65 protein-coding genes and 1 pseudogene (2 of these 66 cut by a window edge) are annotated in these 55,073 nt (G+C 34.1%); 37 read left to right on the top strand and 29 right to left on the bottom strand.

Annotation, left to right across the window (positions count from 1 at the left end; genetic code table 11):
• The 8 genes and pseudogenes from Q0358_RS04080 to Q0358_RS04045 all read left to right on the top strand — a co-directional run.
• A protein-coding gene (locus Q0358_RS04080) for a CvpA family protein (protein ID WP_299547593.1) crosses the window boundary here: on the top strand, window positions 1-2 show a 2-nt sliver of it. Its footprint begins 532 nt before the window's first position; just 2 of its 534 coding nucleotides fall inside the window; its start codon lies off the left edge, out of view; its stop codon straddles the left edge of the window (only 2 of its three bases are visible, at window positions 1-2).
• Between the two features lie 2 nt (window positions 3-4).
• Entirely contained in the window at window positions 5-1,513 is a 1,509-nt protein-coding gene (gene lysS, locus Q0358_RS04075) for a lysine--tRNA ligase (protein ID WP_299547589.1), read from the top strand.
• Window positions 1,510-2,760, top strand: coding sequence for a serine hydroxymethyltransferase (locus tag Q0358_RS04070; RefSeq protein WP_299547586.1), 1,251 nt, complete (start codon window positions 1,510-1,512; stop codon window positions 2,758-2,760). The genes lysS and Q0358_RS04070 overlap by 4 nt, the downstream gene beginning before the upstream one ends.
• Before the next feature lie 12 nt (window positions 2,761-2,772).
• Complete coding sequence (locus Q0358_RS04065) at window positions 2,773-3,318, top strand: DUF1882 domain-containing protein (protein ID WP_299547583.1); 546 nt, start codon at window positions 2,773-2,775, stop codon at window positions 3,316-3,318.
• Window positions 3,319-3,328: 10 nt separating this feature from the next.
• Window positions 3,329-4,123 carry an SPOR domain-containing protein gene (locus Q0358_RS04060; RefSeq protein WP_299547580.1) on the top strand — a complete coding sequence of 265 codons (795 nt, stop codon included), beginning with the start codon at window positions 3,329-3,331 and terminating at the stop codon, window positions 4,121-4,123.
• A 109-nt stretch (window positions 4,124-4,232) separates the two neighbouring features.
• Window positions 4,233-5,504 carry a chemotaxis protein gene (locus tag Q0358_RS04055; RefSeq protein WP_299547577.1) on the top strand — a complete coding sequence of 424 codons (1,272 nt, stop codon included), beginning with the start codon at window positions 4,233-4,235 and terminating at the stop codon, window positions 5,502-5,504.
• Window positions 5,505-5,507: 3 nt separating this feature from the next.
• Window positions 5,508-5,648 (top strand): annotated as a pseudogene (locus Q0358_RS04050) (methyl-accepting chemotaxis protein); the annotation flags it as partial.
• Window positions 5,649-5,687: 39 nt separating this feature from the next.
• On the top strand, window positions 5,688-5,867 hold the full coding sequence (locus Q0358_RS04045; protein WP_299547574.1) for a hypothetical protein: 180 nt from the start codon (window positions 5,688-5,690) through the stop codon (window positions 5,865-5,867).
• 31 nt (window positions 5,868-5,898) lie between these two features.
• Here the strand turns inward: Q0358_RS04045 and Q0358_RS04040 are convergent, their stop codons facing one another.
• The 3 genes from Q0358_RS04040 to Q0358_RS04030 form a co-directional block, all read right to left on the bottom strand.
• Window positions 5,899-7,074, bottom strand: a complete 1,176-nt coding sequence (locus Q0358_RS04040; protein WP_299547571.1) for a replication-associated recombination protein A — start codon at window positions 7,072-7,074, stop codon at window positions 5,899-5,901.
• Between the two features lie 77 nt (window positions 7,075-7,151).
• Window positions 7,152-7,799 carry a TIGR00730 family Rossman fold protein gene (locus Q0358_RS04035; RefSeq protein ID WP_299547568.1) on the bottom strand — a complete coding sequence of 216 codons (648 nt, stop codon included), beginning with the start codon at window positions 7,797-7,799 and terminating at the stop codon, window positions 7,152-7,154.
• A gap of 2 nt (window positions 7,800-7,801) precedes the next feature.
• Window positions 7,802-8,425 carry a thiamine phosphate synthase gene (locus Q0358_RS04030; protein ID WP_299547565.1) on the bottom strand — a complete coding sequence of 208 codons (624 nt, stop codon included), beginning with the start codon at window positions 8,423-8,425 and terminating at the stop codon, window positions 7,802-7,804.
• Window positions 8,426-8,488: 63 nt separating this feature from the next.
• Here Q0358_RS04030 and hypF point away from each other — a divergent pair, with 63 nt between their 5' ends.
• Window positions 8,489-10,816 (top strand): carbamoyltransferase HypF, encoded by a 2,328-nt coding sequence (gene hypF / locus Q0358_RS04025; protein WP_299547562.1) that lies wholly within the window; start codon window positions 8,489-8,491, stop codon window positions 10,814-10,816.
• Here hypF and Q0358_RS04020 read toward each other — a convergent pair.
• The 7 genes from Q0358_RS04020 to Q0358_RS03990 all read right to left on the bottom strand — a co-directional run bounded on the left by Q0358_RS04020 (window position 10,796) and on the right by Q0358_RS03990 (window position 16,956).
• Window positions 10,796-11,536, bottom strand: a complete 741-nt coding sequence (locus tag Q0358_RS04020) for an SDR family oxidoreductase (protein WP_299547559.1) — start codon at window positions 11,534-11,536, stop codon at window positions 10,796-10,798. The two genes, hypF and Q0358_RS04020, sit on opposite strands and share 21 nt — an antisense overlap.
• Window positions 11,533-12,846, bottom strand: coding sequence for a hypothetical protein (locus Q0358_RS04015; RefSeq protein ID WP_299547556.1), 1,314 nt, complete (start codon window positions 12,844-12,846; stop codon window positions 11,533-11,535). The genes Q0358_RS04020 and Q0358_RS04015 overlap by 4 nt, the downstream gene beginning before the upstream one ends.
• Entirely contained in the window at window positions 12,830-13,198 is a 369-nt protein-coding gene (locus Q0358_RS04010; RefSeq protein ID WP_299547553.1) for a YkgJ family cysteine cluster protein, read from the bottom strand. Before Q0358_RS04010 ends, Q0358_RS04015 begins: the two co-directional genes overlap by 17 nt.
• Window positions 13,192-13,929, bottom strand: a complete 738-nt coding sequence (locus Q0358_RS04005; RefSeq protein WP_299547550.1) for a methyltransferase — start codon at window positions 13,927-13,929, stop codon at window positions 13,192-13,194. The genes Q0358_RS04010 and Q0358_RS04005 overlap by 7 nt, the downstream gene beginning before the upstream one ends.
• Window positions 13,930-13,936: 7 nt before the next feature.
• Complete coding sequence (locus Q0358_RS04000; protein ID WP_299547547.1) at window positions 13,937-14,287, bottom strand: hypothetical protein; 351 nt, start codon at window positions 14,285-14,287, stop codon at window positions 13,937-13,939.
• A gap of 122 nt (window positions 14,288-14,409) precedes the next feature.
• On the bottom strand, window positions 14,410-14,970 hold the full coding sequence (locus Q0358_RS03995) for an LPP20 family lipoprotein (protein WP_299547544.1): 561 nt from the start codon (window positions 14,968-14,970) through the stop codon (window positions 14,410-14,412).
• A gap of 33 nt (window positions 14,971-15,003) precedes the next feature.
• On the bottom strand, window positions 15,004-16,956 hold the full coding sequence (locus Q0358_RS03990) for a 6-hydroxymethylpterin diphosphokinase MptE-like protein (RefSeq protein WP_299547541.1): 1,953 nt from the start codon (window positions 16,954-16,956) through the stop codon (window positions 15,004-15,006).
• 123 nt (window positions 16,957-17,079) lie between these two features.
• On the opposite strand from Q0358_RS03990, the gene Q0358_RS03985 reads away from it, so the two are divergent.
• Window positions 17,080-18,009, top strand: coding sequence for a ribose-phosphate pyrophosphokinase (locus tag Q0358_RS03985; protein ID WP_299547538.1), 930 nt, complete (start codon window positions 17,080-17,082; stop codon window positions 18,007-18,009).
• Entirely contained in the window at window positions 17,981-18,538 is a 558-nt protein-coding gene (locus tag Q0358_RS03980; RefSeq protein ID WP_299548194.1) for a peptidylprolyl isomerase, read from the top strand. The genes Q0358_RS03985 and Q0358_RS03980 overlap by 29 nt, the downstream gene beginning before the upstream one ends.
• On the opposite strand, the gene mog is transcribed toward Q0358_RS03980, so the two are convergent.
• The 5 genes from mog to Q0358_RS03955 are packed head-to-tail and all read right to left on the bottom strand — an operon-like array spanning window position 18,535 to window position 20,602.
• Entirely contained in the window at window positions 18,535-19,065 is a 531-nt protein-coding gene (gene mog / locus Q0358_RS03975) for a molybdopterin adenylyltransferase (protein WP_299547534.1), read from the bottom strand. The two genes, Q0358_RS03980 and mog, sit on opposite strands and share 4 nt — an antisense overlap.
• On the bottom strand, window positions 19,062-19,547 hold the full coding sequence (gene mobB / locus Q0358_RS03970) for a molybdopterin-guanine dinucleotide biosynthesis protein B (protein ID WP_299547531.1): 486 nt from the start codon (window positions 19,545-19,547) through the stop codon (window positions 19,062-19,064). The genes mog and mobB overlap by 4 nt, the downstream gene beginning before the upstream one ends.
• A 25-nt stretch (window positions 19,548-19,572) precedes the next feature.
• Window positions 19,573-20,022: a molybdenum cofactor biosynthesis protein MoaE gene (locus Q0358_RS03965; RefSeq protein ID WP_299547528.1), complete on the bottom strand. Its 450-nt coding sequence runs from the start codon at window positions 20,020-20,022 to the stop codon at window positions 19,573-19,575.
• Window positions 20,022-20,243: a MoaD/ThiS family protein gene (locus Q0358_RS03960; RefSeq protein ID WP_299547525.1), complete on the bottom strand. Its 222-nt coding sequence runs from the start codon at window positions 20,241-20,243 to the stop codon at window positions 20,022-20,024. Before Q0358_RS03960 ends, Q0358_RS03965 begins: the two co-directional genes overlap by 1 nt.
• Before the next feature lie 8 nt (window positions 20,244-20,251).
• The gene (locus Q0358_RS03955; RefSeq protein ID WP_299547522.1) at window positions 20,252-20,602 is read right to left on the bottom strand and encodes a hypothetical protein; all 351 of its coding nucleotides are present in this window, start codon (window positions 20,600-20,602) and stop codon (window positions 20,252-20,254) included.
• 70 nt (window positions 20,603-20,672) lie between these two features.
• Between Q0358_RS03955 and Q0358_RS03950 the strand changes: the two genes are divergently transcribed.
• From Q0358_RS03950 to xseA, 8 genes are all read left to right on the top strand, one after another.
• Complete coding sequence (locus Q0358_RS03950; RefSeq protein WP_299547519.1) at window positions 20,673-21,044, top strand: RidA family protein; 372 nt, start codon at window positions 20,673-20,675, stop codon at window positions 21,042-21,044.
• A gap of 83 nt (window positions 21,045-21,127) precedes the next feature.
• Window positions 21,128-21,442: a 50S ribosomal protein L21 gene (gene rplU, locus Q0358_RS03945; RefSeq protein ID WP_299547516.1), complete on the top strand. Its 315-nt coding sequence runs from the start codon at window positions 21,128-21,130 to the stop codon at window positions 21,440-21,442.
• A gap of 23 nt (window positions 21,443-21,465) precedes the next feature.
• On the top strand, window positions 21,466-21,723 hold the full coding sequence (gene rpmA / locus Q0358_RS03940; RefSeq protein WP_299547513.1) for a 50S ribosomal protein L27: 258 nt from the start codon (window positions 21,466-21,468) through the stop codon (window positions 21,721-21,723).
• 72 nt (window positions 21,724-21,795) lie between these two features.
• Window positions 21,796-22,878 (top strand): GTPase ObgE, encoded by a 1,083-nt coding sequence (obgE, locus tag Q0358_RS03935; protein ID WP_299547510.1) that lies wholly within the window; start codon window positions 21,796-21,798, stop codon window positions 22,876-22,878.
• 1 nt (window position 22,879) lies between these two features.
• Complete coding sequence (proB, locus tag Q0358_RS03930) at window positions 22,880-23,668, top strand: glutamate 5-kinase (protein ID WP_299547507.1); 789 nt, start codon at window positions 22,880-22,882, stop codon at window positions 23,666-23,668.
• Between the two features lie 53 nt (window positions 23,669-23,721).
• Window positions 23,722-23,901: a hypothetical protein gene (locus tag Q0358_RS03925; RefSeq protein WP_299547505.1), complete on the top strand. Its 180-nt coding sequence runs from the start codon at window positions 23,722-23,724 to the stop codon at window positions 23,899-23,901.
• Window positions 23,902-24,013: 112 nt separating this feature from the next.
• Window positions 24,014-25,801 carry a sodium-extruding oxaloacetate decarboxylase subunit alpha gene (oadA, locus tag Q0358_RS03920; RefSeq protein WP_299547502.1) on the top strand — a complete coding sequence of 596 codons (1,788 nt, stop codon included), beginning with the start codon at window positions 24,014-24,016 and terminating at the stop codon, window positions 25,799-25,801.
• A complete protein-coding gene (gene xseA / locus Q0358_RS03915) occupies window positions 25,801-27,045 on the top strand; it encodes an exodeoxyribonuclease VII large subunit (RefSeq protein WP_299547500.1) in 1,245 nt (414 codons plus the stop codon). Before oadA ends, xseA begins: the two co-directional genes overlap by 1 nt.
• On the opposite strand, the gene Q0358_RS03910 is transcribed toward xseA, so the two are convergent.
• Window positions 27,038-27,811, bottom strand: coding sequence for an undecaprenyl-diphosphate phosphatase (locus tag Q0358_RS03910; RefSeq protein ID WP_299547497.1), 774 nt, complete (start codon window positions 27,809-27,811; stop codon window positions 27,038-27,040). The two genes, xseA and Q0358_RS03910, sit on opposite strands and share 8 nt — an antisense overlap.
• A 134-nt stretch (window positions 27,812-27,945) precedes the next feature.
• Between Q0358_RS03910 and Q0358_RS03905 the strand changes: the two genes are divergently transcribed.
• The 7 genes from Q0358_RS03905 (at window position 27,946) to mnmE (ending at window position 34,039) form a co-directional block, all read left to right on the top strand.
• A complete protein-coding gene (locus Q0358_RS03905; RefSeq protein WP_299547494.1) occupies window positions 27,946-29,376 on the top strand; it encodes an acetyl-CoA carboxylase subunit A in 1,431 nt (476 codons plus the stop codon).
• Window positions 29,377-29,439: 63 nt separating this feature from the next.
• Window positions 29,440-29,574: a 50S ribosomal protein L34 gene (rpmH, locus tag Q0358_RS03900; protein WP_006801736.1), complete on the top strand. Its 135-nt coding sequence runs from the start codon at window positions 29,440-29,442 to the stop codon at window positions 29,572-29,574.
• A gap of 16 nt (window positions 29,575-29,590) precedes the next feature.
• The gene (gene rnpA, locus Q0358_RS03895; RefSeq protein ID WP_299547491.1) at window positions 29,591-29,908 is read left to right on the top strand and encodes a ribonuclease P protein component; all 318 of its coding nucleotides are present in this window, start codon (window positions 29,591-29,593) and stop codon (window positions 29,906-29,908) included.
• A 1-nt stretch (window position 29,909) separates the two neighbouring features.
• Window positions 29,910-30,293, top strand: coding sequence for a membrane protein insertion efficiency factor YidD (gene yidD / locus Q0358_RS03890; protein ID WP_299547487.1), 384 nt, complete (start codon window positions 29,910-29,912; stop codon window positions 30,291-30,293).
• Entirely contained in the window at window positions 30,286-31,887 is a 1,602-nt protein-coding gene (gene yidC / locus Q0358_RS03885; RefSeq protein ID WP_299547484.1) for a membrane protein insertase YidC, read from the top strand. Before yidD ends, yidC begins: the two co-directional genes overlap by 8 nt.
• On the top strand, window positions 31,884-32,651 hold the full coding sequence (locus Q0358_RS03880; RefSeq protein WP_299547481.1) for a Jag N-terminal domain-containing protein: 768 nt from the start codon (window positions 31,884-31,886) through the stop codon (window positions 32,649-32,651). Before yidC ends, Q0358_RS03880 begins: the two co-directional genes overlap by 4 nt.
• On the top strand, window positions 32,651-34,039 hold the full coding sequence (gene mnmE / locus Q0358_RS03875) for a tRNA uridine-5-carboxymethylaminomethyl(34) synthesis GTPase MnmE (protein ID WP_299547478.1): 1,389 nt from the start codon (window positions 32,651-32,653) through the stop codon (window positions 34,037-34,039). Before Q0358_RS03880 ends, mnmE begins: the two co-directional genes overlap by 1 nt.
• Before the next feature lie 8 nt (window positions 34,040-34,047).
• On the opposite strand, the gene Q0358_RS03870 is transcribed toward mnmE, so the two are convergent.
• Window positions 34,048-34,359 carry an SMR family transporter gene (locus Q0358_RS03870; RefSeq protein ID WP_299548192.1) on the bottom strand — a complete coding sequence of 104 codons (312 nt, stop codon included), beginning with the start codon at window positions 34,357-34,359 and terminating at the stop codon, window positions 34,048-34,050.
• Window position 34,360: 1 nt separating this feature from the next.
• Entirely contained in the window at window positions 34,361-34,693 is a 333-nt protein-coding gene (locus Q0358_RS03865) for a multidrug efflux SMR transporter (RefSeq protein WP_299547475.1), read from the bottom strand.
• A gap of 125 nt (window positions 34,694-34,818) precedes the next feature.
• Here Q0358_RS03865 and aroB point away from each other — a divergent pair, with 125 nt between their 5' ends.
• Genes aroB through Q0358_RS03840 form a run of 5 tightly spaced genes read left to right on the top strand, consistent with a single transcriptional unit; the run spans window position 34,819 to window position 40,882 of the window.
• Window positions 34,819-35,907: a 3-dehydroquinate synthase gene (gene aroB, locus Q0358_RS03860; RefSeq protein WP_299547473.1), complete on the top strand. Its 1,089-nt coding sequence runs from the start codon at window positions 34,819-34,821 to the stop codon at window positions 35,905-35,907.
• The gene (locus Q0358_RS03855) at window positions 35,907-37,592 is read left to right on the top strand and encodes a mechanosensitive ion channel domain-containing protein (protein WP_299547470.1); all 1,686 of its coding nucleotides are present in this window, start codon (window positions 35,907-35,909) and stop codon (window positions 37,590-37,592) included. Before aroB ends, Q0358_RS03855 begins: the two co-directional genes overlap by 1 nt.
• Window positions 37,593-37,615: 23 nt before the next feature.
• Window positions 37,616-38,887, top strand: a complete 1,272-nt coding sequence (gene mtaB, locus Q0358_RS03850) for a tRNA (N(6)-L-threonylcarbamoyladenosine(37)-C(2))-methylthiotransferase MtaB (protein ID WP_299547466.1) — start codon at window positions 37,616-37,618, stop codon at window positions 38,885-38,887.
• The gene (locus Q0358_RS03845; RefSeq protein WP_299547463.1) at window positions 38,874-40,547 is read left to right on the top strand and encodes an ATP-dependent metallopeptidase FtsH/Yme1/Tma family protein; all 1,674 of its coding nucleotides are present in this window, start codon (window positions 38,874-38,876) and stop codon (window positions 40,545-40,547) included. Before mtaB ends, Q0358_RS03845 begins: the two co-directional genes overlap by 14 nt.
• A gap of 5 nt (window positions 40,548-40,552) precedes the next feature.
• The gene (locus Q0358_RS03840; protein ID WP_299547460.1) at window positions 40,553-40,882 is read left to right on the top strand and encodes a hypothetical protein; all 330 of its coding nucleotides are present in this window, start codon (window positions 40,553-40,555) and stop codon (window positions 40,880-40,882) included.
• Here the strand turns inward: Q0358_RS03840 and Q0358_RS03835 are convergent.
• The 3 genes from Q0358_RS03835 to Q0358_RS03825 form a co-directional block, all read right to left on the bottom strand.
• Window positions 40,879-41,214 carry a hypothetical protein gene (locus Q0358_RS03835; RefSeq protein ID WP_299547457.1) on the bottom strand — a complete coding sequence of 112 codons (336 nt, stop codon included), beginning with the start codon at window positions 41,212-41,214 and terminating at the stop codon, window positions 40,879-40,881. The two genes, Q0358_RS03840 and Q0358_RS03835, sit on opposite strands and share 4 nt — an antisense overlap.
• 10 nt (window positions 41,215-41,224) lie before the next feature.
• On the bottom strand, window positions 41,225-41,554 hold the full coding sequence (locus Q0358_RS03830) for a hypothetical protein (RefSeq protein WP_299547454.1): 330 nt from the start codon (window positions 41,552-41,554) through the stop codon (window positions 41,225-41,227).
• A 105-nt stretch (window positions 41,555-41,659) separates the two neighbouring features.
• Window positions 41,660-41,992 (bottom strand): DUF5666 domain-containing protein, encoded by a 333-nt coding sequence (locus tag Q0358_RS03825; protein ID WP_299547451.1) that lies wholly within the window; start codon window positions 41,990-41,992, stop codon window positions 41,660-41,662.
• Between the two features lie 114 nt (window positions 41,993-42,106).
• Here Q0358_RS03825 and Q0358_RS03820 point away from each other — a divergent pair, with 114 nt between their 5' ends.
• Complete coding sequence (locus tag Q0358_RS03820; protein WP_299548190.1) at window positions 42,107-43,030, top strand: tRNA-dihydrouridine synthase; 924 nt, start codon at window positions 42,107-42,109, stop codon at window positions 43,028-43,030.
• Here Q0358_RS03820 and murJ read toward each other — a convergent pair.
• Window positions 43,005-44,444 carry a murein biosynthesis integral membrane protein MurJ gene (gene murJ, locus Q0358_RS03815; protein ID WP_299547448.1) on the bottom strand — a complete coding sequence of 480 codons (1,440 nt, stop codon included), beginning with the start codon at window positions 44,442-44,444 and terminating at the stop codon, window positions 43,005-43,007. The genes Q0358_RS03820 and murJ overlap by 26 nt on opposite strands.
• A gap of 101 nt (window positions 44,445-44,545) precedes the next feature.
• On the opposite strand from murJ, the gene Q0358_RS03810 reads away from it, so the two are divergent.
• Genes Q0358_RS03810 through Q0358_RS03790 form a run of 5 tightly spaced genes read left to right on the top strand, consistent with a single transcriptional unit; the run spans window position 44,546 to window position 49,594 of the window.
• Complete coding sequence (locus Q0358_RS03810) at window positions 44,546-46,333, top strand: FapA family protein (RefSeq protein ID WP_299547445.1); 1,788 nt, start codon at window positions 44,546-44,548, stop codon at window positions 46,331-46,333.
• A gap of 8 nt (window positions 46,334-46,341) precedes the next feature.
• Entirely contained in the window at window positions 46,342-46,923 is a 582-nt protein-coding gene (gene ruvA / locus Q0358_RS03805) for a Holliday junction branch migration protein RuvA (protein ID WP_299547443.1), read from the top strand.
• Window positions 46,924-46,936: 13 nt separating this feature from the next.
• Window positions 46,937-48,268, top strand: a complete 1,332-nt coding sequence (rimO, locus tag Q0358_RS03800) for a 30S ribosomal protein S12 methylthiotransferase RimO (RefSeq protein WP_299547440.1) — start codon at window positions 46,937-46,939, stop codon at window positions 48,266-48,268.
• Window positions 48,261-49,265, top strand: coding sequence for a tRNA lysidine(34) synthetase TilS (tilS, locus tag Q0358_RS03795; protein WP_299548187.1), 1,005 nt, complete (start codon window positions 48,261-48,263; stop codon window positions 49,263-49,265). Before rimO ends, tilS begins: the two co-directional genes overlap by 8 nt.
• Window positions 49,265-49,594 carry a hypothetical protein gene (locus Q0358_RS03790; RefSeq protein ID WP_299547437.1) on the top strand — a complete coding sequence of 110 codons (330 nt, stop codon included), beginning with the start codon at window positions 49,265-49,267 and terminating at the stop codon, window positions 49,592-49,594. Before tilS ends, Q0358_RS03790 begins: the two co-directional genes overlap by 1 nt.
• Here Q0358_RS03790 and Q0358_RS03785 read toward each other — a convergent pair.
• The 7 genes from Q0358_RS03785 to glyS form a co-directional block, all read right to left on the bottom strand.
• Entirely contained in the window at window positions 49,584-50,645 is a 1,062-nt protein-coding gene (locus tag Q0358_RS03785) for a glycosyltransferase family 9 protein (protein WP_299547434.1), read from the bottom strand. The two genes, Q0358_RS03790 and Q0358_RS03785, sit on opposite strands and share 11 nt — an antisense overlap.
• A gap of 3 nt (window positions 50,646-50,648) precedes the next feature.
• Entirely contained in the window at window positions 50,649-51,569 is a 921-nt protein-coding gene (locus Q0358_RS03780; RefSeq protein WP_299547431.1) for a lipid A biosynthesis lauroyl acyltransferase, read from the bottom strand.
• Window positions 51,569-52,564: a lipopolysaccharide heptosyltransferase I gene (gene waaC / locus Q0358_RS03775; RefSeq protein ID WP_299547428.1), complete on the bottom strand. Its 996-nt coding sequence runs from the start codon at window positions 52,562-52,564 to the stop codon at window positions 51,569-51,571. The genes Q0358_RS03780 and waaC overlap by 1 nt, the downstream gene beginning before the upstream one ends.
• Window positions 52,564-54,042 carry a Ppx/GppA phosphatase family protein gene (locus Q0358_RS03770; RefSeq protein WP_299547425.1) on the bottom strand — a complete coding sequence of 493 codons (1,479 nt, stop codon included), beginning with the start codon at window positions 54,040-54,042 and terminating at the stop codon, window positions 52,564-52,566. Before Q0358_RS03770 ends, waaC begins: the two co-directional genes overlap by 1 nt.
• Before the next feature lie 12 nt (window positions 54,043-54,054).
• Window positions 54,055-54,306, bottom strand: coding sequence for a YfhL family 4Fe-4S dicluster ferredoxin (locus Q0358_RS03765; RefSeq protein ID WP_299547422.1), 252 nt, complete (start codon window positions 54,304-54,306; stop codon window positions 54,055-54,057).
• 69 nt (window positions 54,307-54,375) lie between these two features.
• A complete protein-coding gene (locus tag Q0358_RS03760; protein WP_299547419.1) occupies window positions 54,376-54,999 on the bottom strand; it encodes a hypothetical protein in 624 nt (207 codons plus the stop codon).
• Between the two features lie 8 nt (window positions 55,000-55,007).
• A protein-coding gene (glyS, locus tag Q0358_RS03755) for a glycine--tRNA ligase subunit beta (protein WP_299547416.1) crosses the window boundary here: on the bottom strand, window positions 55,008-55,073 show its final stretch. 1,986 nt of this gene lie beyond the right edge of the window; the window shows 66 of its 2,052 coding nt (coding positions 1,987-2,052); its start codon lies off the right edge, out of view; its stop codon occupies window positions 55,008-55,010.

The following is a 55,073-nucleotide window of genomic DNA, read 5'->3' as shown; positions in this document are numbered from 1 at the left end:
AGTAATGTTTGAAAATGATATGTATGTAACAGGACGTATTGCAAAAGCTGATGCATTGCGTGAAATAGGCATTAATCCTTATGGAAATGGAAGCGCTAAGGGAATTAGTGCGCAAGCGTTTTTACATACTTTTGCTAGTGTGCAGGATTTAGAAGAGAGAAAAGACACAAGTAAGAGTGCGCAAGTTTCTGGCAGAATTAAGTTTATCCGTTTAATGGGTAAGGCTGCATTTATTAAGATTGAAGATTATAGCGGTGTGTTGCAAATGTATCTTTCTAAAAATGAATTAGATGAGAACTTTGATGTGTTTAAAAAATACATTGAAGTGGGCGATATTGTAACAGCAAAAGGTTTTCCTTTTGTAACGAAAACAGGAGAATTAAGTCTGCACGCTTTGGAGTTTAAGATTCTAACAAAAGCAATTTCACCACTACCTGAGAAGTTTCACGGCTTAGTGGATATTGAATTGCGCTATCGTCAAAGATACTTGGATTTAATTATGAATAGCAAGGTGCGTGATAGTTTTATTTTGCGCTCACGCATTGTGTCTTGTGTGCGTAAGTTTTTTGAATCTAAAGAGTTTTTAGAAGTTGAGACACCGATGATGCACCCGATTCCTGGTGGAGCAAATGCTAAACCTTTTGTAACCTATCATAATGCTTTAAATGTAGAGCGTTATCTTAGAATTGCACCAGAGCTTTATTTGAAACGACTCATTGTTGGTGGGTTTGAGGCGGTTTTTGAGATTAATCGTAATTTTAGAAATGAGGGGATGGATCACTCACATAATCCAGAATTTACGATGATTGAGTTTTATTGGGCATATAAAGATTATAAGGATTTAATTGCGCTAACTAAAGAGCTTTTTTATTATTTATTAGAAATGCTAAATTTACCTAAGCAACTAGAATTTAATGGTAAAACTATTGACTTTAGTGCATTTAAAGAAATTACTTATATAAATGCTCTTGTTGAAATTGGTGGAATCCCTAGAGAAATTGTCTCAGATGAAAACGCGCTCTATGAATATTTGTTGCAACATAATGTAAAGTTGGAATCCAAAATGGAGTTAGGCAAGTTACAAAGCGAAGCATTTGATGTATTTGTGGAAGAAAAGTTAATTAATCCTACATTTATTACAGAATTTCCTATTGTAATTAGTCCACTTGCAAGACGCAATGATGCTAATCCTTGTATTGCAGATAGGTTTGAATTGTTTATTGGCGGAAGTGAGATTGCAAATGGATTTAGCGAATTAAATGATCCATTAGATCAGTTAGAGCGTTTTAAAGCACAAGTTGCTGCTAAAGAGGCGGGTGATGAAGAAGCGCAGTATATGGACGAGGATTATATTACTGCGCTTTCTTATGGAATGCCACCAACTGCTGGAGAAGGAATAGGGATTGATAGGCTTGTAATGTTGCTAACAGGTAACACAAGTATTAAAGATGTGATTTTATTTCCGGCTTTAAAACCACAAAAAAAAGATATTAATACAAAGGAAGAAAAATGAGTTATGTTTTAGAGCAAACGGATTCTAAGATTTTAGAGTTAATCAATCAAGAGTTAGAGCGTCAAAATACACATTTAGAGATGATTGCAAGTGAGAATTTCACTTTTCCTAGTGTAATGGAGGCAATGGGGAGTGTTTTAACAAACAAATACGCAGAGGGTTATCCGTATAAGCGTTATTATGGGGGCTGTGAGTTTGTTGATAAGATTGAAGAAATTGCCATAGAAAGAGCAAAAGAGCTGTTTGGCTGTGCTTTTGCAAATGTTCAGTCACACGCTGGAAGTCAAGCAAACACGGCAGTATATTCTGCTTTTTTAAAGCCTTATGATAAGATTTTGGGAATGGATTTAAGTCACGGAGGTCATTTAACGCACGGCGCAAAGGTTAGCATTACAGGACAAATGTATCAAAGCTTTTTTTATGGTGTGGAACTTGATGGGCGCATTAATTATGATAAAGTAGCGGAGATTGCAAAGATTGTGAGACCTAATTTAATTGTATGTGGATTTAGTGCATATTCAAGAGTGCTTGATTTTGCGAAATTTAGAGAGATTGCTGATAGTGTGGACGCGGTTTTAATGGCAGATGTAGCGCATGTTGCTGGGCTTGTTGTAGCGGATGAATATGCAAATCCATTTCCTTATGCAGATGTAGTTACAACGACGACGCATAAGACACTAAGAGGTCCTAGGGGTGGATTAATCTTAACAAACAATGAAGAGTATGCTAAGAAAATTGACAAAATGGTTTTTCCGGGTATGCAAGGTGGTCCGCTTATGCATGTTATTGCAGGCAAAGCGGTGGGATTTGGAGAGAATTTGAAACCTTCTTGGAAGGAATATGCAAAACAAGTTAAGGCAAATGCTAAGATTTTAGCAAGTGTGTTAATGCAAAGAGGTTATAAAATCGTAAGCGATGGGACAGATAACCATCTTGTTTTATTATCTTTATTAGATAGAGACTTTAGTGGAAAAGATGCAGATTTAGCTTTAGGAAATGCCGGTATCACGGTTAATAAAAACACAGTTCCGGGAGAGAGAAGAAGTCCATTTGTAACAAGTGGAGTAAGGATTGGATCTCCTGCACTTACTGCTAGAGGTTTCAAGGAAAAAGAATTTGATATTGTGGCAAATAAAATTGCTGATGTATTAGATGATATTCAAAATACACAAAAACAAGAAAAAATAAAAATGGAATTAAAGGAACTTGCGTTACAATTCCCAGTTTATAATAGAGCAATTTTCTAAAGGAGTGATGCAGTGGTAACTGATATGGACTTAAAATTGATTAAAATGATCACCTCGCATTATTGGATTAAAGAACGTGGATTGGGAAATAAAATTCAACATAATGGGAGAATCTTTTATGATAAATTCAAAAAAGTAGATGAACCTATTAGTAGAAATCTTTTGCAAAGCCATTTTAGAAAAGAAATTACCATTGCTCACTCCCTTATTAACGCACAGGATAAAGTGGAAAATATTGTGTTTGATTATAACGGGTTTAATGCAGAGCGTTTTTGGCATCGTGCGCAGTTGTTATTACGTGAGGAGGGTTTTATTAATTTTACAGCTTATACAACAAAAACACCAGGTCATTTGCATTTATATGTGCATAAAGGTCATACGACTTTTCAAGAGGCTTGTCAGTTAGCAAAGATGTTAGGCGCGAAGCTTGCGCAAAAAATGCCAACAGAATGGAAAATGTTCCCATCACTGGATATTCCACGCAGTTTTAATATTTTAGCTATTCCTTATGAGGTTTATCAAAAGGAGCGTGGTGCGTCTTGGTCAAAACATATGTAAAGGAGAAAAAATGACAGAGTTAGAATCAAAAAAAGAGCAAAAAGAACTTGAATTAGATGATTTGTTAATTAGTAGCAGTGATGATACTGATGAAGTGTTAAAGGAAAGTGGTAGTAAAAAAATCGTATTGTTAAGTGCAATCGGTGTGTTATTGTTCGCCGTTGTGGTTTTGATTGTGTATATGTTTCAGGGTGACTCTAAGAAACAAGAAGAACATCTGGAATCACAAATGCCATTAGAACGCGTTGAACAGCAAACAACAAATTCACAAACAACAAATTCACAAACAAATGATTTTGGTCAAGAACCAATCCAAGGAAGTGGCAGTTCTGACGATCAATTTCAAAGAATTATTGATCAAATCAAAGCTGAACAAGCAAAACAAAACGGACAAAATCTTCCAAATGTTCCCGAGTCAAAACCTGCCCCAGAAGTAGTGGATTCAGCTATTCCAACAACTCCTATAAAGCCTCAAACTTCAAAGCCGCAAACACCAAAGGTAGAGTCACCTAAACAAAATCCTGCTGATACTTTTAAGGATATCAAAGCAAGTGATCCAAAGTTACAGGGTAGTGAAGCAACAAAAGGATTTTATGTGCAAGTTGGATCTTTTAGCAAATTTTCACCAAATAAGCAGTTAATGGGTTTAATTGAGTCAAGTAAGTTAAGTTATCGCATGCAAAAATCAGGAGATAATAATCGTTTATTGATTGGACCTTTTGCTTCAAAAAAAATAGCACAAGATAAACTTAGTGAGATTAGAGAAAAAATCAATAAAGATGCTTTTGTTAAAGAGATTAAATAGTTAAATTGTATTTCACACAGGATAATTAAAGAGGGTATCCTGTGTGTTTAAGTGGGTTTTATTTAGTTTTGGGTAAAGGACAATATTTTAAAAAAGGAAGGGGAAGCCTATGAAATCACTTAATTCTAAAGTTATTACTATTATTTCTATTATTGCAGCGTTGTTGATAGTCTTGTTTGTAGCAATTTCTGTTTTTTTAAATAAAGTTAGTTCGTCATTTGACGCATATTCAGATTCTGTGAGAAAGTATAATTATTTAGATAATGGCCTAATGGAAGGGTTTCAAACAAGCGTAGCAGTTAGAAATTTAAATATTTTTGGTTATGAAGAGACAGCAATTAAAAATCTTGAGAAGGCATTAAAAGGTTTTATTTACAACACAGATAAATATATAGAAGAAGTTGGAAAAAGAGAAGAGTTTCAAGTAGCTATTATGGCTTTTAGAGAAAAAAATGAATCTCTATTGAAGAATATAAAGTCCAACACTCAAATAACTGCACAAGACATAAAAGACATAACAAAAACTTGGCGTGCTGTTAAAAATGTTTTTCAAAGTGAAATGGAACTTACAGGAAAAGTTTCAGAGCAAAGCAGGGCAAGCTTTTTGAATTCCATTAGTGTGCTATCTTTCTATTCTATTGTTATAATTACTGGAATTATTGTTTTATCTAGTTTGATTTTGTGGTTTTCAAAAAGATATCTTGTAAATTCTATTAATAAAATAGAATTTGGCTTGATTGATTTTTTTGATTTTCTTAATCATAAAAATGACAATCCAAAAGCCATAATTATCAAATCCAAAGATGAATTTGGCATTATGGCAGATTTAATTAATAAAAACATTGCAAGTATCAAAGAAGGCTTAAAACAAGATAAAAAAGCCCTTGATGAATCTTTGATAAGAGCAACAGAGGTGGAGAATGGAAATCTTACTGCAAGAATTAATACAGCTCCAGCAAATCCTGCTTTGGAGCAGTTAAGAAAAACTCTTAACAAAATGATTTCAGTGCTTCAAATAAAAGTAGGAAGTGATATACGCACAATTCAAGAAACATTTGATAGTTTTAAAATATTGGATTTTACCTCAAGGATACCAAATGCTAGCGGAGATGTAGAGATTATTACAAATTTATTGGGTGATGAAATTACAAAAATGCTGAAAAATAACTTAGAACAGGCTAATTTACTTCAAGATAAAGCAAATAATCTAAAAAATTATGTTCAAACATTAAATGCAAGCGCAAATTCTCAAGCAAGTTCCATCCAAGAAAGTGCAGCAGCAGTTGAACATATGAGCAGCTCAATGAGTATTATAAATGAGAAAGCAAATGAAGTAATTAGGCAAAGTGATGATATTAAAAACATTATCAATATTATTTGAGATATTGCCGATCAAACAAACTTACTAGCATTAAATGCAGCTATTGAAGCAGCAAGAGCAGGAGAACACGGAAGAGGCTTTGCTGTTGTTGCAGATGAAGTTAGAAAGCTAGCTGAAAGAACAGGAAAATCTCTAGCAGAAATTGAAGCAAATGTTAATGTTCTTTCCCAAGGAATTGATGAAATGAGTGAAGGAATCAATAAACAAACTCAAGCTATTAATCAAATTAATCAAGCAATCGCAAATGTAGATGAACAAACACAACAAAATTTATCTGTAGCACAAAATTCTCAGCAAATTACAATGGAACTTGAAACAATAGTAAGTGAGATTGTTAGTGAAGTGAATAAGAAAAAGTTTTAATAGAGAGTTTGTTTATATAAATTTGCAATATTTATTCTTCTTTTTCTGCGAGTCCTTTGATTTTATCTAGCCATTCTTTAAGGGTTTTTTCAAATCCTTTTGGGAGCCATTTGACAAATTTTAATTCTTTGCTTAAGTAACATTGTTTAACATAGCCGCCAAAATCGTGTGGATAGAGATAGTCTTTGTGAAAGTGCTTGATGTGGGGTGGGATCTCTTCATTGGGGTGTTTTTCTACATAATTCAAAGCTGCATTAATTGCTAGATATGCGCAATTTGATTTAGGGCTAGCACAAAGATAAATGACGCATTGACTAAGGATAATCCTAGCTTCTGGGTAGCCGATTTTTGCAACACTTTGCATTGTAGAATTTGCTAGATTTAGTGCATTTGGATTTGCATTACCGATGTCTTCACTTGCTAAAATCACTAGTCTTCTTGCGATAAATTCTGGATTTTCTCCACCTTGAATTAGTCTTGCAAGATAGTAAATTGCTGCATTTTCATCACTTCCACGAATGCTTTTAATCATTGCAGAAATTAAATTATAATGTTCATCTAGTTCGCTTGTGCCGCTTAGAGAAGTTTTACGCAAGGATTTTAATAAATCTATATTTAGCGACAATTGTGTGCTTTGTGCGCAATCTAGTAGGTTTAACATTGCTCTTGCATCACCTCCGCTTGTGTTTATAAGAAACTCTTGCACTTCTTTTTCTAGCATAAAAGGCTCTAAGATTTGCTCTAATTCTTGTTTGCTTAAAGGTTTAAATTCAAAAACCATAGAGCGCGAACGGATCGCTTGGGTGAGTGCAAAATAAGGATTTTCCGTAGAAGCTCCTAAGATTAAAGCAGAGTGATTTTCCATAATAGGTAGCAGCATTTCTTGTTGGGCTTTATTAAGTCTATGCACTTCATCAATAAAAATCAAGGGTTTTTGCAAGGTGTTTTGATGATTTTTTAAGATATTGCGTAGATCTTCGGATTTAAAATTTGTAGCATTTAGCGCATAAAAGGGATAATCCATTGCTTTAGCAATTAGCATTGCGGCACTTGTTTTTCCGCTTCCTGGTGGTCCAAAGAAAAAAGAATGTGGAATCCTTTTTGTTAAAATTAGCTGCATAAAGGGCGCATTTTCTCCAAAAAGATGCGTTTGACCGATTAGTTGCTGAAAATTTTTAGGTCTTTTGTTGTATGCTAAGTCTTTCATTTTTCTCACTTTAAGGATAAGTATGACAAAGTTTATTCCCTTGCTTTTAGGCTTGTTTGCTGCATTTATGGTGCTTTTTATGATGTATGGAGTTGGGAATCCGATTTTTTAAATCGTTGTAGAATTTCTAAAACTTCACTTGGAGTATCTGCAATTTCAAGTAATTTTAGCTCAGCTTCTGTAATAGAAGATTCTTTTAAAAGTGTAGTTTTAATCCAAGATAAAAATCCACTCCAATAATCTTTGCCATAAAGAATTATTGGAATCTTTGCGTGTTTGCCTGTGGAGATTTGCACTAAAACTTCGCTTAGTTCATCAAGAGTGCCATAGCCACCCCTTGCAACGATGAAAGCTGTGGAGTTGTAGTTAAAGACGAGTTTGCGACTAAAGAAGTTTTGAAACTCTAAGGGGATTTCAACATAAGGATTCATCTTTTGCTCAAAAGGGAGTTGGATATTTAGTCCAATAGAAAATATGGAATCGTTTTTAGATTCTTGTTTGTATTGTATTAAGCCGCGGTTTGCAGCCTCCATAATTCCAGGTCCTCCTCCCGTCATAATAGAATATTGCTGTGTGCCTAAAGTGTAGGCTAATTCTTGGACTTTAAGATAGGCTTTGTGTGTGGGATTTACGCGCGCACCACCGAAAATTGTGATGATGTTTTTTATGTTTTCTAGTGCTTGCAATCCTTTGGCAATTTCTTGTCTTAGTGCGTCTAAATCCATCGTTATCCTTGTGTGAAGTTGTTTAGAAGTTGTTGCGCATTTTTTATAATATCTCCCTGCCAAATGCTACTAATACATGCTGCCATTTGTGCTTGTTTTAATTTGGCAATATTGTCTTGTTGAATTCCACCTATGGCACACATTGGGAGGTTTAATGCTCTAGCCTGTGTGAAAATCTCAAGTGAGATTATTTTAGCATTAGGCTTAGTTGGAGACTTAAAACACGCACCAAAAGCAATGTAATCTGCATTAGCAAGTTTTGCATTTTTGGCTAAATTTAAATCTCCATAACAAGAGACTCCTAAGATTCCATTGAATTCAGCACGGATTTGTTGAAGTTCTTTAAGGCTATAAGGTGTGTCATCTTGCTTTTTTCCGATATGTAAGCCTTGTGTTTGTAGAGAAATCGCAAGCTCTATGCGATCATTTAGAATAAAAGGGATATTGTGTGTTTGAGTGATTTCCATTAAAGATAGACATAAAGGCTTTAATGCAGAATCTGGAGTGTTTTTATCGCGAAGTTGAAAAAGTGTGATTCCTCCTGCTATTGCTTGTTTTAACATATCTTTTAGTAGGGGATAGGGTGTTAGCTTTGTATCACTAATTGCGTAGATTCCATAAAGCATTTGGTAAATCCTAATTGAAAATGTTTTAAAATTTTATACTTTAATCTATAAAGAGAGTTTGAAATGTCAAAGAATTTGTGTGTAATTTATACATTAGAAGGTGTTGTGCAAGGTGTTGGATTCCGTCCTTTTGTGTATAAAATCGCTAAAAAATACGGGATTTTTGGCTATGTGCATAATACAACTTCTGGAGTAACAATCTTAGCACAAGGCACCAAAAGGGATTTAGAGGATTTTCAAAAGGCTTTGCAAACTCCACCTAAGGTTGCAAAAATCACTAAAATTACTAGAAAAGAAGTGCAAAATATGGAATCTTTTGTGGATTTTGAAATTTTACAAAGCACACACGAGAGTGAATTAAAAGCTACAATCCCAGCGGATATTGCCTTATGCAAAGAATGTTTAAAAGAGATGAGAGATTCTAAAAATCGCCGCTTTAATTATGCGTTTATTAGTTGCACAAATTGTGGGGGGAGATATAGTTTAATAAAAACGCTTCCCTATGATAGAAAAAACACGGCAATGGCGCAATTTACAATGTGTAAAGAATGTCAAAGTGAATATGAAAATCCTAATTCTAGGCGATTTCATTCTGAAATTAATTGCTGTGAAAAATGTGGTCCAAAGCTGTTTTTTGCAGAGAATTTAGAATCCTTTAAGAATCTCCCACAAAGCGATTTTTTAGTCTGTGAGAAATTTGCAAGTCTATTAACTCCAAATCCATTAAAAAAGGCAGTGGAGTTTTTAAAAGAAGGGAAGATTTTAGCAATTAAGGGAGTTGGCGGTTACGCGCTTGTTTGTAATGGGCTAAATGTAAATGCAATTTTGGCATTAAGAACGCGTAAAAACCGCCCTAGAAAACCCTTTGCTATAATGTGTAAAGATGTAGAAATGGCTAAAACTTATGCTAATTTAGGTTCTTTAGAAATTTTAGAGTCAAATATCGCACCTATTATGTTATGTGATGCTAGAGAAAATACTCCTTTACCGCTTTTTGCTATTGCCCCGAATCTTGCAACTTTAGGCATAATTTTGCCTTATGCGCCTTTACATTATTTGCTTTTTGATGCGATTGATTTTCCGCTGATTTTTACAAGTGCTAATTTAAGTGGAGAGCCTATTATTAAGGATTTTTCTAAAGTTGTAGAGAGTTTGGGTGATGTGTGTGATGGAGTGTTGCTGTATAATAGAGATATCTTAAATCCTATTGATGATAGTTTGGTTAGAACAATTTTGTATAACAATCAAGAACAAATGCAAGTTTTGCGCCGTGCGCGTGGGTTTTTATGCGAGATAGATTTACCAGTTAAAAGTGAGAAAACTTTTTTAGCATTAGGTGCGCAACAAAAGGCAACTTTTTGTTTAAAGACACAAAATAAAGTTTTGCTTAGTCCGCATTTAGGGGATTTAGAGAATGTTGCAAGTGTGGAAAATTTTTTAAATGTGCAAAATCTATTTGTTGGACAATATCATAGTGTGTTTAAGGATTTTGTGTTAGATTTGCATCCAAATTATGCACAAAGAGAGTTTGTGCCAGATTTAAACAAAACAAAACGTGTGCAACATCATTTTGCGCATTTGCTTTCAAATCTTGCAGAAAATCATATTAAAGAACCTGTGCTTGGCGTGATTTTTGATGGCACAGGATATGGGGAAGATGGTAGGATTTGGGGGGGTGAGTTTTTAAGTTGGAATCCAAAAAGACCTTTGGAGTTTAAGCGCATAGGGCATTTTGATGATTTTTTTCTTTTAGGGGGCGAGAAGGCAATTAAAGAGATTAAAAGGCTTGGGTTATCTTTAGTTTTTGAGAGTTTTAAAGAAGAGTATAAAACACTTGATTTGCCCTTATTTAGAGAATTCTCAAGGGAACATTTAGAGATTTTTTATACATTGCAGACATCTAGTTCTACAAAGGTATCTTGCAATAGTGTTGGGAGGCTTTTTGATGGTGTAAGTGCATTGTGTGGAGCGTGTTTTCAGACAAGTTATGAAGGAGAGGGAGGAATGGTATTAGAATCTTTTGCTTTAAAAGCTTTAAAAAAGTTGAAATCTAAAAGAATAAATGCGTATTCTTATGAGATTTGTGGCGGTGTGATTAGCTATGCAATGATGATTAAAGAAATTTGTAGAGATTTGAAACAGGGTGTAGAAGCAAGTGAGATTGCCTTAAAATTTCACATTACACTTGCGGGTGTGATTGCACAAGTGGCAAAAGATTATTCTTGTGTTGTATTAAGCGGTGGGTGCTTTCAAAATGCTCTTTTAACGCAATTTACTTTAGAAAAACTTAAAAACAAAATGGTGTATTTAAATAAAGAAATCCCATGCAATGATGGCGGGATTAGTGTAGGACAAGCGTATTTTATGGAGTTATGTTTTGCTCACAGTTAATGCGCTGAAACTTTGACTTGTCGGCATCATTTCTAAAGAATTGATGTTAATGTGTTTAGGTAGAGTTGCTATCCAATAAATTGCTTCTGCAATATCTTTGGGCTGTAAGGCATTGCTTCCTTTGTAGAGTGCATTGGCACGGTTTTTATCGCCTTTAAAACGCACAAGTGAAAACTCACTCTCTGCAAGTCCAGGTTCTATATTACTTATTCTGATATTTGTGCCTGCTAAATCTGCACGCAAACCCAATGCAAATTGCCTAACAAAAGCTTTTGTTGCACCATAAACATTTCCTCCAGGATAAGGATATTTTCCGGCAATAGAACCTAAAGTGATAATATGTCCATTTTTGCGTTGCACCATTTTAGGTAATATAAGATGTGTTAAGTAGCTAAGGGCTGTAATATTAACGCTAATCATTTTTTCCCAGTCGTTAAAATCACATATTTGCGCAGGTTCAATTCCTAAAGCAAGTCCTGCATTATTCACTAAAACATCAATATCTTTAAAATCTTTTGGAAGTTCTTCTAAGGCTTGTTTTAAAGCATTTTTATCACAAATATCACAAGGTAAGATGACGCAATTTGAAATTTCTTTTTGTAAAATTTGCAATCTTTCTTTGCGTCTAGCAAGTGCGATCACTTTATGTCCATTTTCTCCAAATTTTTTTGCTGTGGCAAAACCAAAGCCACTAGAAGCTCCTGTAATAAAAATTGTCATTTATTTTCCTTGCATTGTGAGATTTTTTGAAAATGTGCTTTAATTTCTTGTTCTTTTTGGATTTGTGATTTTGGGATTTGTTGAATTGTGGCTTTAGCGTTTTTGCAGTCTTTTAGCTTAAAATATCCCCAAGCAAGGGAATCCAAATAATAAGGGTTACTTGGATCTTTTTCTAGGGATTTTTGCACATAATTTATACCTTCTTTTACCCGTTTTTTGTCGTTAAAATCGTGATCAATCATTAAATAACCTAAGTAGTTCAAATAGATGGGTTCATTAGTGCTTAATGCAGCTTGCTTTAAATCGTCTTCTATGGCTTTAAGAGAGATTTTTGTGTGGGTTTTGGAGTGTTCATAAGAGAGCATTGCTTTATAAGCTAGGAAGTTTAGATCTTGTGTATTTTGGTAGATGATTTCTGCTTGCTTGATGCTTTTTGCAATGTTTTTTTGTAAGCGATAGATTTCAAAAAGCAAAACATCACGCGCTTCTATATTTGGGTGTTTTAATAGAAAGGATTCCGCTAAATCTAAGCGTTTGTTTTTAGCATAAATTTCTAAGATAAAGCGTGCATAATCTTGTGTGTTTGTTTCTTTAAAAAGCAATGTATAAATGCGCGCAGCATCAAGGTAGCGTTTGGATTCTAGGTAGATTGCAGCGAGTTTATCTCCAATTTGCTTGGTGATTTCTTGTGTTTTGATATGTGTTTCATAAAGCGATATTGCAGTGTTGGAATCTTTTAGAAATAAAAGATAAGTTGCTGCAAGTTTATCTAGTAAAACTGGGCTTGGATTTATGTTGTAAGCAAGGCGCAAGTATTTTGCAGCATTGTTATAATCTTGGCGCAAAAAATACACAGATGAAATAAGTTCATAATTTTCAGCGTTTTTGTGATCTTGTAAAAGCAATTTAGCTTCTTTTAAAGCTAAATCAAATTGTTTAGTGTTTGTTAGGATTCCAATTAGCACGCTACGCACCATTTCATCTTTTGGATATTTTTTTAAAAACACATAAGCTTCCCTTTGCGCTTCTTGGAGATTGTTTTGTGCAACTAGAATTCCTAAAATTTCTTTGAGATAGCTTGGGTTTGGATTAGCTTTATAAGCATTATTAAAAGCTTCTTTTGCACTTGTAAAATCTCTAGAATCTAAAGCTGCAAATCCTTGTACAATGAAGAGATCTTCAAGATTTTCTATTTCTTTAAAATGAGAATTTTCAAATGTGATAGAATCTTGTCTAAAACAACCTACAAGCCCTACAAATAGCGCAAAAGCACTGATAAAAAGAATAAGATTTTTACGATTTAAACACACCGATACATTCCTTTTGTAATTCTTCAAAATGGTCTTTATAATAATCCCAAAATGGGAAGCTTACACATTGTTTTGGGCGTTTTGGATAGATTTGACAGATTCCATCTTTAAAAAACACGCAAGAATAAGTGATATGATCTTTTGTAACATCTAACAAAGAATAGCGATAGCCAACTTTTTTGACATAGTTGTTACAAAAACTCTCAAAATCTAGTCCTAAAAACTCCGCAATTTCTTCAATTTCTTTAGGGGTTACAAAGATGTAGCCACTTTCACCTGTGCAGCATTTACCTCCACATTCCTCGCATTTGCTAGGATCAAAACGAAATTGAAAATCAGAATGTTCTAACATTTAATACTCCAAGTATTAGCGTGGCGATAAATCTCTTGCACCTCTTGTGTGAAATGTTGTTCTTTTTGGTTGCTTAAATGCGTAAAAAGTGGTGGCTCTATTTCACATAAGCTTTTAGAGTTTTTTCTAGCGCGGCATAATACCAAAGTTGCACTTTTTTCTGCCTTTGGATGCACAAAACGCACACAAATTGGTGGAATCTTAAAATGCTGCAATGTGTTAAAAAGGTTAAAAAATGCCTTAGAGTCATAGCAAAAAATAAATTCTCCTTCAGGTTTTAAAAGTGAATTGACTTTTTTAGCAAGTTCAAAAAATGGGAGATTTTCTGCATAGCGCGCACTAGAGATATTAGGATTTTTGGACTTTATTACTCCATTATGATAAAAGGGTGGATTGCTTAAGATTATATCAAAGGATTGTATTTTGGATTCCAACTTTTCACTAGATTTGGAATCTAAAAAATCAAATTCTAAAAAATCTGCACAGATTAAATCTGCTTTGATTGCATTGATGCGTAAATTTTGCGCACAAAGTTCTGCCATTTTTGGATTTTTTTCAATCATTGTTAGGTGTATTGGCAAATCTCTAGCGCATAGCATTCCTAGGATTCCACATCCTGCACCAACTTCTAATACAACGTGGTGTTTTCTTAAAAATCGCATTGCAAAGTGATGTAAAAACAAAGTGTCGCTATTGTAGCAATATCCATCTTTTGGTTGGTAAATTTGCATAGAAATCCTAATGAATTCGTAGTGAAAAAATTGTTTTTTTCTGTGTGTTTTTAATCTCTAAGGAAATGGAATCTTGCGTGGAGTTGTAGTTCAATTCTAGTCCTTGACGCAAAATTCTTTGAGAAAAGCCATTTTGGATTCCAACTTTATTTTCTCCATTAAAAATTTCCCATCCTTTTAAAACTGCTTGAAAGTCTAATTCTCTAAAACCATCATTGCCGAAAAAATGACGCACAATGGAATCTTTAGCATAGCATTTTGTATTTAGACAAATTTTATTTTTATAGCAATCCATTTTAAGCAGCACAGCTCCTGCATTAAAAATCTCTAAACTTGTGGAGTTCGCATAGGATTTCACAAAACCTAAATCATAAAATCTAAAATCTTTAGTGGAAAAAAAAATCGTTTTAGTTGTGGAGTTTTGAAGCGCACTGGGTGCTTTAGCACACCCAAATGCAAAAAGCATGATGGCAAAAACGCTTAGAATTGTTCGCCAGTTAATACGCGATACCATCTTTTTCCATCAAGTTTAAGCTCCATACTAACTTGGCAAAGACCATCTTTATAAACGGTTTCTACAATTTCAGCATTGCGAATCACTGCTAAAACTTTTGTTTTAACAGTGGAGTTCTTTAGCATCATATCACGCACTGTATCTTGTGCATTTACGCGGATCCCATACATTTTTTCACCAATTTGGCGGTAAGCATCTACGATTGCTGCACGCTTTGCGAGTGCTAGAGCTTGTGCTGGAGATACGGTTGATTCTGGTGCTACTCCCATACCAATTGCGCTAATTTCAATAATGCTTGAAGGTGTGATGATTGGTGCATTTGGAATCACAATATCATCGCCACCAACTTCCATTCCTTGCAAGTTTGATGGAGTGTTTGAATTTCTTCCAAGTGATGCACTTTGGAATCCTGCATTACCAACAGGACTTACAGATGTGCTACTCGTTGTTGAATTTACTTGAGCAGCAAATAAACTACTTCCTAAAAGCATTCCTGCTAAAACTAATGAAATTGATGTTTTTGTCATTTCAATCCTTTTTGACATTAAGATATTTATACGTTAAGCAATTGGTGTTCCACTTTTTGAAAAAAGTGTTTCGCGTAAAGATTCTAGCATTTTGTCCATTGCTGTAAGATAAAGTTCACCACTTTTTTCCCAAAGATTTTGCATATTATTGTGTGGAAGATGCAAGGCACTAAAAGCGATTGCATACAAAAAGTGGCTTAGAGTGCCACCAAAAAGTATGCTAATAAAAGCATTATCAAGCGTTTCTTTGGCAAGCACGCCATAGCCCTTATCTAAAGCTATAAATAGTTCTTGTTTAGAGAAAACTTGTGCTTTAAAAACATCGTGCATTTTATTTTTAAACGCTAGGATTTCAAAAATGTATTTTTGTGTTTCTTTGGTGTAGAAATCTTCTTTATGGGGATCTTTAAAGAGAGATTTAAGTTGCTTTAAAACAGTTTTTTTATCAATAGTTTTTAGTTCAAATTCTTCGTGGTGTGTAGGTAATGCGCCATTAATTTTTGCGCCGTCATTTAAATTTAAAATATGAAAAGGCTTTAAAGATCTAAATGCTTCTTCTAAAGTTGCTTTTGAAAGAGAGAATAACGCATCTGAATAAATATCATCGCTAAAGTTTCCAGTTACAGGATATGCATCTTCTGGTATTTTTGTATCTTCTTCTCCATAATAAGAGTTTTTAGCGTGTTTGCTAGCACCTTTTTTATAACCACAATCTAATCCACATAAAATCACATCGCTTCCCAAATAGCTAGCTAGTGCTGCGCCTGCATTTCCTACAAGAGGCGCAGTAAATTGCACTTTAAAGCGTGGAGCATTTAAGTTTGCAGCACTACTTCCCTCGCGTTCAAATACATAGAGTTCTTTTGCGACTTTTTTAGCATTTTCATCAAGCACACTCGCAGCAATTAATGGGATATTATCCAAAGGGGCGGATTTTAGAACATCTCCTAGATAATCGTGACGTTCAATTTCAATTTGAAAGTCTGGTTTAATGCCATAGTTTAACAAAGGTTTTAATGCTGTCCCACAACTAAAAATAATCATTCTGTCTTTATTTTTTTTGATGAAAGGGAGTAAAAAATCAAGGCTTGGTCCATTTGCTACCACACAAATTGGCGCATTGACGCGTTTTGGTTTGATAAGCATCTTTTTAATAGGGAGAGAAAGTTTGTTTTTAATCCCGCGCATTTCATCTTCAAAAGTTCCCCAACCACGCATTGTTTGAGAATGCACTTCAAAGACAATATTGCGTGCATTTTGTGTGATTGGAGTTTGATAGAGCATTAATTCAAATCTTATTAAAGAAGTGCTGATTTTTCGTGTTAAAAAGAAGTTTTGAATATATTCTTTTTTCATAATGCTTTCTAAAAAGATATAGCCTGCTTGATTTTGAGTTTTGCTAAAAAGTAGAGCAAAATCCACAAAAAAGCACGCAATTCTAAATAAATCTAAGGATTCTTCAAAGATGAAAAAATTATGGATTGTTGCATAGTTTTCAATTAAAATTTGCAAAAAGATTCCACCTCCTAAACCAAAAAGATTCAAACTAGGCAGAAAATCACTAGGCAAATGGTAATGTGCGATACTGCCATTGTTGAGTGCATAATTTAAAACTTCATTAATGAGCATTTGACTATAAGGAAATGTATCATCAATAAAGGCAGGTTTTCCCCCAAAAATACGATTCCACTTTTCATTAATAGGTGGATTATAAGCGCAGTTTTTATGCACTTCTAGCATTGTAGATTTGCCTTCAGTTATGGCATACATCAAGGTATTTTGCTTGAAGTTTATGATATTTACCCCTTCTTGTCCGATGTAGAGTTGATATTCTTTAGCGGGGGTTTGCAAAACTTCAAAAAGATTAGGATAATTTGCTTCTTTGAAAAAAGTTAAATTACTTTGAAAGCGTGCATTACAAAAGGATTCTATTTCTTGTGGAGAGCTATTTTGAAGTATTTCTACAATGCTTTGTTTTGTGCGCATTTTTATCCTTTTGATTTAAAGATTGGAAATTTTAGCAGAATTTTTTAAAACCTTTTACAAAAGACAAAACATTTAAGTTTGTAAAGTTTATAATTTGCGTTTTATTTCACATAAAGGTTGTTGATGCAAGATTACAGAGTTTTTACTGGAAGCGCACATAGAGAGTTTTCTAATGCTGTTGCTAGAGTTTTGGATATTGAATTATCTAAGGCAGAAGTCGCACGATTTAGTGATGGAGAAATTAGCGTGCGTTTGTGTGAGAGTGTGCGCGGTAAAGATGTTTTTATTATTCAGCCAACCTGTGCGCCAACAAATGATAATTTGATGGAATTATTAATAATGGTTGATGCGTTAAAGCGTAGTTCTGCAAAAAGCATTCACGCAATTATGCCTTATTTTGGTTATGCAAGACAGGATAGAAAAGCGGCTCCTCGTGTTCCAATCACAGCAAAACTTGTTGCAGATTTATTGCAGTGTGCAGGAATTACGCGTTTGATTACGATGGATTTACACGCAGGACAAATTCAAGGATTCTTTGATATTCCTGTGGATAATCTTTATGGTTCTATTGTTTTTAAAGAACATATTGCTGCTAAAAATCTTAAAAATCCTATTGTTGCAAGTCCTGATATTGGTGGTGTTGGACGCGCTAGATATTTTGCGAAACTTTTAGGGCTTGACATTGTTATTGTTGATAAAAGGCGTGAAAAGGCAAACGAAAGTGAAGTGATGAATGTGATTGGAAGTGTAGAAGGCAAGGATGTGATTTTAATTGATGATATGATTGACACAGCAGGAACAATGGTTAAAGCTGCAAGCGCATTTAAGCAAAAAGGGGCAACAAGTGTTATTGCGCTTGGCACGCACGCAGTTTTTAGTGGTCCTGCATATCAAAGGATCTTAGAGAGTGAGATTGATGAGGTGATTGTTACAGACACAATTCCATTGCGCCAAAGTTGTGAAAAGATTAAAATCTTAAGTGTAGCTCCGCTTTTTGCAGAAGTTATTAAAAGGATCAATAATGATGAAAGCGTTAATTCTCTTTTTGCTTAGTGTTTTTAGTGCAGTGTTTTTAAATGCGCAAGAAGCTAAAAAGGTTCAAGCAGTTTTAGAAACAACTTCAGGCAAGATCACTTTAGATTTATTTCCAGAAGTCGCACCAAAGGCAGTTGAAAACTTTGTGACACACATCAACAACGGGTATTATAATGGAATCCTTTTTCATCGTGTGATTCGTAAATTTATGATTCAAGGTGGAGATCCAACAGGAACAGGGCGTGGTGGAGAATCAATTTGGGGAAAAGATTTTGAAGATGAGATTGCAAAAGGGTATGCCTTTGATAGAGCGGGGATTTTAGCGATGGCAAATGCTGGTGCTAATACAAACGGGAGTCAGTTTTTCATTACAACAACACGCACTCCCCATTTAAATGGAAAGCATACGATTTTTGGAGAAATTAGCAAACAAAACCAAGAAGAGAGTTTTAAGACATTGCGCAAAATAGAATATACGCAAACAGATCATGCAGATAAGCCACTTAAAGAACAAAAAATCATCAAAGCATACATTATTGCAAACTAAGACTTTGGGCGAAAGGCTTTGATGACTTCTGGATTTGTTTCTAGATAAGCTGCACCGATTAAATCAAGGCAATAAGGCACAGCGGGAAAAACTGCATCTAGGCATTCTCTAATAGATTTTGGCTTGCCTGGGAGATTGATAATTAAACTTTTATGATAGATTCCAGCACTTTGACGCGATAAGATTGCTGTTGGAACATATTTTAAGCTTACTTGACGCATTAATTCACCAAAACCCGGTAATATTTTTTCACACACGGCTTCTGTGGCTTCTGGTGTAACATCACGTGGTGCAGGACCTGTTCCACCTGTGGTTACAATTAAATCACAATGTTCTTTATCTGCAAGCGTAATGAGTTGCTCTTTAATTAGCTCTAACTCATCGGCAATTACGCAATAACTATAAGTAAATGGCGTAATGAGATATTCTTGTAAGGTTTCTAAGATCGCTTTTCCTGAAATATCTTCATAAATTCCGGAACTTGCGCGATCTGATAAAGTTAGGATTCCAATTTTTGCTTGTGTCATAATCTGTCCTTTATATTTGTGTTGATCCATTTTAAAATTTCTAAGGGATTGTTTAGATCTAAAATTTCAAGTTTATAGGGAGTTAGCGATTCTTTTTTAATGCTAGAATCTATCGCAATTGCTCGAATAAATGGTAAAAAGCGTTCATCAAAATGTTCTCTAGCAACGCAAATCCTAGGGAGTGGCAATTCCTTTAAGCCCTCCACAAAGAGATAATCATAATGGCTAAATTGTGCTTTTAGGGATTCTATGCTAAGTGCTTTATGAAGACGCAAGGTTGTTTGTGTGTTTCCTAGAATCACAACATCTGCGCCACTTTGAAAAAAGCGTGCAGAATCCTTGCCTTTTGTATCAATTTCTGCCTTATCTTTTGGGTCGTGCTTAATGATAGCGACGCGTTTATTGTGTAAAAGCAAGGAGAGTTTTTCAATAAGCGTTGTTTTACCGCTATTAGAATTTCCAGTAAATGCAACTGTACGCATTAAAAAGCCTTTTTTGATTTCATATTTAGCTGCTTAGGATTCCGCTATGTGGAAGATGGTGGCTACGTTCTTTTGCATAAATGCGTTGCCCATTTTTTAAATCATATTTCCAAATGGGAGCATTATGCTTAAAATCTTCAATAAAATCTTCAAAGATATCTAAAGTTGCACGCCTTTTTGCACTAAAAACTCCCGCCATATAAGAGCTTTGATAGTTGAATACATCGCCTTTTGAATGCGCCATTTTAAGATAAGCATTGTGTTTTTGTGCTTTGTCGCACCAAGTTTTAAGCCATTGCTCTAAAAGTGGTGCATAAATGTCAAAGCTTAAGCCTTGACAATCATTTTCTGCACGCACAATCCCCGTAAAAATTGCATTTGCACCAAAATTATTTTCAGCTCCAAAGGCATACCATTGCGCATAAATTTCTGTTGTGTTTAATGCTCCATCAAAAAGCAGCAAAGAATTTTGCATTATCCGCCACACACAGGAGGAAGCAACGCAATCTTATCGCCTTCTTTAATAGGGGTTTCTAAAGAAGAGATAATCGTGTTGTTTATAGCAATTGCACAATCTTTTAGCCAAGGATTAATCTCGGGAATTGCCTGTAATTCTTCTTTTAAAGCGTGTAGATTTGCTGCATTACTTTGATAAGTTTTGTTACCTAAGGGTCCTAGAAATTCAACTTCTATCATAAAATACCTTATTGGAGAAGTTCAATGCGTTCTTCTTGCATTTCATAAGGGATTTTTGGTGCTGGTTTTTTAGGTTTTGGCGCAGTCTTATATGAAGAATTTATAAGAGGCTTTTGGACTCTTTTTGGGAGTTTATTAACAGAGAGAATTTTACCCGTTCTCCCATCAACAAAAAAAGCGGAATCTTTAGGGTATTTTTGCATTTCTCTCTTTAATGCCTCATCAAAAGGCGTTAAAGGTGAAATAGGCGCATGTTTTTTTGGAGATTTTAAAATTACAAAAGTATCTGCACACAGAGTATTTGCACTAAGACTTAAAACAATAATGCTAGCACTAAAAATTCTTAAAAATGATCGCATAAGGAATCCTTAAAAATGAAATAAGTTATAATTTTATAATAAATAACACAAAAAAGCAAAGGAATATCTAATGAAAATCATTGCAACGCAAAATGCACCACAGGCGATTGGTCCTTATTCTCAAGCAATTTTAGCAAATGGAATACTTTACACTTCGGGGCAAATTGGACTAACGCCACAAGGAGAACTATTGGGTGATATCAGTGTGCAAACAAGACAAGTTTTAAGCAATCTTAAAGAAGTGTTAAAAACAGGTGGAAGTGATTTAAATAAGGTAATTAAGACAACAATTTTCTTAAGCAATATGGAAGATTTTGGAATCGTAAATGAGATTTATGCGGAGTTTTTTGGAACTCATAAGCCAGCTAGAAGCACAGTTGCCGTTAAAACATTACCTAAAAATGCTCTTGTGGAGATTGAGTGTATTGCGCTTGCAGATTAAAGTTTTTATTAATGAAAATTAAGATAGAATCCGATCTTTTATTAAGTTTTAATAAAAAATAACTTCAAATTTTAAGGAATTGTATGATGTATGCAATCATTGCGAATGGAGGCAAACAATACAAGGTTAGTGAAGGCGATATTATTTTGCTAGATTGCTTGAACCTTGAGCCAAAGTCAAAAGTTGAAGTAACTGAAGTTCTAGCCATCTGCAATGGCGATGACATTAAGCTCGGGGCACCTTGTGTAAGTGGTGCAAAAGTTGAACTTGAAGTCATTAATGAGGGCAGAGGCAAGAAAGTCATTACTTTTAAGAAACGCCGTAGAAAAGATAGCAAAACTAAAAGAGGCTTTAGAAGAGATTTTACGCGTGTGCGTGTTGTAAAGATCTCAGGCTAGATTGCAGCATTTAAGGAGTTGAAATGGCACACAAGAAAGGTCAGGGTAGCACCCAGAATAACCGCGATTCCGCAGGGCGTCGTTTAGGTGTTAAAAAATTTGGTGGTCAGTTTGTTCGTGCGGGAAATATCATTATCCGCCAAAGAGGAACAAAAGTGCATCCCGGAAATAATGTAGGAATGGGTAAAGATCATACAATTTTTGCATTAATTGATGGAGTTGTATCTTTTGAGAGAAAAGATAGAAACCGCAAAAAAGTTTCTATTCTTCCCGCTTCGTAAGACTTTCTAAGTAATACTTTAAGATTCCAAGTTGGAATCTTAAAGGCTTTCTAATATAATTTAAGGTTATTTATGTTTGTTGATCGTGTTGAAATCTTTGTATCCTCAGGCAAAGGTGGAGAGGGAGCAGTTTCTTTTCGTCGTGAAAAATTTGTTATTAATGGTGGTCCAGATGGTGGAGATGGTGGCAAAGGTGGGAATGTGTATTTTCAAGTGGATAGAAACACGGATACACTTTCACATTTTAGAGGACACAAACATTTTAAGGCGCAAAATGGGCGTCCGGGAGAAGGACGTAATAAATATGGAAAAAAGGGCGAAGATTTGGTAATTATTGTGCCTCCTGGGACACAGATCTTTGATGCTCAAAATAACACATTACTTTTAGATTTATTAGATGAATCACAAAAAATATTGTTTTTAGAAGGGGGTAAGGGGGGATTAGGAAATGTGCATTTTAAAAGTGCCACAAATCAGCGTCCCACTTATGCGCAAAAGGGTTTACCCGGGATTGAAAAAACAATCCGTTTAGAGCTTAAGCTTATTGCTGATGTTGGGCTTGTTGGGTTTCCAAATGTTGGAAAATCCACGCTTGTTTCTGTATTGTCTAATGCAAAACCTGAAATTGCAAATTATGAATTTACAACTTTAATCCCGAGTCTTGGAATTGTAAATGCAGGAGATTATCAATCCTTTGTGATTGCAGATATTCCCGGAATTATTGGAGGTGCTAGTGAAGGAAAGGGACTTGGAATTGAATTTTTGCGCCATATTGAGCGCACGCAATTCTTGCTTTTTGTGCTAGATTTAGCAAATTATAGAGATATACAAGAGCAGTTTAATGTATTGCGCTTAGAAGTGAGTAAATTTAGTCAAAAGTTAGAAAATCGTCCTTTTGGGATAATGTTTTCTAAAAGCGATGCAGTGGAAAATGCAGAAGAAATTATAGAATCTTTTGTGAAGCATTTAAGCTGCAAGCTTAAAAAACACACGCAAATTTCTGATTGTTTTATTCAAAAAGAAGCCGATGATTTTAGCATAGAGTTTGACTTTAAAGATCCGCTTTTTGTGCTTGGTGTATCAAGTGTGAGTGGTCAAAATGTGGAATCCTTAAAGCATTTGCTATATGCGAGTTTAAGAGAGTTTAGGAAATAAAATGCAACATCAAAAAAACAAAAGAATTGTTATTAAAGTTGGAAGTGCAATTTTAGTAGAAAATCAAAGGATTAATTTAACGCGCATTGAAGCTTTAGCGCAATTAATTTCTAAAATTAGAAATGTTTATGAAGTAATCTTGGTGAGTTCTGGAGCGGTAGCTGCTGGATATACAGAAGTTAAATTGGATAAAGAAAATCTTAGCAATAAGCAAGCTTTAGCTGCTATTGGGCAGCCTTTACTTATGGAAATTTATGCGGATACTTTTAGAAAGTATGGAATTATAACTGCACAAATGTTATTAACAGCGTATGATTTTGATTCTAGAAAACATACACAAAATGCACGCAATGCAATGGAGACTTTATTAGAAAGTCAGGTGTTACCCATTATTAATGAAAATGATGTGATTGCAACAGGGGAGCTGAAAATTCTAGGTTTTGGCGATAATGATCAACTCTCAGCGCACGCTACACATTTTTTTGATGCACAATTATTGGCAATTTTAAGTGATATTGATGCGTATTTTGATGAAAATCCAAAAGATAATCCAAATGCAAAAATGAGAAAAATCGTTACAGAAATCTCCGATGATGAATTGAGTGCAAAGGCTACACCAAATAATTCTTTTGCTACAGGTGGAATCGTAACTAAGCTTAAAGCGGCAAAATTTTTACTAGATCATCAAAAAGAAATGTTTCTATCTAGCGGCAAGGATTTATCGGTCTTATATGATTTTTTAATACATAATATTCATGAAAAAGGCACATTATTTACTAAAAATCCATAGAAATTGGAATATAAAATGCTTGGAACTTCTTGTTGTTAAAATAAGGAGGAAAAATGGAATTTTTAAAAGATGATGGATTAGTCTTTTGCAGTTTTTTTGATATTAGTGAAATTCCAGTGCGAAAAAATAATAAAGAAATTGATAAAAATAAAGTATATTTAAACGATACAAAAGAAAATGAAAGAGTGATGATTTTATACACTAAAGGAAAAAGCCAAAAAACATCAGCTTGATACTAAAAGAAGCAGTTTTATAAAAAGCACTCACAAAAATTATGCATTGTGTTTAATTAGTTGAAATTATTGTTATAATGCAACACTAAAATGATAATTTTTGGAGTTTTTAATGATTAAGATTACTGAAAATAGTCTAAGAGATGGACATCAATCTTTATTGGCTACAAGAATGCGCACAGAGGATTTAGTGGAGGCTGCACAGATCTTTGAGCAAATTGGATTTCATAGTGTTGAGGTTTGGGGTGGAGCCACTTATGATACTTGTTTGCGCTATTTAAAGGAAGATCCTTTTGAGCGTCTTGCGATTTTTAAAGAAATTTTTAAAAAAACTCCTATTCAAATGTTGTTGCGGGGTCAAAATCTTATCGGCTATCGCCACTATTCAGATGATGTTGTGCGTGAATTTGTGCGATTATCTGCGCAAAATGGAGTAGATATTTTTAGAATTTTTGATGCACTCAATGATATACGTAATCTTGAAGTTTCTATTGTAGAAGTTAAAAAGCAAGGAAAACACGCTCAAGGAGCAATTTGTTACACAACTTCTCCTGTGCATACGATTCAAAGTTTTGTAGAGTTTGGCAGAGATCTTGCAAAAAGAGGTTGTGATTCTTTAGCAATTAAAGATATGGCAGGGCTAATCACGCCAAATGCGACTTTTGAACTTGTAAAGGCGTTAAAAGAAGAGATTGGTTTGCCTTTAGCACTACATACACATTCTACTGCTGGGTTTGCTTTTGGCTCACATTTAAAAGCTATTGAAGCTGGGGTTGATATTTTAGATCTTTCAAATTCTGCATTAGCAGAAGGCACAAGTCATCCTTGCACGCAGTCTATGGTAGCGACATTGCAAGGAACACAATGGGATAGCGGTTTGGAGATTGCTTTAATGGAAAAAGCAGCAGAGATTTTAAAACGCAATCGCAAAAAATACAAAAAATTTGAATCAGAATATAACCATATTGACACACGCGTGCTTGTTAGTCAGATTCCAGGCGGTATGATTTCAAATATGGCAAATCAACTAAGAGAGCAAAACGCATTAGATAAGATGGACGAAGTGCTTAAAGAGATTCCAAATGTGCGCAAAGACTTTGGCTATCCTCCTTTGGTTACACCATCTAGTCAAATTGTAGGCACACAAGCTGTATTAAATGTTTTAGCGCAAACACGCTATAAAACCTTAACAACAGAATCAAAAAATCTCATCAAAGGCTATTATGGAAAGACTCCTGCAAAAATAGATTCCGCATTAATTGAACGCATTAAGCAAGAAGGCGAAGAAATAATTACAAGTCGTCCAGCTGATGAGATTGCACCTGAATTGCAAAAAGCCAAAGAAGAATCACAAGGTTTTGCAAAGAGTGAAACAGATGTGATTTCTTATGCAATTTTTGGACCAATTGCTAAGAAATTTTTAGAAGAACGCAATGAGAATCGTCTAAGTCCAGAAGCTTTGACAACTTTTGAAGGTGCGCAATGTTCAATGCCAAAAGAATTTACCATCAATCTCCACGGAGAAACTTATCACATTAAAATTGAAGGAAGTGGAGAAAAAAATGCAAGTGTGCGTCCTTTCTTTGTGCGTATAGATGGGGATTTAAGAGAAGTTTTAGTGGAATCAGATTCTAATGAAGACAATGAAAACTCCAAAAAAACAGATTCTCTACCGCAAGCAAATTTGCCCGGACATATTATCTCTCCAATGCCGGGAAATCTTACAAAACTTAAGGTAAAAGTTGGCGATAAAATTAAAGAAGGAGATGTATTAGCGGTGGTGGAAGCGATGAAAATGGAAAATGAAGTTTTAGCAACAATTGGTGGAGAAATCAAGGAAATTTATGCTAAAGAAGGGCAACAAATTAGTGCAAATTTGGCAATTATGCTTGTAGAATAATGCAAACTTTAAGCGTTACAGAATTAAGTAATCAAATCAAAAGTCTTCTTGACACGTATTTTACCCAAGTGCGTGTGAGTGGGGAGGTGAGTAATTTTACAGAACACACAAGCGGACATTTGTATTTCACATTAAAAGATGAAAAGTCTTCTTTAAAATGTGTAATGTTTCGTGGTAATGCACAAAAACTTAAATTTAAAATTGAAGATGGATTAAAATTAACACTAGAAGGTTCTATAACTATATATGCTCCACGCGGAGATTATCAACTTAATTGCGCGATGGCTTATGCAGATGGAGTTGGAGGTTTAAGTTTAGCTTATCAGCAACTTAAAGAAGAGTATGAAAAAAAGGGTTATTTTAAAAACAAAAAACCTTTGCCAAAATTTCCTAAAAAAGTCGCATTGCTGACTTCTATCACAGGGGCTGTTTTGCAAGATATGCAAAGTATCGCAAAAAAAAGGTGGAATCTTGTAAGGTTTGTGGTATTAGATACACTTGTGCAAGGCGAAGGAGCAAAGGAAAGTATTGTAAAAAATCTTAAAATTGCAGATACTCTAAGTGTAGATTGTATTATTTTAGCACGTGGTGGTGGGAGCTTAGAGGATTTATGGGCTTTTAATGAACCTGTGGTGATTGAAGAGATTTATGCGACTAAAACACCTATTATTTCAGCGATTGGACACGAACCTGATTATGTTTTAAGTGATTTTGTAGCAGATTTGCGCGCACCTACACCATCTGGTGCAATAGAGCTACTTTTACCACAGCAAGAGGATTGGCTTAGACATTTAGATATTTTGCAGGAGAGTTTTGATAAATCTTTTACAAGGATTTTGCAGGCAAAAACCACGCAGATTCAAAGAAAAAAAGAAGAATTTAATAAAAATAATTTGTTCAATAAAATTAAACAATTTCAAATTTATTGCCAGCAGCAAATGAAGTTTTTAAATCAAAAAATTGAACACAAATTAAATCTTTTGCATTTGCAAATGCAAAATCCAAGTCTTCAAATTCATCTGAAAATGAAACAGAAATTAGAAAAATTTAATGTAAAAATGGAATCTTTAAAAATACAAATGGAATCCAAAAATCCAAAAAACTTTCAAAAAAAGGGATATGCTTGTGTGTTAAGCAATGGAAAAACAATAAAAAATCTTGCAGAACTAAAATTAGATTCCATTATAGAATTGCAAGATGGAAGCGCAACTTTAAAAGCGCAAATAAAAGAAGTGCTTAAATAATCCCTAGATAGTATAAAAATATAATCCCTAAGATAATGCGATAAATCCCAAAAGGGATAAAGTTAAAGCGTGATACGAAATTTAAAAAAAGCTTAATAGCAAGCAAAGCACTAAAAAAAGCAACAATAAAGCCTGAAATTAGAATCCAAATATTATCTAAATTTAAGACTTCATAATTTTTATAAAGACTATAAGCACTTGCTAAAATCATTGTAGGAAGAGCGAGTAAAAAGGAAAATTCCGTAGCAACTTTGCGATTACACCCTAAAAGTAATCCCCCAACAATCGTTGCTCCACTGCGCGAAGTTCCCGGAATCATTGCTAAAGCCTGAAAAAATCCTATAAGCAAAGACTGCTTGTAAGAAATCGCATTGACATCTGTGGTATGATGTTCCTTTTCTTTATAAAAAATCTCTAAAACAATAAAAACGATTCCACCTATAATTAGCATAATAGACACCGTAATAGGAGCAAAAAGTTCTTTAATATAAGAGTAGAAGAGAAATCCTAAAATCCCAGCAGGCAAAAAACCAATCCCAAGTTTTATCCAAAGTTGCAAGCTATTTTTAAAAAGTCTTTCAAAAAAAACAAAAACCACTGCCAAGATTGAGCCTAGCTGAATAACAACTTCAAAAGTTTTATGAAATGTATCTTGTGGAATCCCTAATAGTTCTGAAGTTAAAATTAAATGTCCCGTTGATGAGATAGGTAAAAACTCTGTTAAGCCCTCTACAATCCCTAAAATAATTGCATAAATAATTTCCATAAATCTGCCTAAATGTGTAAAAATGAGCAAATTGTAGCACATTTGCACACTTTTTACAAAATTTTGCGAATCTTTAGCGACGCCTTAAAAATAAAATTATAAAATCTAAGACTATCTTGTGTTTTGGAGCAACAATGTTTAAAAGAATTTTGATTGCAAATCGTGGTGAAATTGCCGTGCGTATTATTAGGACTTGTAACGATCTTAATATAGAATCTGTAGCAATCTACTCTCGCGCTGATAGAGAGAGTATGCATGTAAAAATGGCAACGCACACTTATGCAATAAGTGAAGATCCTATTAAAGGATATTTAGATTCAGATTTAATTATCCAAGCTGCAAAAGAAACAGAAGCAGAAGCGATTCATCCAGGATATGGATTTTTAAGTGAAAATGCTTTGTTTGCAAAAAAAGTCAAAGAAGCAGGGCTTGTATGGATTGGACCAGATAGTGAAGTGATTGCAAAAATGGGTGATAAAAATGCTGCTAGAAATTTGATGATTGCAAATGGGATTCCAGTGGTTCCGGGAACTGAACCACTTAATATACTAAGTTTGTATGAGATTCAAAAAATTGCGCGTAAAATTGGCTATCCTGTCATCTTAAAAGCAAGCAGTGGAGGTGGTGGACGTGGAATCCGTGTTGTGTGGGAAGAAGGAGAACTAGAAAGCTCTTTTGAAGCGTGTAAGAGAGAGGCATTGACATTTTTTAAAAATGAAGATGTGTTTATGGAAAAATATATCCAAAATCCACGTCACATAGAATTTCAAATTTTAGCGGATAATTATGGAAATGTGATTCATCTTTTTGAGAGAGATTGCTCTATTCAAAGACGCCATCAAAAGCTTATTGAAATTGCACCCTGTCCTACAATGAGCACAGATTTAAGACGCAGAATGGGAAGTGTAGCAGTAGGAGCAGCAAAGGCTGCAAACTACACAAATGCTGGAACCGTGGAATTTTTAGTAGATGATTATAATAATTTTTACTTTATGGAAATGAATACAAGAATTCAGGTAGAACACGGCGTAACAGAGGAAATTACAGGATTTGATCTCATTGGACGTCAAATTAGAATTGCAAGTGGAGAGATTTTAGATATTGCACAAAGTGATGTGCATATTCAAGGTTTTGCGATTGAGGCTAGGATTAATGCTGAAGATGTGCATAATGATTTTGTGCCAAATCCCGGAACGATCACAGCTTATTATCCGGCGTTAGGTCCTTTTGTGCGTGTGGATAGTTATATTTATAAGGATTTTACAATTCCACCTTTTTATGATTCTATGGTTGCAAAGCTCATTGTGCGTGCGACAAGTTATGATTTAGCGGTTAATAAATTAAAGCGCGCATTAAATGAGTTTAAAATTCGTGGAGTAAAAACTACGATTCCTTTTTTGATAAACATTTGTAGCGATAAAGATTTTAGACGAGGAAATTTTGATACTTCGTATTTGGAACAAAAAGTTGAAAGTTTAATGCCACAAGAAAAAAAAGATGAAAGTGACTTAGTGGTGGCAGTCGCAGTAGCACTAACTTGTGCGTTAGAACAAAATGTGAAATAAATCTAGTTTTAAGTAAGATTGTATTAAAATCAGCGTTTATTTTTTTGAAGAAGGTTTTGAAAGATGAAAAGAACATATCAACCACATAATACGCCACGCAAGCGCACACATGGCTTTAGAGTAAGAATGCAAACTAAAAATGGTCGTAAGATTATTAATGCTAGACGCGCAAAAGGCAGAAAAAGATTAGCGATTTAAGTTTTAGGATTGTGTTTTGGTAACCTTAAACACAAAGAAAGATTTTGATCGTGTTTATAAAAGCCAAAAACGATGGCATAATTCTCATTTTGTTTTGTTTTTTAGGGAAGATTCTCAACAAAAAAGGGTTGGATTTTCTGTATCAAAAAAGGTTGGAAATGCAGTGTGTCGTAACCTTATAAAGCGAAGATTGCGTTCTGTTTATAGAGAATTTATGCTAGATTTAAGAGGCGGAGATATGATTTTGTTAGCAAAAAATGGGTTAGATAAAATTGCTTATAAAACTTTGCAAAGCAACTATAAATACGCATTGATAAGGCTTGGTTTAATTTAAGATGATAAAAATAGCTTGCCTTTTTATAATTAAATGCTATCAGCGTTATATTTCTCCATTATTGGGGACAAACTGCCGTTATTATCCTAGTTGTTCAGAATATGCCAAACAAGCGTATTTGTTTCAAAATCCTATTATCGCTACTTTTAAAACTCTAAGAAGAATTTTCTCTTGCAATCAACTTTTTAAAGGTGGCATTGCTTATCCTAGTGCTTCTTTGTCTTTGCGGATCAATGTTTTTAAGCCTTGTTTGATTCAATATTGGTTAATCCCTAGCAGCACTCCGCATTATGTCTTTTGTAATATGCCAAATGGTATTTTTTTAAAAATTAATTCCCAAACATTTCAAATCATTAAAAACTATCCAAAGGTTTCTCGTGTTTAATAAAATTGATCAATTAAGCTCTCAAGCTAGAATTTTAATTGCAGTGGTTTTGGCTCTCGCATTTTTTGTGCCATATAGTTATTTTTATCAACCTAAATTAGCAGAAAACAATGCAACACATACGCCAAAGGTGGAATCCAAAACGGATTCCAATGTGCAAGCTAGCCCACAAAATGTAACGCTTGCAAATTCTGCATTGCCAAATCATAGCAATCAAAGTGTTTCAATAATTGCAACAATTGAAGCAAATGGTTTTACTTATAAAATTGATAAATTAGGCAGAATTGCAGTCGTAGAACTTAAAGAAGAAAAATATCGTAAAGATTCTGCTCCGCTTTCTTTGTTTCCAGATGATGTGGCAAATCAACTAAATCCAAAAATTTTGGAGATTAGATTTGCGGATTCTGTTTTGAATAATCAAGCTTTAAATGTTCCTTATAAAGCAAGTTTAAGTCATTTGATGCTTACGGATTCTCCACAGAGTCTAACGCTAATCCAAGAATTAGATGGTTTAAAAGTGCAAAAGATTTTAACTTTTTATCCAAATGGTTATTATAAAGCAGTGATTCAAATCCCACAAAATCACGTTTATTTTGTATCTCCGGGAATGCGCCCAAGCGTAGAAAATGATGCTTATGTTTTTAAAGGTGTGATTGTTAAAGAAGAAGATGGCACAATTACTACAATTGAAGATGGTGATGCACAAGGGCAAATGAATTTTGCTAATGCAAAAATTCTAGCAGCGGTGGATCGCTACTATACGACATTGTTATTTAATGCAAAGGGTTTAAGCGCAACGGTGTTAAGTAATGCAAAAGAAGATCCAATGCCTTTTATTAGTGGCAATGGCGAGTTGGTCCTAGAAGGCTATATTGGTCCAAAAAATTATCGTTTATTGGAATCTATTAATCCTCTTTTAACTGATGTTGTAGAATATGGCGTGATTACATTTTTTGCTAAACCATTGTTTTTGCTATTAGAAAAGCTTTATGATTTTTGTGGAAATTGGGGATGGGCGATTATTTTGCTGACTCTAATTGTTAGAGTCGTGCTATATCCTTTAACTTATAAAGGTATGGTATCTATGCAAAAACTAAAAGAGATTGCACCAAAGATGAAAGAGCTGCAACAAAAATACAAGGGTGAGCCACAAAAATTGCAAATGCATATGATGGATCTCTACAAAAAGCACGGTGCAAATCCTATGGGAGGATGTTTACCATTGTTATTGCAAATTCCTGTATTCTTTGCAATTTATCGTGTATTGTTTAATGCTATTGAGTTAAAAGGTGCAGATTGGTTGCTTTGGATTACGGATTTATCAGTAATGGATCCTTATTTTGTTTTACCAATTTTAATGGGTGCTACAATGTATTTACAGCAGCATTTAACGCCAACTGCCTTTAGTGATCCAATGCAAGAAAAAATCTTTAAATTTTTACCTTTGATTTTTACGATTTTCTTTGTAACATTCCCTTCAGGGCTTGTGCTTTATTGGTTTGTTAATAATGTGTTTTCAATTTTGCAGCAACTTTTAATTAATAAATCCTTAGAGCGTAAAAAAGCTAAAGAAATTGCCGAGCATAAACGATGAAAAAGATAGAAGCTCAAACTTTAGAAGAAGCATTAATTGCTGCTGCAAAGACTTTTGAATGTTCTGTTGTGGATTTAGAATATGAAATTATCCAAAATCCATCTAAAGGTTTTTTTGGGCTTGGTAAAAAGCAAGCTGTGATTTGTGCGCAAATTAAAAATATACAAGCTAAAAATACAAATGATAATTCTATGAAAAATCTCCAAAAAGAATCCACAAATTGTGAAATCACAAAAGAGATTGAAGCCCAAAAAGATCAGTATGACAAAAAGAATAAAAAACCGACATTCACACAATATCAATTACAAGAGATTTCAAGGTCCGTGCAAAGAGAACTTGATGAGCTATTAGCAATGCTGCCTTATAAGCTTGATGGTGTGCTTGTAGAGCCTTATGATGAGAATACGCTGTATGTAAAAATTGATGGAGAAGATTCTGCGTTATTAATTGGAAAAGAAGGTTATCGTTATAAAGCAATTTCTTATTTGATTTTTAATTGGGTAAATCATATTTATGGATTAATGATTCGTCTTGAGATTGCCGAGTTTTTACATAATCAAGAAGAAATGATTGCAAATTACCTTTTGCCAACAATAGAAAGTGTAAAATTAAATGGAAAAGCGCAAACTAAACCTTTAGATGGCGTGTTGGCACATATTGCCTTAAAGCAACTGCGTGAGCAATTTCCAGATAAATATGTTTCTTTTCGTCTAAATAGCGAGGGAGAGCGTTATATTATCATTAATGCTTTTCACCATTTCTAATGCTAAGCAATGATACAATTATCGCTCCAGCAACAACTTATGGGCGTTCTTCTTTAAATGTTTTAAAGTTAAGTGGCAAAAACTCCCTTTTTATTGCCGCAAAACTTACTAGACTTGATTTTAATAAGATTGAAGAATATATTAAACCGCGTGTTGCGCGCTTGAGTAAGATTTATTTTGAAAACGGCGCACTTTTAGATGAATGTATTCTTTTGTATTTTAAAGCTCCTAATAGCTATACAACAGAAGATGTGATAGAATTTCAATGCCATGGTGGAAACTTTATTGCGCAAAGTCTTTTGCAAGAATGTTTAAAGCTTGGCGTAAGGCTTGCAAATCCCGGAGAATTTACAAAACGTGCATTTTTAGGTGGGCGTATTGATTTATCGCAAGCTCAAGCTGTGGCAAAGCTTATAGAGTCTCAAAATGCAAATGCACATCAAATGTTAATGCGCCATTTAAAAGGTGAAATGCAAGATTTTTGTGAGGATTTGCGTGCAACTCTTATTGCTTTGTTAGCGCATAGCGAAGTTTTTATTGATTATGCAGATGAAGGATTGCCACAAGATTTGCTGGAAAATTTAGAAAAAAAACTTCGTAATGTGTTAAAAAATCTTAAAACACTTTTAGAACAATCTCAAAACAAAAGAACACTTTTTGAAGGCTATAAACTTTGTATTATAGGGAAGCCAAATGTAGGGAAAAGCTCACTTTTAAATGCGCTTTTGCGTGATAATCGGGCAATTGTGAGTGAAGTTGCTGGGACAACGCGTGATAGTATTGAAGAGAATTTGATGTTAGGCGGACATTTATTGCGCCTTATTGATACAGCAGGGATTAGAGAAAGTGAAGATGTGATTGAGAATGAAGGGATCAAAAGAAGTTTAAAGAAGGCAGAAGAAAGCGATTTGCTTCTTGCTCTTTTTGATGGTTCTCGTCCTTTAGGTGAAGAAGATTTACAAATTCTTCAGATTTTAAAACAATATAAACTTCAAAAAAAGATTCTAGTGTTAATTAATAAAGCAGATTTAAAAATGCAATTAGATTCCAAAGTTTTGGATGAGTTTAATCCTTTAAAGCTTAGTTTAAAGGGGGATTTGCAGAGTGAAGATTCTTTGTTGGCTCAATTTAAACTTAGATTAGAAGTACTTTTAAATGATAATGAAAAGTTAGAATCGCTTTTGTTGGTTTCTGAATATCAATTTCAAGCTGTGCAAGAGTGTATTAATGCATTAAAAAGTGCACTTAATCCTCTTGAAAATGGAGAGTTAGAGCTTTTTAGTTTTCATATTAATGAAGCATTAGGAGCGATTTCTTCTATTACAAAACCCTATGAATACTCTCAAATGCTAGATGTAATGTTTAATGATTTTTGTCTGGGTAAATAGCATTGCAGTTACGCTGTTTTTAGTGTAATAACTGCAAGGATAATAATAAGGATTCCAATCCAGCCAATGGGCTTTAGTTTTTGTTTAAAAAAATACCAACCTCCTATGGTTGTCCCTAATATCCCAATACTCCCCCAAAGAGTATAAGCCACTGCTAGTTTCATACCCTCTAAACTTAGTGCAAGCAAATAAAACGCAAGCCACACAAGTAAAACAGAGATTGCTCCCCACTTAAAATTTCTAAAACCATCTGATTTATTGAGTGCTAGGTTTGCAACAATATCCAAGAGTGCAGCTAAAACAACATAGAGTAGATAAATGTTAAACATTGTGATCTTCTCCTAAATTAACAAGTGTGATTCCAAGAATTGCAAGCCCTAAGCCAATATATTCTTGTGTTTTTAATGAAGTGCCAAAGATAAAAACAGCAATGATTGTAATTAAGCTAAGTCCTACAATCTCCCAAATTGCATAGGCGACTCCAACGCTGATTGTGCGGATAGAAAGCGACATAAAATAATATGCAATACCTATCATCGCAAACATAAAGCCATACACAAAGATTTGATTTCCTTCTTGTGAGTAGTTCATAACAGAAACCCCAAAAACTTCGCAAAGAATTGCAAGAATTAGAAAAATCCAAGCTTTTAGCATAACCTTCTCCCTAAAAAAATCACAAAAGGCAAAAATTATAGCACAAAAGGATAGATAAAACAAAAAATTGCTAAAATGGCAATAAACTGCATTAAGAATAATTTACTAAGAAAAAGGCAAGTTGCGTGCATCAAAGTTTAGAAGAAAATTTAGGATTTTTAAAGTCTTCTACAAATTCTTTAAAGATTTCTTTAAAAAGCAAAGAGAGTCATTATCCTATTTGTTTTGGAGATTTGCCTAAATTAATGTTTGATAGAAAAATCTTAATTGTAACAAATCCAAAAATTGCGGGATTGCATTTAAAAACACTTTTAGAAAAATTGCAAGCAACAGAAGTGTATTGCCATACAATTTCTGATGGGGAGATTTATAAGGATTTTAGGAGTGTGGAGAGTATTTTGCAAGCAGCATTTAATCATCGTTTAGATAGAAAATCTTTAATGGTTGCTTTTGGCGGCGGTGTGATTGGGGATATGGTGGGATTTGCTGCTGGGATTTTTATGCGTGGGATTGATTTTATTCAGATTCCAACAACACTTTTGGCACAAGTGGATTCTAGTGTTGGCGGGAAGACTGGGGTTAACAATGCCTTTGGAAAGAATCTTGTTGGACTTTTTCATCAGCCAAGTGCTGTATTTATTGACACACAATTTTTACAAACGCTTTCACAAAGAGAGTTTAGTGCAGGATTAGCGGAGATTGTAAAAATGGCAGTGTGTTTTGATGAAGAGTTTTTTAAAACTCTGCAAAACTTTGATATTAACGATGAAAATGCGCTTTTATCTGTGATTAAACAAGCAGTTAGCATTAAAGCGCAAGTTGTAAGAGAAGATGAAAAAGAGCAAGGGATTAGAGCAGCATTAAATTATGGGCATACTTTTGGACATAGTATAGAATTACAAAGCGGATATGGTAGATATTTGCATGGAGAGGCAGTTGGGATTGGAATGATTATGGCAAATACGCTTGCTCTTGCATTAAATCTTATTACGCAAAAAGAATTTGATGTGATTAAGGAACTTTTGGAGAAATTTAAGATTCCAACTTTTTATGCAATTAAAGATGTGGAATCCTTTTATGAAAGTTTTTTCTTGGACAAAAAAAGCCTTAATGCGCGTATTAAATTTGTTTTACCAAAAGGTATTGGTGGAGTATGCTTTAAAGATGATATTCCAAAAGCTTTAGTGCTCGATGTTTTAAGAGAGTTTGTTTAATGCGTGCTTTGATTTTTGCTTTGATTTTTGTGTGTAATTTGGCATTTGGGGAGATTGTTCAGGATATAAAGACAATAAAATCTTTAGAATTAGAAGTAACAAGTGCAAATCGTTTTTTAGAAGACACTAATAATGTTTGGATGAAGCGATATTCCAACTATCAATCTTATCAGCAAATTTTGGCAAATCTCAATCATACACAAGAAGCAATTGCGCAATTAGAAGAGAAACCAAAAACAATAGCGATTCAAAATGAATTAAGCGTTTTAAAACGGAATCTTATTGCATTGCAACAGCAAAAAAAAGTTCTAGATATTTACAAAGATTTGCCCTTTAAAGAACTCACTGAAGCTAAAGAAATCGAAGAAATGCCAAGTGTTACAAATCCATTATTGATTGTGCGTGCGTATTCTTATATTAAAAAAGCCGATGAAGAATTAAAAATTTTAAATGCAAATTACAAAAGTCTGCAAGAAAATCTTAAATGGTTAAATCAAAAAGATTCCGCCCTTAAGGGATTATTGGAGATTTATCAAACAACACAAAATCAAAATGAACTTCGCAATGTGTGCCGTTCAAATTATTGTTTATTTGCAAATGAAGAAGAGATTGCAAAAGCGTATGGAGAGAATCTAAATGCGCTTACTGTCTTAGAAACAACAAAAGAAGTGTTTCACACTACTTTAGAAATTTTTACCAAAGAAACGCAAGAAAACAAAGCCCGTTTATTAGAACAAGTTAAGGCGCAATTTTTTAAAGGGATTTATATTGGGATTACAATTTTGGTGTTAATTGGAATCGCGTTTTCTTTAAAACTTGGCGTGCGCAAATATATCCAAGATAATGAGAGAATTTACACAACAAATAAAATTATTAATTTTTTAAATATTACACTTATTGTGATTATTTTGCTATTTTCTTACCTTGATAATGTCGGCTATCTTGTAACTGTGCTTGGGTTTGCATCTGCTGGTCTTGCAATTGCAATGAAAGATTTGTTTATGTCTGTGCTTGGCTGGATTGTGATTGTTGTAGGTGGTGCGGTGCATGCTGGGGATAGGATTAAGGTAATTAAAGATGGTGCAGTGTATGTGGGCGATGTGTTAGATATTTCTGTGCTTAGAATTACGCTTTATGAAGATATTACGCTAACAACTTATGCAGAAAATCGCCGTGCAGGGAGAATTATTTTTGTCCCTAATAATTTTGTTTTTACTACAATGTTTTCAAATTACACGCATGGAGGCATGAAAACTGTATGGGATGGGATTGATTTTACGATTACCTTTGATTCTGATCACGCAAGAGCTTGTCATATTGCAAGAGAATGTGCAAAAAAATATGCTAAAGGTTACACAGAATCCACGCGCAAACAATTTACAAAATTGAGAGATAGATTTACTTTGCGTAATACCAATGTTGAGCCACGCGTTTTTAGCTTATTAGAACAAAATGGGATTAGAATTTCTGTATGGTATCTCACAAATGCGTATGCAACACTTGCTTTGCGTAGCAGTATTAGTGCAGAGATTATTGATGAGATTTTAGCAGAGCCAAATATTCAAATTGCTTATCCTAGCACAACAATTTATGAGGGCAAACGCCAAATGGACTCTAAAGTAGAGCAATCCTTTAAAGCAGTGCGCGTTGGTGATGGTGGGATTCCACCTGTAAGCTTTAGTTAAAAAGTTTTTTACAAAGAGAGCTAATGACAAAACAAAAAGTATATTTTAAAACCTTTGGTTGTCGGACAAATTTGTTTGATACACAAGTAATGATTAATACGCTAAAAGATTTTGTGCAGACTTCTTATGAAGAAGATAGCGATATTGTTGTTGTGAATTCTTGCACGGTTACAAATGGTGCAGATAGTGGTGTTAGAAACTATATTAATCGTTTGCAAAATGAAGGAAAAAGGATTTATTTTACAGGTTGTGGGGTGCAAACACAAGGACAAGCACTTTTGGATAAGGGGCTTGTTAGCGGTGTGTTTGGACACTCACACAAAGAAAACATTAATGCACTTTTAAAAAAAGATTCCAACTTTTTTTTGGCAGATGATTTAGAAACCCTAGAAAATGAGATTTTAAGTGATTTTGTAGGAAAAAGTCGCGCCTTTATTAAAATTCAAGAGGGCTGTGATTTTGCGTGTTCGTATTGTATTATCCCTAGTGTTAGGGGGAAAGCTAGGAGTTTTTCACAAGAGAAGATTTTAAAACAAGTGGAGAGTTTGGCGCAAAAGGGCTTTAGTGAGTTTATTATTACTGGCACAAATATGGGAAGTTGGGGAAAAGATTTTGGATTAAGTATTGCTACACTTGTAGAGTCTTTATGTGCGATCCCATTGTTAAAACGCTTAAGAATTGGTAGCTTAGAGCCATCGCAAATTGATACGCATTTTTTAGATGTACTAGAAAATCCTAAGATTGAACGCCATTTGCATATTGCTTTACAACACACTTCTCCAAAAATGTTGAAGATTATGAATCGTTGTAATACTTTTGAAAAAGATTTAGAATTATTTAAGATATTAAGCCAAAAAGGATTTGCATTGGGAAGTGATTTTATTGTAGGGCATCCCGGAGAGAGCGAAGAAGTGTGGGAAGAGGCGTTTTTGAACTTCTCTAAATTGCCTTTAACACATTTGCATAGTTTTATTTATTCTCCAAGAGATAATACGCCATCTGCTCTTTTGAAAGATAGAATCAATGGAAATCTTGCAAAGGAAAGAAAAAAACAAATTGAAGAAAAAGTGCAGAAAAATAATTTAAACTTCAGAGAGATATTGAGTAAAAAAAAGATCTCATTAAATGTATTGATTGAAAATTCAATCTTACAGGATTCAAAATATATTTCACAAGGATTTGATGATTATTACAATAAGGTTCAAATAGAGTCTAAAAATCCTATTTTAAAAGATAGTTGGATAAGACTAGAAAGTTTTATTCCAAGAGAGGATAAAAATTATGCAGAAATTTAAAACTCTTGGAATCTTAGCGATACTTTTAGCAGGGGTCTTATTTGGCGTGATGTTTTTTAAGCAAGATGTGAAATTAATTAGTGCAATAGAATTTCAAAATCTCATAGAAAAAAATATCCCTAAAATTGCAACAATTCGGGGAGAGTATTTGTATTTTGCGCTAGATAAGCAACACTATAAGGTTGCTAAAGAAAGCGTAGATTTACAATCTTTTGGGCAAAAAGTCCCTTTAGAAATTAAAAATGAGTGGAGTTTGTGGCGCAATGCGGTGGAGATTATTGTAATTTTTGGCGCAGTTTTTATTATGCTTTTGTTCTTTTTAGCTTTTAAACAAAGTAAAACTTTGCAAGATAAGCCAAAACCTAAAAAGGATTCCACATCTAATTCTTCAAATTTTGCTAAATCCTTAGCAAATGATGCTTTTATAACGCAACATATTAAGCCGATCACTTCAAATGTTACTTTTGCAGATGTTGCTGGGATTAGTGAAGCAAAAAACGAGCTTGAAGAAATTATTGATTATTTAAAATTCCCTAAAAAATATCAAGATTTTGGAGTAAAACTTCCAAAAGGTGTGCTTTTAGTAGGGGTTCCGGGAGTTGGAAAAACTTTGATTGCAAAGGCTCTTGCTGGAGAAGCACAAGTTCCGTTTTTTTACCAAAGTGGGGCAAGTTTTGTGCAAATTTATGTAGGTATGGGCGCAAAAAGAGTGCGTGATTTATTTATGCAAGCAAAGCTTAATGCCCCTTCTATTATTTTTATTGATGAAATTGATGCAGTAGGTAAGGCGCGCGGAAATATGCGCAATGATGAAAGAGAAGCAACACTTAATCAGCTTTTAACGGAAATGGACGGGTTTGAAGATAGTTCTGGCGTGATTGTTATTGGTGCTACAAATGCTATGGAATCTTTAGATGAAGCATTATTGCGTAGTGGGAGATTTGATCGGCGCATTTTTGTGGAGTTACCAAATTTGCAAGAGCGCATTAAGATTTTACAAGTGCATACGCGTGATAAATGCTGTGATTTTGATTATGAAGAGATTTCTAAGCTTTGTGTGGGTTTTAGTGGTGCTGCGCTTGCATCTTTGGTTAATGAAGCGGCTTTAAATGCAATCAAAAGAAATTCAGAAGTCATCACTAAAGAAGATATTTTAAGTGTGCGTGATAAGGTGATGCTAGGAGTGCGCAAAAAGCTAAGTTTTAGTGATAAGGAGCGTGAAATTTTAGCATATTACCAAGCTGCAAAGGTTTTTAGTGCGTATTCTTTGGAGGTTGCTTTTGAGAAAGCGACTTTAATGAGTGACGGATTAAAGTATGCAGATAAAGAATTTTTAAGTAAAAATGAAATGGAAAGTCAAATAAAAATCCATTTGTCTGGAATTGCAGCTTTAGAGTTGCTTTTTGATGAACGCTATTCGCACGCAAAAGCAGATTTAGATAAGGCGAAGACGATTGCGCATAAAATGGCAGAATCTTATGGAATGGGAGAATATCTTTTGGGGCAACAAGAAGATGTTTTAAAAATTTTGGAAAATTGTAAAAATGATCGCTTTATGTTTTTTAAGAACTATCGTGCGATTTTAGATTCCATTAAAAATGCTCTTTTGACAAATGAAAAGCTAGATTATGCAGAAGTTGGAGTAATTATTAATACATAGAGTTTATGATGATCTTTGGGGAGAATAAAAAGTTGGAATCCTTTTTTAAGATTCCACAATTTTTGTATGGAGATTTTAGTGTTTTTGGCGTGGAGAGTCATTGTCAAAGAGCAGTGGAATTTGCATTGAAGCAACTAAGAGAGAATCAGCTTGTAGAAGTTTTAGTGCTTTTAGAGTTAGATATTAGTAAGCAAGATCTTTTGGAAAGTTTAAGAGAGATTCAAAGTTTTGGCACTAAAATCTATTTTTTTTTAAAAACACAAAAAAAGATTCCAACTTTGGAAATCTATAAAAATCTTTCAAAAAGTGGAATCTTATTTTTATATAAAGTTTAGTAGGCTTTATTTTTGTAGCATTCTATTTCAATTTCTCTTGCAATAGGGTTTGCTTTATTGTTTTCTTGAAAGTATAGTTTGATTTCAACAAAAGTCCCTGGAACTAAGTCCTTAAAAGTTCCGTATTTATCAATACCAAAAACACCGCAATTATCCATATCAATTTCAGTATTTGGTAAAACTTTTACAGCAACACTATCTCCATAGATGGAATCTACAAGGATTGTTTTGTCTTTTATATTTGCCTTTGCAATCGTGCCTTGAAGCTTAAAGCTACTTGCTTGACTTGCTGTAATAAATAAAAGAAAAGTTAAAGGAATTTTTAAAAACATTGCCGCTCCTTTAATAAGCTGTGTTGCATTGCCATTTGATTCTATAAGCGTTAAAAATCTCATCTTTTGAATAGCCCTTAACTTCTACAAACATTCCAGATTTTAAAGAAGAAAAGCTTTCATTTGCAGAAAATGAACCAAACATACCACAATTTTTTCCGTGAAGTTTTGTATTTGGAAAGACTTGCACTGTAATATTTCTTTGTGCTTCTTGAATTGTGATTGTCTTTTTATGGTTATCAATATTGATAATTTGTCCAAAAAGTTCTATATGATCAGCTCCAAAAGTATTTAAGCCACTAAAAATAGCTAAAATAATGAAAAATTTTTTAACTTGCATTCTTTTCCCTTGAATTGAAAATTTATTTGAAGCTATTGTAGTGAGATATTGTTAATTTTTTGTTAAGATGATTTAAGAAGAAGTTGCTGCCTTAGCAGCAACAACTTAATATGCTTTTGCTCCACATTTCCATTCAATGCTTTTAGCACCTAAACCTCCATTTGCTTGTGGTAGAGCTTCTACTTCTACAAACATCCCTGTTTTTAAAGCTGTAAATTTCTCTTGTGTGTCATTGCCAAAAGTTCCACAATCATCGCCTTTAAGTTCTGTATGTGGAAAAACTTGAATCACAACTTCACCATTTGCATTAGAAAGAGAAATGGTTTTTTGTGCATCATTGATTTTTGTAATTTGTCCTTGGATTTCAATATCAGAATCCGCAAAAAGTGGAGAGAGAGATAATGCTAAAATTGCACTAGCTAAAATTTGCTTTAACATTTTATGTCCTTTTTGTTTTGAGATAGGGAGATTTTACCAAGACTTTGTTAATATTTTGTTAATTTTAATAAACAAAGGTTGATTTTGAAATCTATAATTAAGAAAAACACATTAATGTTAGCACCTTTAGCGGGATATAGTGATTTGCCTTTGCGTGAAGTGGCAAAAAAGTTTGGAGCGGATATTACAGTAAGTGAGATGATTAGTGTGCATGCTTTAGCCTTTAAAAACAAAAAAACACTTAAAATGGTGGAAAAATCTCCCCTTGAGAATCCTTTTGCCTTGCAGATTGCAGGAAATGATTTTGGGATTATTAGGCGTGCTGTGGAGTTTTTAAATACGCAAAAAGATGGAATCCAAATTTTAGATTTAAATTGTGGCTGTCCTGCGCCTAAGGTTTCAAGTCACGGAAGTGGCAGTTCTTTGCTTAAGGATTTAAAAAAACTTGTGGAGATTTTAACACTGATCCGTGAAATCAGTGAGATTCCATATTTAAGTGTTAAAGTGCGTTTGGGCTTTGATAAAAAGATCCCTTTAGAAATCGCACAAGCATTAAAAGACGCTCCTATTGATTACATTGTTGTTCATGGGCGAACAAAAGCTGATGGCTATAAAAAAGAAAAAATTGATTATGAGGCTATTGCGCTGATTAAGCAAAATCTTCAAATGCCACTTATTGCAAATGGAGAGATAAATAGTGCAAAAAAGAGCCAAGAAGTTATAGAATTAACAGGTGCAGATGGCGTGATGATAGGGAGAGCGGCAGTAGAGAAGCCTTGGATTTTTGCGCAAATTAAAGAAGGCTTAATAGAAGAGAGTGTGGAGTTAAGGGAGCGTGTGGCTTTAGAACATTTTGATCGCACCATTGGTTTTAGGGGAGATTATGGAGCAATTATGTTTAGAAAAAATTTACATGCATATTCTAAAGGCTTGAAAGGAGCAAGTGAGTTTAGAAGTAAGGTTAATGCGATCACAGAGCCTTTTTTAATGCGTGAAGCAATTTTAGAGTTTTTTAAGCAGGCAGAGTTTGAAGGCTAAAAATATATGTTTTAAATGCTAGTAGAATGAGAGATTCTAAAAGTAAAATTGTGCAAGTTAAAGCGATAAATTTTGGATTCCATAGTATTTTAAAAAACATTTTCCAGCTAAAAAAATGCAGTGTCAAAAAAAAGACCACAAAACCGCTAATGCTCCCTGCAAGTGCCAATCCAACTGCGCCTAAGAATTGCATTAAAATGAGAGAAAAAAATGTGCCAACTAGTAAAGAAAATGCTGAAATTTTTGCCGCTAGAGCTTGTTTGCTTTGTGAATAAAGCCACAAAGAAAAAATCCTAGATAGTCCAAAAGGGAGCAAACCAATAAGGTATGCTCCAAAAACACTAGCGCAAATTAGAGAATCTTCACGCGTAAATTTACCGCGCTCAAAAAGCAGCCAAATTATCTCATCTTTTAAAAGGATTCCACCTATCGTGCAAAGACTAAGTAAAATCAAAAGTAACCAAAAAGATTTTGTAAGGGACTTTAGAGCTTCTTGCTCTTTGGATTCTTTGATATATTTAGCTACCATTGGGAAAAGTGCAGTGGAAGTAGCGATTGCAAAAACAGCTAAAGGTAATTGAAAAATGCGATTTGCATAATAAAGATAAGAGATAGCACCACTTGCTAAAAAAGAAGCCAAAAGCGTGTCAATAAAGGAAGCAATTTGCGCTGTGGAGCTTCCAAGCATTGCAGGGAAAAACTGCTTAAAAAATTCTTTTACGCTTGTATTAATGCTATTTTTGCGATTGTGTTTTGTGGAATCCTTTAGCTCTTTTACACCACAAATTAGGAGTTTTAAAAAACCTAAGCGTTGCATTGGGATAAAGTGTAAGATAATCTGTGCAACTCCACCTGCTAGCACCCCATAACTTAGGATTAAAACTGCTTGATATGCTTCGTGATTTTGTGCTAGCAAAAGGGCGATAATCATCGCAAGATTAAGCAAAGCTGGAGAGTATGCCCAAGCAGTGAAATTGCGTTTGTATTGCAACATTGCCCCAAAGAGTGTAACAATAAAAACCAAAAGTAAATACCAAAAATTAATCACAACCAAAGGCGCAGTAAGTGCAATAAGATCTTTAGAGAATCCAAAGGCTAGAAGTTTTGTAATAGGCTCACTAAATAAGCAAACAAACAAAGAAAGAAGCAAAAGAATTGCAGAGAAAATCAAGCCAATTTTAAGCGTAAATCCACCACGAAATCTTGCTTTAAAAAATCCGGGCAAGAAGGATTGATTAAAAGCACCTTCTCCAAAAACACGGCGAAAGAGATTAGGGAGTTTAAAAGCGACAAAAAACATATCACTATAAATCCCAGCACCAAGTGTGTTTGCTGTGAGTAAATCCCTAAAAAAGCCTAAAATTCTTGAAGTTAGGATTCCACTAGAATTGGTAAAAAAACCTTTTAGAAACATTGTAAATCTCTTTTTTAAAATAAAATCAAAAATTTTAAATTAACTTATAGCAAGATTGGCTAAAATTTAATATTTATTTTTGCATAAAAGGTTTTAGAGATATGTTAAAGAAAGGTTCGCATACATTTCGACCTTATTATATTAATGAATGTGAAGATATTAAGTTTGCTATTAAGCAGATAGCTTCACAGTATAATCGTGATGCGGATTCTTTTGATTTTGAACTTCAAGCAGTAACAACTTACAAAAAAAATCTTTATGATTATGAGTTGGAGCAAATTCAGCAAGATTTTGTGGATACATTTTTGCAAAACCGCGATAATATGCTAGAGCCAAATTTGGTGATTTCACAAAGATATTGTATTTTGATTAAAGAAAAAGAGCGCAAGGAAACACGATTTCATTTAAGTGCAGATAAAGGTTTTAGTGAAGCATTTTTGTATTTTCATACAGGTTTTTCTTATAAAGAAGAAGATTTTGAAAATCTTTATACACAGATAAAAAAAGAAAAAGTTTGGAATAAGATTTTATGTTTTGATGAAGAAAAAGAACAAAAAGCATTAGCAGAGTTTCTAAAAACATTAGCTTATCCTATCAAAAAAGAGGTGCGATATTTGTTGGTGCGCGGAGTCAATCTTATCGCTAGCGTTGAAGCAAAACTAAGTTTTAAAAAAGATATAACTGCACAATTTCAAACCGTTTTAGCCGATGAAATTATTTGTGAGTTTCAAAAACCAATGCAAGGAAAGCCTGGGCGTAATATTAGGGGAGATTATATTATCCCACAAGCTCCAAAAAGCGAACATCAAACAAGTCCTTTAAGATATGATACGACGAGTATTGTGCCTGTAGAATATCCAAATAAAATAGAATACAAAAGCATTATAGGTGGAATCTTAGATTATAAAGATGATGTATTAAGTATTGAGGATACTCTTGAGGCTAAAGAGGTTTCTTTTAAGACTACTGGATCATTAATTGGTGCTATTGATAGTGGCACGGTAGTGAATATTACAGAAACAGATGTAATGAGAGAAGCCTTAGGGCAGGGAATGAAAATCCAAGCGGGAGAGGTAAATATTGAGGGCAATGTTGGTTCTGATGCGATTGTGCATTCTAAAAGAGTGCATATTGGTGGGTTGACGCATCAAAGTTCAAAAATCTATGCAGAAAATGTAGAAGTTGCTACACATAAAGGTTATATTAAGGGTGAAAATATCCAAATTGATATGCTAGAAACTGGGATTATTGAAGGAAAGCGTGTAGAAGTTAGCAAAATGTATGGTGGCAAGATTTATGCAGAAGAAATTATTATCCAAACTTTGCATTCTAATGCCTTTTTGTATGCAACAAAAAATATTCATATTGTGCATATGAAAAAAGGAGAAAATAAATTTTTTTTAGCAGCAAATTACAGCCCTGCTAACAAAGAGTTATATAACACGCTTTTAGCGCAAAAAAATAATTCTATTAAGGAAGCGATTCGTTTAACAAAAGAACTCAAAATAGAGAGCTTAGAACTCTCAAAGTTAAAAGAGACTGCCGATGAAGTGCGTAAGATTTTAACACAATATAAAAACACAAAAACAAAACCGCCAAGTTATCTGCTGGAAAAGTTTGAAGAATATCGTGCGCGCGTTGTGGCGTTGCGTGAAAAAAGAGACACAATTAATCAACGTAGTGAAACTTTTAAAATTGCGCGTGATGCACTTGCAAAGCTAGATGCACAGACAAAAGATGCAACAATTAGTGTAGATAGTGGTTGGGTGGGGCATAATGAAGTGCATTATACTTTTTATGCGCCAAGCAAGAATTTCTTATGTATCCCAAAGCCCGGCGAGCCTTCAAAAGTGATTTATAAAGATGATAAAATTGAATTAGTGTTATAAGGAGAGTGATGATTATTGCATTAGAGGGAGAGATTTTTTTAAAAGAACCTACACGACTTGGAATTAAATGCGCTGGATTAGTGTATGAAGTGTTTGTATCTTTGCAAGCTTCTCAACAAATTCAAGCAAGCATAGGAGAAAAGGTAACTTTGCATATTACACAAATTATTCGTGAAGATGCACAAATACTTTTTGGATTTGTAGAGTTATTAGAAAAAAGCCTATTTGAACGCTTAATTAAAATTAATGGTGTAGGTCCAAAGGTGGCTATGGCAATTCTTTCTACCTATACACCACAAACTTTTGCAAAGGTTGTAGAAAGTAATGATATAAAATCAATGCAACGCGTGCCGGGAATTGGTCCAAAGAGTGCTGGAAGAATTTTAGTAGAACTTTCTGGTTGGTCGCTAGATCTTATGCAAGGAGAAAGTGTAAGTCTGCCAAAGGATTCTAACTTACAACAAGTGATTTTAGCGCTAGAATCTTTAGGTTATAAAAATGACGCAATTACAAAAGCAACAAAAGGGCTACAAGGCGATGAGGTGGGCGCAATGGTAAAAGAGGCTCTAAAACGCCTGCAGACATTATAATAAGGAATCTTTTTTGAGTAAAAAATTACATTTAATTTCTTTAGGTTGCACAAAAAATTTAGTGGATAGTGAAGTGATGCTTGGACGCTTAAGCACTTATGAAAATACGCAAGATGTAAGTGAAGCTGATGTTGTGATAGTCAATACTTGTGGTTTTATTGAAGCGGCAAAACAAGAAAGCATACAAACACTTCTAAAGGCATTGGAATCTAAAAAAGATGGAGCGATTTTAGTAGCAAGTGGCTGTTTGAGTGAGCGATATGCAAAGGAGTTAAAACAGGAGATCCCGGAGATTGATATTATTACAGGTGTTGGGGATTATGACAAGATTGATGTGATGATTGAGAAGCGTAAAAAAGGAGAAACAATTTGCCAAAATCATAATGGAGTATTTTTAGCAAATGAAACAACCAAGCGTGTGATTAGTGGTTCAAAAATCCACGCATACATTAAGCTTTCAGAAGGCTGTAATCAAAAATGCAGTTTTTGTGCGATTCCATCTTTTAAGGGCAAACTACATTCGCGCACACTAGAATCCACTCTAAAGGAAGTGCAAAATTTAGTTCAACAAGGTTTTAGGGATTTTAGCTTTATTTCTCAAGATTCTAGTTCTTATTTGCGTGATTTAGGGGTTAAAGATGGACTTGTTGCATTAATTAAAGGCATTGATGAGTTGGTTGAAAATGGATTAAAACTTAGAAGTGCTAGAATTTTATATCTTTATCCCTCTACCACATCTAAAGAGTTGATTCAAGCCATTTGTGATTCTAAAGTCTTTGTGAATTATTTTGATATGCCCTTACAGCACGCAAGCCCTAGTGTGCTAAAAATAATGGGGAGAAGTCATCATTTTAAGGAACTATTAAGATTTATGCGTAAAGCTCCTAATAGCTTTGTTCGCACAAGTTTTATCATTGGACACCCTGGAGAAAGTGAAAGTGATTTTGAAGAGCTTTGTGCTTTTATTGAAGATTTTTCTTTTGATAGAATGAATCTTTTTGCCTTTTCTAAGGAAGAAGGCACAAAAAGCGCAGAAATGGAGCAGATTTCACAAAAGATTATTAATGCGCGCTTAAAAGCAATCAATGCAATTTTTACAAAACAATACAAACGTCATTTAAAAGATCTTTTAGGTAAAGAGATTGTGGTAATCCTTGAGGGAAGATCTGAAGAGTCTGAATATTTTTATAGCGCAAGAGATGTGCGCTTTGCGCCAAATATTGATGGAGAGATTTTAATTAATGATTCTTTGATTGCAGGAGAGCTAGAAGCAGGATATTATAAGATTAAAATTACAGAAGTTGTTGGAGAAAATGTTCTTGGGTGTGTGATTGGGCGTGCTTAAGCTTGAGTTTTTAGAAGTCTTAAGGCAGGGGAGGAATCTTTTAGCTTTTTCAGCAGGCGTAGATTCTAGTGCATTGTATTTTTTGTTGCGTGAGTATGGGATTGCTTTTGATGTAGCGATTGTAGATTATGGGGCAAGAAAGCAATCTAAGCTTGAAGTAGAGCGAGCTAAAATGCTTTGCTTTTGGGACAACAAGCAATGTTTTATTAAGCAAGCAAAGCCGATTTTAAAGGATTTTGAACATCAAGCACGCAAGGTGCGTTATGCGTTTTTTGAAGAAATCATACAAAAGCAAAATTACCAAAACTTGATTTTAGCCCATCAATTAAATGATGCTTTTGAGTGGTTTTTAATGCAGTTTTGTAAGGGTTCAAGTTTGCTTAAAATGCAAGGGTGCTATAAAAGACAAGGTATTGTGGATTATCAGGTGGTTAGACCGTTGCTAAAGACTTCAAGGCAAGAGATTTTAGAATATTTAAAAGGGCAAAAAATTTTTTATTTTGAAGATTTTAGTAATTTTTGTTCTAAGTTTTTACGCAATTCTTTTAGGGAAAATTTTAGTAATCCATTGCTTGAGAGATTTAAAAATGGAATTGCTTTTAGTTTGGAGCATTTAAGGCAAGAAAATGCAAAGGTAGAGAGATTTAGAATTCCAACTTTAGAAGTGTTTTGTGTGTTTAAAGATGGAAGTGTAGAACAAGCTGATAAGGCTTGTAAGTATTGTGGTGTTCTACTTTCGCGTGCGCAGAGAATTTTGCTATTAGAGCTTTTTAAAAAGGAATCTTTTTCAATAGTCGTGCAACATAAAGTGAGTATAGAAAAGTTAGAAAATAGAGTTTTTATCGCTCCTTTTAAGGAGCATTTAGAGATAATCCCAAAAGAGTTTAAAGAAAAATATCGTAAGCTCAAAATCCCAAAACGCTTTAGGGGATTTTTAGAAAATGCTAGAAAAAAAGATAAGCTTGAAGCAGTGTTGTCAATTCTAAAGGAGATATGATGGAGAAAATTTTGTTATTAAAAGACAATGTTGTTGGAGAAGATGGAGAGCTTGGAAAAAAACTTATGTTAAGTTTTTTAGGAACGCTTTTAACAAGAGAATCTTCTTTCAAAGAAATGTATTTATTAAATCGTGCGGTTTTGCTTGCTACCACAGATGATGAGGGTGTGGAGATTTTAAGGCGTTTAGAAGAAAAGGGTATGAAGATTTATTCTTGCCAGACTTGTTTGGGATATTTTAATGTTCTTGAAAATTTAAGAGTTGGTAGAGTTGGCAATATGCAAGATACTTTAAATGCGCTTTTAACGGAGAATGCCATTACACTTTAAGTAAAGGATCTAAGAAGTTTTGTAGTGCGTGCAGAGCGGATTGTTGATGAAGTTTGCTTGTAAGACAATCGCTTTTTTGGCTGTCATTGCAACCTGCCATACCACACGGAATACAGGGCATTTGCTCTTGATAAATGCAATGTTTTCCTATTTTTTGGATTCCACCTTTTTGGTTTTTATAGGGAAAATCTTGCAAGGAATTATCCCAAGGTCCCCAAACTTGTGTAAAACTTGGTCCAAAAAAAGCAAAAGTTGGAATCTCATTTGCAGCACTTAAGTGCATTATAGAAGTATCTACTCCAACAAATGCTTTAGACTTGGAGTTAAGCAAAGCAACTTCATCTAAAGCAAGATTGCCTGCGAAAATTATAGGTTTGCTTGCAGTTAGAGTTTGTATGGTTTGAATCTTTTGCGTTTCGCTTGGCGCAGCTGTTAGCACGCAAGGGATTTGATAGGTTTGTGTGATGAAATCCACAATTTTTGCACAAAAAGAATCTTCTAGGCATTTAAAATTCCAGTCGCTAAAAAAATGACAATGCACAAAATATTTGGGTAGATTTTTTAATTTAATGGAATCTTTGGCGATTTTTGGGCATACATATTTTTTAAGGATTGGAATTTCAAGGGCGCGTAAAGCATCGAGATTAGATTCAATATTGTGCTGTGGTTTGTAGCGTTTTATTTTGTGGGTGTAGAGATTTTTTGCCCAAAAACTTTTTGGTGGGAATCCAACACGCACTTTAGCACCGGTAAAAAACGCACTAAAGGCAGTGCGTTCTCCACCTGTAAGCCCAAGCACAATATCGTATTTTTGCATTCTTAAGGCAACAAGTAAAGAAAGATCAGATTTTAATCTAGAAAAAATCCCTTTAGGGCGTTTTAATGAAATGATTGTATTTAATAATGTGGAATCCAAAAGTCCTTCAGTGCCTGCATTAACAAGCATATCAATTTCACAATTTTCTCCAAAATGTGCCTTTAGGTTTTCAAAAAGAGGACTAGTGAGTAAAACATCACCAATTTTATTAAGTTTAATGATTAGAATTTTCATTATTCAATGCCTGTAAATTTCTGGATATTGATTTTTAAATTTTTTGTGAAACCATAACCACTCTTTTGGATTTTCTCTAATAATTTGTTCTAAAATATCACTTTGTAATTGCGTTAGAGATTGAATATCTGCTTGTAAATCTTGTGTTTTTTCAAATTCTAAAGGTGGAAATATTTTGATATTTATTTTTTTATAATCCTTAGAATATTCTGCGATAAAATGAACGATTTTTGCATCGTATTTTAAAGCAAGCAAAGAAGCAATAGGTGTGTGGCGGACATTTTTACCAAAAAATTTGACAAGCAATCCTTCATTTGAAGCGGTGTTTTGGTCAGTTACGATCCCAACAACACCACATTTTTTAAGAGCACGAATTAAACCGGTAGCTGCACCTTTTTTATCTAAAATTGTGATATTAAAACGCTCACGCACCCGTGTGAGATAAGAATTTACTAAGGCACTAGGTGTCATTCTAGCGACAGCTGTTATTTTATGGTCAAAAGTGCAGGTAAAAGCAGGAGTTGTGTATTCCCAGTTTCCAAAATGTGCGGTAACAAAGACGATTTTTTGATGATTTTGCAAAAGATCAGCAATGATTTCAGGTTTATCAATGTTAATGGTATCTAAAACCTTTTTTTTACTACTGACTGCAAGCATAAAAAAATGGATGCTATTATAAACTAAATTCAAATAGTTTGTTTTTAAAATTTCCTGTTTTTTTTCTTCTGATAGCGATCCATTGTAAGCAAAATCAAGATTTTTAAGCAAATCAAGTTTGCGTTTGGAATCCAAAAGATAAAGAATAAAAGCAATAGCTCTAGCAAAATTTAAACGCAAAAAATGCGGAAGATATAGAAAGAAATATCCTAAGGTATTTAAAAATAAAAAAAGAAATTTTTGTTTAATAAAAGGAGTTTTTTGCACTAAATCTCCTGGTTTAAAAGCTGTTCTACAAGCTTTAAAATCGCATTTGGAGAGATAGTTTTGATGCTAAAATCGTTTTTATCATAATTTGCATTAGGATTTGCGCTTAAAGAGAGATTTTGCGGTGTGTTAAGATTAAAACGTTCGCTTGGAGTTGCGCCAAAAAGTGTTAAAGATGGACGCCTTAAAGCCCACGCTAAATGTGTAATCCCTGTATCTCCACCGATTACTAAATCCATTTGCGCAACTAGACTTTTAATTTGTGTTAAACTTAGACTATGTGCGTGTTGAAAATTTGCATTTTTTGGAATCTGTATTGGATTTTTTGTTAAAAATATTGGTGTGTATCCTTTAGCGTTTAGTAGTTTTGTGAGTTCTAAAAAATTTTCTAAAGGATAAGTTTTATTAGGTTTTGAAGTTTCAAGCACGCAAAGAATCTTTTTTTGAAATTTTAAAAGAAATGAGAACTCCATAGGTTTAACGCCTAAAAATTGCCCTGGGGATTTTAGGGTTTCAAGGCTTGGAGTGGGTAAATTAAAAGCACCAAAGGCTAAGGTGGCATTACGCAGGAGAATATGGCTAGAATAAGGGATTGGAATCTTTTTGCTATAAAAGAATTTTGCAAGAAATTCTTTAGGAGTTTGGAATCCAAAAAGAGATTTTGTCTTTAAGGATTTTGCTACAAGAGCAGATTTTATAAGTCCTTGCATATCAAGAACAATATCAAAGGATTCTTTATTTAGGGCTTTATGGATTGCGAGCAAGGCTTTTAAATCTTTAGAATGTATAGCATTTTTTAATGGTAGTGCGATGAGTTGATGAATATATGGGGAATCTTCTAAAATTTCTTTAAAAGCAGAATCTACAATCCAACTAAGACGGATTGTGCAGTGTGCATTAAGAACTTTAAGTAGGCTTGGTAAAATGCTAGCGCTATGGATAATATCCCCCATAGCACTTAAACGCACAATTGCAAGATTTAGAGCTTTGGACATTATTGCCCCTTAGAGCTTGTAAGGGCAAGCTGTGAAAGTGGGCTAGGAAGTGTGAGTTTTTTTAGCTTTTCTTGCACAAGGTAGGAGACGTTTGGGTGTGTGATTTGCAGTGTGTAGCCATTTAATCCTTCAAAGAGCATAAAATGAAAGTCGCGTGGTTTTTCATTTTGGCTTAAAATTTCACTTAATGCTACAAAAAAACTAAGGATTTTTAGGATTTGCAAGTTTGGGAGTAACTCTAAATAAGAGAGAGAGTCTGGAATCTTTTTGCCTGCATAACGCACAATTGTAGCAATAAGCAAGCGTTCTTGATGTGTTAAGCCGTAATTTAGAGCATTTAATAAGATATAATCACTATGATAGCCTTTCTCATAAAAGTTAAGTGCAATCCCAATATTGCAAAGTTCTGCGCTTATGTTTAGATGTTTTTTATAGTTTTGTGGAATAAGATCTAGATTTTCTTGTGCGTTAAAAAGACGCATAGCTAAAAGTTTTTGCGCATTAGATTGCGTTGGATTTTTTTGGAATCTATCTTTTAAATTGCGCACACTAGGATTAAAGTTTGGCGGAAAATGTCCATTTTCATTGCGTAATAAGTCATTTAAAAATACACCTTCTCTTACGCCAACACCACTTGTTACAACGCTTTGTGCGCCAAAATGCAAAAGAGCTAGATGAAAGATTAATGCGCCACCTTGTATGGAGTCAATGCGATCTTCTTTGATACCTAGTTTTGGAAGATCACTGGGCTTTGCGGAATAAATTGCGCGGAAAAACTCTGTGTGGCTAAAAAAATCATATTCAAAGGCATGCAGTGTATCAATTGGATATTCAATGCGCTTTTGGATTGTTTTGCTAAGTGCTCTTGCTGTGCCACCGATTCCAAAAATGCGTTTATGTAGAAAATGTTTTGGGAGATTATGGAGTGCATTTTGAACGAAGTCCTTTGCACCTTTTAAATCTCCTTTATCCAAAAAAAGTTCTTTTAAACGGATTGTGCCAATATCCAATGAGATTTTATCAATGATTTTATGGTTTTCAATAAGTGCGCATTCTGTGCTACCGCCACCAATATCAATAGTGATCCCACTAGCATAAGGCAAAAGATTTAACGCGCTTAATGCGCCAAAATAAGCTTCTTGTTCTCCACTTATGACTTTAATTTTTAAACCAATGTTGCGTGCAAGTTTTAAAAACTCTGTTTTGTTTGGCGCATCACGCACTGCTGAGGTTGCTACACATAGAATCTTGCGCGCTTTATGAGTTTTTGCAATGCTCAAAAAGTCTTTTAATGCACAAATTGCACGCTCCATAGGAATAGGCTGTAAGTAGCCATTGTGCGCATAAGTGGATTCTGAAATCCTAACTTTACTCTTTGTTTCATAAAGGAGATGGAATCCTAAATGGCTAGTTTTTTCAAAGATTGCCATTCTTACAGAATTTGAACCAATATCAATGATGGCAGTGATTTTTGCCATTACTTATAGCCTTTAGTCTTCTTTATGGATTTGTGAATGCTTAAATTTTAATTCTTCAAGCGTCTCTACATTATCAGGATCTGGAATAATCGCATCCACAGGACACACAGACAGACAAGCGGGCTCATCATAAAAACCAAAGCATTCTGTGCAACGCTCAGGATCAATAGTGTAATAAGGATCCCCTTCTTCTATGGCTTCATTTGGACATTCTTCGCGACAAGCATCACAGGCAATACATTCTTCATTAATCATTAATGACATAAAAAACTCCACAAGTTAAAATGAAATGTAGCATTTAACTAAAATAATCTAAAATTAAGCTTAAAAAATTTATTTTTTGATGATTTGCGCATCAAGCGTGTTGATAATAGATGAATTAAAATTTTCTTTGGATAGACTTGAGATTAGGATTTTTTGTTTGGGGACTAGAGAAATAAGTGAAAAAGTTTCATTAAGATTTAAAAGATCTGCTTTTGCAAAAATTGCTTTTGTTAAATCCTCTTTGGATTCTATGCAAAAGATTCTTTCTAGCCCTAGTTTTAATGCGTATTGACTAAGTTCTTTAAGTGTTTTTTGCTCTAAATATTTTGGATAAAGCATTACGCAATCTACACCATAAACAAGGGCTTCTAAAAGTTGGTAAGAATCCAAAATTAAAAAATCATAAATTAAGGGGGTATTGACATAGCGTCTAAGGTAAGTTGTAAGTTCTAATGATTCTGTAATAAAGGCTTTAACATCTTTTTCAAGCTCTTTTGCATGCAATAAAAAATCTTCATTATCAATAAGCATATAAATTGTATGAAGTGCATTTGTGCGTTTTAAATCCAATGGGCGGGGTTGGTAGGGAGTGTAGGCAAGGCTTTTGCCAAGCCATTGCATATCAAAGCTTTGTTTTTTTACTGCAATTGCTTCTTTGATTTTTGTAATTTTCACACCCTTAAATTCTTGCAAAGAAAATCCTAGAAACTAATTTCTTTAATATCTGCAATGCTTAAAAACTCTTTATAAATGCGAGCAATGAGATG

Source organism: uncultured Helicobacter sp. (assembly GCF_937893305.1).
Lineage (GTDB): Bacteria > Campylobacterota > Campylobacteria > Campylobacterales > Helicobacteraceae > Helicobacter_D.
This window is presented reverse-complemented; position numbering and strand designations above follow the sequence as displayed.

What these genes read in the sequence shown, in the direction of transcription:
- rpmH (WP_006801736.1), top strand. Translation starts at nt 29,440, where the DNA reads ATGAAAAGAACATATCAACCACATAATACGCCACGCAAGCGCACACAT.
- lysS (WP_299547589.1), top strand. Translation starts at nt 5, where the DNA reads ATGTTTGAAAATGATATGTATGTAACAGGACGTATTGCAAAAGCTGAT.
- Q0358_RS03845 (WP_299547463.1), top strand. Translation starts at nt 38,874, where the DNA reads ATGCAGAAATTTAAAACTCTTGGAATCTTAGCGATACTTTTAGCAGGG.
- Q0358_RS04060 (WP_299547580.1), top strand. Translation starts at nt 3,329, where the DNA reads ATGACAGAGTTAGAATCAAAAAAAGAGCAAAAAGAACTTGAATTAGAT.
- waaC (WP_299547428.1), bottom strand. Translation starts at nt 52,564, where the DNA reads ATGTCCAAAGCTCTAAATCTTGCAATTGTGCGTTTAAGTGCTATGGGG.
- Q0358_RS03955 (WP_299547522.1), bottom strand. Translation starts at nt 20,602, where the DNA reads ATGCGATCATTTTTAAGAATTTTTAGTGCTAGCATTATTGTTTTAAGT.
- Q0358_RS04045 (WP_299547574.1), top strand. Translation starts at nt 5,688, where the DNA reads ATGAGTGAAGGAATCAATAAACAAACTCAAGCTATTAATCAAATTAAT.
- mnmE (WP_299547478.1), top strand. Translation starts at nt 32,651, where the DNA reads ATGCTAAGCAATGATACAATTATCGCTCCAGCAACAACTTATGGGCGT.
- Q0358_RS04055 (WP_299547577.1), top strand. Translation starts at nt 4,233, where the DNA reads ATGAAATCACTTAATTCTAAAGTTATTACTATTATTTCTATTATTGCA.
- Q0358_RS03950 (WP_299547519.1), top strand. Translation starts at nt 20,673, where the DNA reads ATGAAAATCATTGCAACGCAAAATGCACCACAGGCGATTGGTCCTTAT.
- Q0358_RS04010 (WP_299547553.1), bottom strand. Translation starts at nt 13,198, where the DNA reads ATGTTAGAACATTCTGATTTTCAATTTCGTTTTGATCCTAGCAAATGC.
- mobB (WP_299547531.1), bottom strand. Translation starts at nt 19,547, where the DNA reads ATGCGTACAGTTGCATTTACTGGAAATTCTAATAGCGGTAAAACAACG.
- Q0358_RS03985 (WP_299547538.1), top strand. Translation starts at nt 17,080, where the DNA reads ATGCAAGATTACAGAGTTTTTACTGGAAGCGCACATAGAGAGTTTTCT.
- Q0358_RS03765 (WP_299547422.1), bottom strand. Translation starts at nt 54,306, where the DNA reads ATGTCATTAATGATTAATGAAGAATGTATTGCCTGTGATGCTTGTCGC.
- Q0358_RS03980 (WP_299548194.1), top strand. Translation starts at nt 17,981, where the DNA reads ATGAAAGCGTTAATTCTCTTTTTGCTTAGTGTTTTTAGTGCAGTGTTT.
- Q0358_RS03965 (WP_299547528.1), bottom strand. Translation starts at nt 20,022, where the DNA reads ATGCAAAATTCTTTGCTGCTTTTTGATGGAGCATTAAACACAACAGAA.
- oadA (WP_299547502.1), top strand. Translation starts at nt 24,014, where the DNA reads ATGATTAAGATTACTGAAAATAGTCTAAGAGATGGACATCAATCTTTA.
- Q0358_RS03880 (WP_299547481.1), top strand. Translation starts at nt 31,884, where the DNA reads ATGAAAAAGATAGAAGCTCAAACTTTAGAAGAAGCATTAATTGCTGCT.
- Q0358_RS03785 (WP_299547434.1), bottom strand. Translation starts at nt 50,645, where the DNA reads ATGAAAATTCTAATCATTAAACTTAATAAAATTGGTGATGTTTTACTC.
- Q0358_RS03830 (WP_299547454.1), bottom strand. Translation starts at nt 41,554, where the DNA reads ATGCAAGTTAAAAAATTTTTCATTATTTTAGCTATTTTTAGTGGCTTA.
- Q0358_RS03835 (WP_299547457.1), bottom strand. Translation starts at nt 41,214, where the DNA reads ATGTTTTTAAAAATTCCTTTAACTTTTCTTTTATTTATTACAGCAAGT.
- Q0358_RS03925 (WP_299547505.1), top strand. Translation starts at nt 23,722, where the DNA reads ATGGAATTTTTAAAAGATGATGGATTAGTCTTTTGCAGTTTTTTTGAT.
- Q0358_RS03995 (WP_299547544.1), bottom strand. Translation starts at nt 14,970, where the DNA reads ATGACAAAAACATCAATTTCATTAGTTTTAGCAGGAATGCTTTTAGGA.
- Q0358_RS03840 (WP_299547460.1), top strand. Translation starts at nt 40,553, where the DNA reads ATGATGATCTTTGGGGAGAATAAAAAGTTGGAATCCTTTTTTAAGATT.
- Q0358_RS04020 (WP_299547559.1), bottom strand. Translation starts at nt 11,536, where the DNA reads ATGACAATTTTTATTACAGGAGCTTCTAGTGGCTTTGGTTTTGCCACA.
- obgE (WP_299547510.1), top strand. Translation starts at nt 21,796, where the DNA reads ATGTTTGTTGATCGTGTTGAAATCTTTGTATCCTCAGGCAAAGGTGGA.
- Q0358_RS03905 (WP_299547494.1), top strand. Translation starts at nt 27,946, where the DNA reads ATGTTTAAAAGAATTTTGATTGCAAATCGTGGTGAAATTGCCGTGCGT.
- Q0358_RS04005 (WP_299547550.1), bottom strand. Translation starts at nt 13,929, where the DNA reads ATGCAAATTTACCAACCAAAAGATGGATATTGCTACAATAGCGACACT.
- rplU (WP_299547516.1), top strand. Translation starts at nt 21,128, where the DNA reads ATGATGTATGCAATCATTGCGAATGGAGGCAAACAATACAAGGTTAGT.
- Q0358_RS03990 (WP_299547541.1), bottom strand. Translation starts at nt 16,956, where the DNA reads ATGCGCACAAAACAAAGCATTGTAGAAATACTTCAAAATAGCTCTCCA.
- Q0358_RS04040 (WP_299547571.1), bottom strand. Translation starts at nt 7,074, where the DNA reads ATGAAAGACTTAGCATACAACAAAAGACCTAAAAATTTTCAGCAACTA.
- Q0358_RS03770 (WP_299547425.1), bottom strand. Translation starts at nt 54,042, where the DNA reads ATGGCAAAAATCACTGCCATCATTGATATTGGTTCAAATTCTGTAAGA.
- Q0358_RS03855 (WP_299547470.1), top strand. Translation starts at nt 35,907, where the DNA reads ATGCGTGCTTTGATTTTTGCTTTGATTTTTGTGTGTAATTTGGCATTT.
- Q0358_RS03960 (WP_299547525.1), bottom strand. Translation starts at nt 20,243, where the DNA reads ATGATAGAAGTTGAATTTCTAGGACCCTTAGGTAACAAAACTTATCAA.
- Q0358_RS03810 (WP_299547445.1), top strand. Translation starts at nt 44,546, where the DNA reads ATGTTAAAGAAAGGTTCGCATACATTTCGACCTTATTATATTAATGAA.
- mog (WP_299547534.1), bottom strand. Translation starts at nt 19,065, where the DNA reads ATGACACAAGCAAAAATTGGAATCCTAACTTTATCAGATCGCGCAAGT.
- Q0358_RS04030 (WP_299547565.1), bottom strand. Translation starts at nt 8,425, where the DNA reads ATGCTTTATGGAATCTACGCAATTAGTGATACAAAGCTAACACCCTAT.
- Q0358_RS04035 (WP_299547568.1), bottom strand. Translation starts at nt 7,799, where the DNA reads ATGGATTTAGACGCACTAAGACAAGAAATTGCCAAAGGATTGCAAGCA.
- Q0358_RS03825 (WP_299547451.1), bottom strand. Translation starts at nt 41,992, where the DNA reads ATGTTAAAGCAAATTTTAGCTAGTGCAATTTTAGCATTATCTCTCTCT.
- xseA (WP_299547500.1), top strand. Translation starts at nt 25,801, where the DNA reads ATGCAAACTTTAAGCGTTACAGAATTAAGTAATCAAATCAAAAGTCTT.
- mtaB (WP_299547466.1), top strand. Translation starts at nt 37,616, where the DNA reads ATGACAAAACAAAAAGTATATTTTAAAACCTTTGGTTGTCGGACAAAT.
- Q0358_RS03865 (WP_299547475.1), bottom strand. Translation starts at nt 34,693, where the DNA reads ATGCTAAAAGCTTGGATTTTTCTAATTCTTGCAATTCTTTGCGAAGTT.
- Q0358_RS04070 (WP_299547586.1), top strand. Translation starts at nt 1,510, where the DNA reads ATGAGTTATGTTTTAGAGCAAACGGATTCTAAGATTTTAGAGTTAATC.
- murJ (WP_299547448.1), bottom strand. Translation starts at nt 44,444, where the DNA reads ATGTTTCTAAAAGGTTTTTTTACCAATTCTAGTGGAATCCTAACTTCA.
- yidD (WP_299547487.1), top strand. Translation starts at nt 29,910, where the DNA reads ATGATAAAAATAGCTTGCCTTTTTATAATTAAATGCTATCAGCGTTAT.
- ruvA (WP_299547443.1), top strand. Translation starts at nt 46,342, where the DNA reads ATGATTATTGCATTAGAGGGAGAGATTTTTTTAAAAGAACCTACACGA.
- rpmA (WP_299547513.1), top strand. Translation starts at nt 21,466, where the DNA reads ATGGCACACAAGAAAGGTCAGGGTAGCACCCAGAATAACCGCGATTCC.
- proB (WP_299547507.1), top strand. Translation starts at nt 22,880, where the DNA reads ATGCAACATCAAAAAAACAAAAGAATTGTTATTAAAGTTGGAAGTGCA.
- Q0358_RS03820 (WP_299548190.1), top strand. Translation starts at nt 42,107, where the DNA reads ATGTTAGCACCTTTAGCGGGATATAGTGATTTGCCTTTGCGTGAAGTG.
- Q0358_RS03910 (WP_299547497.1), bottom strand. Translation starts at nt 27,811, where the DNA reads ATGGAAATTATTTATGCAATTATTTTAGGGATTGTAGAGGGCTTAACA.
- Q0358_RS03790 (WP_299547437.1), top strand. Translation starts at nt 49,265, where the DNA reads ATGGAGAAAATTTTGTTATTAAAAGACAATGTTGTTGGAGAAGATGGA.
- hypF (WP_299547562.1), top strand. Translation starts at nt 8,489, where the DNA reads ATGTCAAAGAATTTGTGTGTAATTTATACATTAGAAGGTGTTGTGCAA.